Genomic DNA, 57671 nt, shown 5'->3' with positions numbered 1-57671 from the left:
AGCGGGTTCTGCACGCCTGCATAACCGGTGTTCATTGAGCGTTTGAACACGATAACATTCTGCGCTTTCCACACTTCCAGTACGGGCATTCCGGCAATCGGGCTGCGCGGATCGTCTTGCGCTGCCGGGTTTACCGTATCATTCGCGCCAATAACCAGCACGGTATCGGTATCGGCGAAATCATCGTTGATCTCATCCATTTCCAACACGATGTCATACGGCACTTTGGCTTCCGCCAGCAGCACGTTCATATGACCAGGCAAGCGCCCTGCTACCGGGTGAATACCAAAACGGACTTTGATACCACGGGCGCGCAGTTTCTCAGTAATTTCTGCCACCGGGTACTGCGCCTGCGCCACCGCCATACCGTAGCCTGGGGTGATAATCACGGAATGCGAATTTTTCAGCATTTCAGCGGTATCTTCGGCATTGATCTCGCGATGTTCGCCTGCTTCTTCGGTATCACCGGTTGAGGAGCCGTCTGTGCCAAATCCCCCTGCAATAACGCTGATGAAAGAACGGTTCATTGCCTTACACATAATGTAAGACAGAATCGCACCCGAGGAACCGACTAGCGCACCCGTAACAATCAGCAGATCGTTGCTCAGCATAAAGCCTGCCGCTGCCGCCGCCCATCCTGAATAAGAGTTCAGCATAGAGACGACGACCGGCATATCGGCCCCACCGATGGATGCGACCAGGTGCCAGCCAAACGCCAGTGCGATAATGGTCATCACCAGCAGCGCCAGGACCTGCAGGCCCACGCTCTCGGTACGAACAAATACGACCAACAACACGAAAGAAACCACCAGCGCCGCCAGGTTCAACTTATGGCGATTCGGCAGCATCAGCGGCTTAGATGAGATCTTGCCGCGCAGTTTACCAAACGCCACGATAGAACCGGTGAAGGTTACTGCACCGATAAAGATGCCGAGGAACACTTCAGTCAAGTGAATGTTCACCAGGATCGGTTCCAGACCGGTATCGTGATACAGATAGCTGTTAAAACCAACCAGTACGGCTGCCAGACCGACGAAGCTGTGCAGAATCGCCACCAGTTCCGGCATCTCGGTCATCTCGACTCTTTTCGCCAGACGAATACCAATTGCACCACCAATGATCATTGCGACCAGAATCCAGGCGACGTTGCCGGTATCCGGGCCAAAAATCGTGGCAATCAGCGCAATCGCCATCCCGGCGATGCCGTAGTTGTTACCCTGTTGAGACGTTTCGTGTTTGGAAAGCCCCGCCAGACTAAAAATAAACAGGATTGCGGCAACAATGTATGCAGCTGTAACTAATCCTCCAGACATATGTTACCCCTTAGTTTTTCCGGAACATTTTCAGCATGCGCTGAGTCACGGTGAAGCCACCGAAAATATTAATGCTGGCAATAAGCACCGCGATAAAACTCAGGAAACTCACCCAGCCGCCCTGGCCAATTTGTAATAATGCCCCCACGACGATGATTCCGGAGATAGCGTTCGTCACGGACATCAGCGGGGTATGCAACGCATGCGAGACATTCCACACCACGTAGTAACCCACCACGCAGGAAAGTGCGAACACCGTAAAGTGTCCGAGGAACTCTTTTGGCGCGACATCGGCTAGCCAGCCAAACAGAATCACCACCAGCGCCATCAGCGCATATTTGCGCCATGGGGATGCAGGTTTTTTCTCTTCCTGTGGTGCAGGTGCAGCTTTAGGTGCCGCTTGTGGCTGAGCAGAAACCTGGATGGGTGGTGCAGGCCACGTAATTTCACCATCGCGAACCACTGTCACGCCGCGCACCACCACATCGTCAAAATCAACGGTGATGTTGCCGTCTTTCTCTTTGCACAACAGTTTCAGCAGGTTGACAAGGTTGGTGCCATACAATTGCGAAGACTGAGTCGGTAAACGACCCGGCAAATCGGTATAGCCAATGACCTTGACGCCGTTCTCGGTGGTGGTCACCTGATTGGCAACGGTATACTCGCAGTTACCCCCATTTTGCGCGGCGAGATCGACAATCACGCTGCCGGACTTCATCGAATCAACCATCTCTCGCGTGATCAGTTTCGGCGCAGGTTTCCCTGGGATCAGCGCGGTGGTAACGATGATGTCGACGTCTTTTGCCTGAGCGGCGAACAGCTCCATCTCCGCTTTAATAAACGCTTCGGACATCACTTTGGCGTAGCCATCGCCGCTGCCCGCTTCTTCTTTAAAGTCCAGTTCAAGGAACTCAGCGCCCATACTCTGAACTTGTTCTTTTACTTCCGGGCGTGTGTCAAAGGCGCGAACAATCGCCCCGAGGCTGTTTGCCGCACCGATAGCGGCCAATCCCGCCACACCAGCACCGATTACCATCACTTTGGCAGGTGGAACTTTACCCGCCGCGGTAATTTGCCCGGTAAAGAACCGTCCGAACTCATGTGCAGCTTCTACAATTGCACGATACCCGGCAATGTTAGCCATCGAGCTTAAGGCATCCAGTGACTGCGCACGCGAAATACGCGGCACGGAATCCATCGCCATGACCGTTACATTTCGCTCAGCGAGTTTTTGCAGTAGCTCAGGGTTCTGCGCAGGCCAGAGAAAACTCACCAGCGTGGTACCCGGATTAAGCAACGGAATCTCAAACGCTTCTGGCGCATTGACCTTCAGGATAATCTCTGACTGCCAGACAGCATTCCCGTCAACAATTTCTGCGCCTGCTTGCACAAACGCCTTATCGTCAAAACTAGCCAGTTGACCTGCGCCGCTTTCAACCGCGACGCTAAAACCCAGCTTCAGCAGCTGCTCAACCGTTTTCGGTGTGGCTGCAACACGGGTTTCATTGGTTAACCGTTCTTTTGGTATGCCAATTCGCATAATGTTCCCTTCCATCTGTATTTTTGATGATGGTTTATCAATGTTCGCAAGAGGCATGCGCACACTCCCGAGAGAGCTCAGTGTTACCTCAATAAAATAAAACAGTAACAAACTCTGTATAACCTACTGAAAATGACGCCTGTGATCTAGCGCCAAAAAACAGTATTTATTATGAAATTTGCAAAACAGGAATGAATTCACTCGCAAGCAGGGATAATGCCCTTTAAATAGCCCGCAAAGGCTGATAATTCGCTCAAGCGAAGCGGCAAAACATGATTAAGCGCCACCATAGAACAATTGATTAACATTAAATTAACTTATGAAATTCAACTGCTTTATCAGTTTTAGCCGCCAAACGCCGAATTTTTAGACATATCACTAAATGTTATCGATGTTGTTAGCATGGGTGGCACGATGAGTGAAAAATCACGCAGACACTGACACAATTTAAATGCAATAATCAGCCACGTTTCTAGTCAATAACAATACCAGTACCTGGTTTGCGCAAGGCGAAGGATTATTTTTATGAAGCTTAAGAACACTCTCCTGGCGTCCGCTCTTCTTTCTGCGACTGCTTTTTCTGTAAATGCAGCGACAGAATTGACGCCGGAGCAAGCGGCTGCCCTGAAACCCTATGACCGCATTGTGGTTACCGGTCGTTTTAATGCTATTGGTGATGCGGTAGACGCCGTATCCCGTCGTGCAGATAAAGACGGTGCAGCCTCCTTTTATGTTGTTGATACCTCAGATTTTGGCAGTGGCGGTAACTGGCGCGTCGTCGCAGATATCTATAAAGCCGACGCTGAAAAAGCAGAAGTCACCAAAAATCGCGTCATCAACGGCGTTATGGAATTACCGAAAGACCAGGCCGTTCTGATTGAACCTTTCGATACCGTTACGGTTCAGGGTTTCTTCCGCAGCCAGCCTGAAGTAAATGATGCCATCACCAAAGTGGCGAAAGAAAAAGGGGCTTACTCTTTCTATATCGTACGCCAGGTTGATGCCAACCAGGGTGGTAACCAACGTATTACCGCATTCATCTACAAAGAAGATGCGAAAAAACGTGTTGTTCAAAGCCCTGATGCGATCCCTGCTGATTCTGATGCCGGACGTGCTGCGTTAGCAGCCGGTGGCGAAGCCGCGAAGAAAGTTGAAATTCCTGGCGTGGCAACGACCGCGTCTCCGAGTGCCGAAGTGGGTCGTTTCTTCGAAACTCAATCAACTAAAGGTGGACGTTACACTGTCACCCTGCCTGACGGTACTAAAGTTGAAGAGCTGAACAAAGCTACCGCCGCGATGATGGTGCCATTCGACAGCATCAAGTTCACCGGTAACTATGGCAACATGACCGAAGTCTCTTACCAGGTTGCTAAACGTGCAGCGAAAAAAGGTGCGAAGTACTACCACATCACCCGCCAGTGGTCGGAACGTGGTAACAACATGACCATCAGCGCCGACCTGTATAAGTAACAGGCAATAGTAATAATAAAAGGCGGCTTTATGCCGCCTTTAGCATTTTTAGTCAAAAATCTGCCTATCCCCATTGCATGCGCTGTCTTCTCTCCGTAAAATCCCGCGCCTTGAGTCGCTTTCACCATTTTTATGCGATTTGCCAAAATAATTATTCTCTCACTCTCGTTTTTGTAACTGGATACAAATGGAAAAGAAATTGGGTCTGAGCGCACTGACAGCGCTGGTTCTAAGCTCAATGCTTGGCGCTGGTGTTTTCAGCCTGCCACAAAATATGGCTGCGGTAGCCAGCCCGGCAGCGTTATTGATTGGTTGGGCGATTACGGGTGCGGGGATCCTGCTGCTCGCGTTTGCCATGCTTATCCTGACACGTATCCGCCCGGAACTGGATGGTGGTATCTTTACCTACGCGCGCGAAGGCTTCGGCGAACTGATCGGTTTTTGCTCCGCGTGGGGATATTGGCTGTGTGCCGTTATCGCTAACGTTTCCTATCTGGTTATCGTCTTTTCCGCACTTAGCTTCTTTACCGATACACCTGCGTTGCGTTTGTTTGGCGACGGGAATACCTGGCAGTCTATTGTTGGCGCATCGGTACTGCTGTGGATCGTGCATTTTCTGGTGTTACGTGGCGTACAGACAGCCGCCAGCATTAATCTGGTGGCGACGCTGGCGAAGCTACTGCCGCTCGGCCTGTTTATCGTGCTGGCATTCATGTTATTTAAGCTCGACACCTTTAGCCTGGACTTTACCGGTGTGAAACTGGGTGTTCCTGTTTGGGAGCAAGTTAAAAACACCATGCTTATCACCCTGTGGGTGTTTATCGGTGTGGAAGGCGCTGTCGTGGTTTCCGCACGGGCGAGGAACAAACGCGATGTCGGACGCGCAACGTTGCTGGCCGTACTTGCCGCGCTTGGCGTATATCTGTTGGTGACCCTGCTTTCTCTTGGCGTGGTCGCACGCCCGGAACTGGCTGAAATCCGCAACCCATCAATGGCTGGTCTGATGGTAAAAATGATGGGGCCATGGGGCGAAATCATTATCGCCGCGGGGTTGATAGTCTCTGTCTGCGGTGCCTATTTGAGCTGGACGATTATGGCGGCGGAAGTCCCGTTTCTGGCATCCACTCACAAAGCATTTCCGCGTATTTTTGCGCGTCAAAATGCGCAAGGCGCGCCATCTGCATCATTGTGGCTGACGAACATCTGCGTACAGGTCTGTCTGGTGCTGATCTGGCTCACAGGTTCTGACTACAATACGCTGCTGACTATTGCCTCAGAGATGATTCTGGTGCCCTATTTCCTCGTCGGCGCATTTTTGCTGAAGATAGCGACCCGTCCAATTCATCAGGCTGTTGGTGTCGGTGCATGCATTTATGGCTTATGGTTACTGTACGCGTCAGGTCCGATGCACCTGCTGTTGTCCGTGGTGCTGTATGCTCCGGGGTTGCTGGTTTTCCTTTATGCCCGCAAAACTCACGCGCATGACAACGTATTAAAACGCCAGGAAATGGCTTTGATCGGCCTGCTTCTTGTAGCAGCTGTTCCAGCGACCTGGATGCTGATGGGTTAAATGTTTGACCCATCGTTTGCGACTCATGGAGATCTCGATGGGTAAAAAGCCCGCTTTGCCAATACTTATCACCGGAGGGGGCCGTCGCATCGGTCTCGCCATCGCGTGGCATTTTCTGAATCAAAAGCAGCCGGTGATCGTCAGCTACCGGACACACTACCCGGCCATTGAAGGCCTGCAAGAGGCGGGGGCACTGTGTATTCAGGCTGACTTCGCGACCGACGAAGGGGTCCTTGCTTTTGCCAATGAAGTGAAAGCCCGTACCGAAGGTTTACGCGCTATTGTGCACAATGCCAGCGCCTGGGTTGCCGAAAAACCGGGGCTGCCGCTTTCTGACGTGCTGTCCAGCATGATGCAGATCCACGTGAATACCCCTTACCTGCTTAATCACGCGCTGGAAGGCCTGCTGCGCGGACATGGGCATGCGGCCAGCGATATTATCCATTTTACTGATTACGTCGTAGAACGCGGCAGCGACAAGCATATTGCGTATGCTGCCAGTAAAGCGGCTCTGGATAATATGACCCGCTCATTCGCCCGCAAACTGGCCCCGGAAGTGAAAGTTAACGCAATCGCCCCCTCACTAATCCTGTTTAACGAAGGTGACGATGCAGAATATCGCCAGCAGGCGCTGAATAAGTCGTTGATGAAAACAGCACCCGGCGAAAAAGAAGTCATTGATTTAATAGACTATCTATTTACCAGTTGTTTTGTCACCGGCCGCAGCTTTGCCGTTGACGGGGGTCGCCACCTGCGCTAGTGCAGTTTTATCCAACAAAAGATCAGCAACCACGCGCTCAGGCTCCAGCACACTACCGAGCCAATGAGCGCGACGGGTAAACGCATAAAACCGGTGAAGTACCACAGTGAAATGAGGTAGACAAAATAGGGAATAATCGACCACATGCTGAATACGATGGTTGTACGTAATGCCTCTATTCCACGCTCACTGGCCACAATATAGTGCGCTATCAGCGCAAAGGTCGGGAACAGTGGAATTAACCCCGCAATATAGTAATTCTTTGTTTTAGCCAGTAAACCAATCAGCACCACTACCAGCGCACCCAGCGCCGCTTTGACTACGAGCCCCATCGTTTTGCCTTAACACATCAATAACATCAGTCCCTAGCATAACGGAAGCGTTCTCGTTTAGAAAAGATTAATGGAAGGAAAAACGATGGCGGTGTATGTTGGCGTTTTATATTCAAAATGAATGATATGAACACCATCGTATTTGTTGAAGATGATCCCGAAGTAGGTTCGCTGATTGCGGCCTATCTGGCCCGGCATGATATTGAGGTTATCGTCGAACCTCGTGGTGATTTGGCCGAAGAGAAAATCCTGCAAGTGCAACCCGATCTGGTGTTGTTAGATATTATGCTTCCAGGTAAAGACGGTATGACTATTTGCCGTGATTTACGTGGGCGCTGGCAAGGCCCAATTGTCCTGCTGACTTCGCTGGACAGCGACATGAACCATATTCTGGCCCTCGAAATGGGTGCCTGCGACTATATCCTGAAAACCACACCACCGGCAGTACTGCTGGCTCGCCTGCGCTTGCATTTACGCCAAAACGAACATTCAGCCCAGGCAAAAGGGATTCAGGCTGCCACCATCACCCCGCACACCACTCTGCGTTTTGGCGCACTAACCATTGACCCAACGAATCGGTCTGTGCTGCTCGGCGGTGAACAAGTCGCCCTCTCTACAGCGGATTTTGAGTTACTTTGGGAGCTGGCAACCCATGCCGGGCAGATTATGGATCGCGATGCCTTGCTGAAAAACCTGCGCGGCGTAAGCTACGACGGTATGGACCGCAGTGTCGATGTCGCAATCTCCCGATTGCGCAAAAAACTGCTTGATAACGCGACTGAACCCTATCGAATCAAAACGGTACGCAACAAAGGTTATCTGTTCGCTCCGCATGCCTGGGACGACGAGTCTCAGAAATAACCCACTGGATGAACCGCATAACCAATCGCGTGAATGCAATTCAACGTGACAGTGTCGCGTTGAGTTGCATATCGATTTTTCTACCTCAACTGAACGTCAGACCGTCATATTTTTTCCAACGGTAGTTCAACGCGGAAATAATCCAACACGCAATAAAGACACCAATAATGGCAAACCCGACATTGCCCATGTGGTCGCTTAAGTTACTGACCGTGTCCCACAGCCCGCCCTGTAACGAAAACGCATCAGACAGCAGGCTCAACCCCTCCAGTCCGCCGATAAACAGCGCCACAATCACTGAGGTTCCGGTAATGGTCATATTGTAATACAGCTTACGTTGTGGCTTATTGAATGCCCAACCGTAGGCCTCAACCATCAGTATACTGTCGAGACAATCAATCAGCGCCATACCGCAGGTAAACAGTGCCGGGAAGACGAAAATGGACCAGACAGACATCCCGTTGGAGGCGCTTGAAGCTGATATGCCCAACAACGAGATTTCAGTCGCAGTGTCAAAGCCCAGACCAAATAAGAAACCAACAAAATACATGTGCCAGTCTTTCCCAACTAGCCTGAAGGCTGAGCGGAATAGCCAACTCAGCGGACCTGAAACCGTGACATCTTCCGTGGAGAGATCATAAATACCGGTACGTTTCAGATGGCGGAACGCCTTCCAAACCTGACAGAAAATGATGAGGTTGATGGTAGCCAAAATCAGCAGAAATGCGGCAGAAACGGCGGTACCAATAATGCCACCAATATTCTGAAACCATACCATATGCTGCTTAAACACGCTGGTGGTCAGAGCAATACCCATGCTTGCCAGCACGACGATGGTGGAGTGTCCCAGAGAAAACCATGCCCCCGTCGTCAGTGCGCGTTTCTTTTGCTGCATGAGCTTTCGCGTCGCACTATCTATGGCAGCAATATGATCGGCATCGACTGCATGACGCAAACCATAACACCACGCGATCAGGCTCAATGCCAGAAGTGACGTATTATGCCTAAACGCGGTGAATGCCCAGAGCCAGGCGACTATGTTTGATCCGATGAGAAAAACCACCAGCAATATGAGGTTTGGCCGTTTTTTTATTAATGAAAACAACGAAGTCATTATTTCCGGCCCACTCGTTTTGTAATAAACAACACAACATCACCGCCGTACACTGATAGATTAATAAAACGTTTACCAGCCTAATGATAACGTTTAAGAATTACCAGCCCAGTGTCTTAGATCAAAGTTGCCTGCTCTCTTCGTCCAGTTCAGCAATCGCTAATTCCGCGACGCGCAAGGTTATCGCCGCATTTTCCCCATCCTCCAGAAACCATGCAGAAGATAAACCACACCATGCGGCTATCCACATCAGCAGTCGCTGTCGTTCAATCCCGGCTATCTCAGAGACAAGTTGCACGCGTTGCTTAAAAATATTTGGGTCTGTCGCGATAGCAACGCGGGGATCGGCAAGGTCAGGATTCGTGAATATATTAGCGTAATCAAACCCTCGCTCACCCAGCAGCCCCTTGGGATCAATTGCCAGCCAGCCTGCCGGGCCAAAATCGAGGACATTGCCGTGATGTAAGTCACCATGCAATACGACCTCATCCTGAGGAGAAGAGAACAATTCGTTTGCGATCTCTGCACAGCGCGTCATGACGCCACCATAAATTTTCGCCGCAGGGGCAAGATGGCGAAACCAGTGCCGCAGCGGTGTTAATACCGGTGTAGACGCATTGGCTGGTCGATGGAGTTGTCGGGCGGTATTGCAAAGAATACGGCATGCCTGCGCATCCTCCCCCGTTCGGGACATCGCGGATAACGAATCCGCTCCTGTTGCGCGTACTAGCAGGGTCGCGCCATGATCATGAGCGATCACTTGCGCCGCACCGCTGCCATTCCACCACACCATAAGCTCACCACCAGTACGCTCATTTTCATCATCGGTGAGCTTAAGCATGGCTTTCCGGCCCTCTTTGATTGTGGTAACGGGTAATAGCGCTGATGTTCGCGTCATAACCGGATTGCCGTCAGGAATGAGCGCCCAGTGGCGAAGCCAGGTTTGAAACATGCATTTTTCCACTGTGTTCCCTCATGTTAGCCAGGAGTCTACGCTCTTTTGCTGAATCGATTCTTATAGTAATATAGCGCACACAGGGGATGGCATTCCCCCTTGAACCGCCATGTGGCTAATGATGCCTGCTTTATATTCCCGGACCGGGAAGAAGCAGGTGCACGTATTTTTAGCCATGCTGCGCTGTGTGTCCGGGATGATAACTCATCTGAGGATGCGTCAATGCGCTCAAATCACTTTCTGCTCAATAATTCAATAACTGCACTCGGGCAATGGCTTGGCCTTGCTTTGCTCATCGCCGTACTAACCGGCACAGCTTCTGCATTATTCCTGTTTTCTCTTGATTGGGCCACTACGACCCGAGTCAACCACCATTGGCTTATCTGGTTACTTCCTGTCGCCAGTTTCATTGTAGGATGGATTTATCTGTTGTACGGAAGCGCCGTTGAGGGTGGCAATAACCTCGTTCTTGATGAAATCCACCATCCTCACAGCATCATCCGCCTACGCATGACGCCGCTGGTTTTTATCAGCACCGTGATTTCTCATCTGTTTGGTGCCTCAGTTGGGCGTGAAGGAACGGCAGTACAAATGGGTGCATCCATCGCCGATCAGTTTACGCGTATTTTTAGACTGACACCTGACTCCCGGCGTCTTGTTCTAATGGCGGGCATCAGCGCGGGGTTTTCATCCGTATTTGGCACCCCGCTTGCGGGTGCAATCTTTGGTCTTGAGGTGCTGGCGATCGGCCGCATGAATTACAATGCACTTATTCCCTGTATTTTTGCTGCTATCGTCGCCGATCAGACAGGTTTGTTGTGGGGTGTAAAACATACACATTACGCCATCTCTCAGGTCCCTGATTTCTCTGCATGGACACTGATTGCCGTAATTATCGCTGGTTGCTGCTTTGGTTTTACCGCGCGGGTCTTCGCTAACCTCACGCATACCATTGGTAGCGTTATGAAGCGAACCGTTCGTTACGCACCGTTTAGGCCGTTCATTGGGGGACTTGTCGTGGCCGTCGCGGTGTACTTTTTGGCGGCAGATCGCTATATCGGCCTCGGCATTCCGGTGATCGTGGATGCTTTCCGGCAACAGCTCCCCTCCTGGGATTTTCTGGGCAAACTGGTATTTACCGCGGTCTCACTGGGCACAGGTTTTAAAGGAGGAGAAGTCACCCCACTTTTTTATATTGGGGCCACACTGGGTAATGCACTTGCACCACTACTGCATTTACCTGTCAGTTTCCTTGCGGGTATGGGGTTTGTCGCTGTCTTTGCCGGGGCCGCAAATACGCCTGTCGCTTCAACATGCCCGTCCGGATAAGCGTAAGCTTTCCCGGACGGGCACTCAGCGCCAGCCTCTCCTTTATCTCCATCATTCATTCTCCTCAGGCTTCCCCCGCGTAAGCGCGGGGGAAGATAAACGCATTGAAAAATAAAAAACCAAAGGTTAAAAATTAAAGGTAAAATGCTAAAGACCCTGACGACACACCACACTGTTATTGTAGTTGTCGTAGTTGCTGATGACGTAGCCAGTGCCCAGGTAGACGAGGTAGACGAGGTAGTGGGTGTCGCTGTTCTCCTGCTCCGACGACCAGTAGTTGCTGTTGTAGAAACTCGCGCCATTGTAATTCGATAAACGCCCCCACTCGCTCCACAGTCCGCCCGGAGCGTCTCGTATGCCAACGCCATTGCCATTAAGCTGTTGCACAGTTGGCAGACTGTAACCGGACTGTGAGCAGTATGCAGCGGCATCAGGCCATTTCATTAGTCTACCTCCAGCATTGATATACCAACTGCTCAGGGTGAACGAGTAAGTTATTGCCGTACCGCCGCCTTTCGGCGTGCCCGTGATGGTGACCTTGTCTTTAGTTCCCGTGCCGGTAAAGCTCACCACCCCGTCAGTCACCGCTACCCAGTTGGCATCTGCTTTCCAGTCGTAATCCGTTGCGCTGGCGTTACTCAGTTCCAGCCTGAACTCCGCGCCTTTGAAGCCCGTTGTCGGGAATCCGGCGTTGCTGGCGAAGGTATACCCGTTGACGGAGATATTTTTTAACGCCGCTGCGTCGTGTATGACGTATGTCTCAGACGACGACGGGCTGCCCCAGCCACTCAGCTGCAGCGTCGCCTTCAGGTCCGTCCCCACCGTCGTCGCCGTGTACGTCGCCATGTAGGTGCCGTCGCCGTTATCCTTCCAGCTGCTGCCCGCTTTCAGCGTGGCGTTTGCCACCGTGACCGCCTTGTCCAGCGACGCGGATACTCCGGTCACCGCATTGTCGTTTGCATCTTTCAGCGTCACCGTCACCGTCATATCCGAGCCAGCCACATAGGTGGTGTTGTCGGTTTTGATGGCCGACTTCGCCGCGTCCGGTGTGTTTGCCGTGATGGCATACGCCCCTGAGGTATCTGCCGCACCCCAGCCACTCAGCTGCAGCGTCGCCTTCAGGTCCGTCCCCACCGTCGTCACCGTGTACGTCGCCGTGTAGGTACCGCCGCCGTTATCCTTCCAGCTGCTGCCCGCTTTCAGCGTGGCGTTTGCCACCGTGACCGCCTTGTCCAGCGACGCGGATACTCCGGTCACCGCATTGTCGTTTGCATCTTTCAGCGTCACCGTCACCGTCATATCCGAGCCAGCCACATAGGTGGTGTTGTCGGTTTTGATGGCCGACTTCGCCGCGTCCGGTGTGTTTGCCGTGATGGCATACGCCCCTGAGGTATCTGCCGCACCCCAGCCACTCAGCTGCAGCGTCGCCTTCAGGTCCGTCCCCACCGTCGTCACCGTGTACGTCGCCGTGTAGGTACCGTCGCCGTTATCCTTCCAGCTGCTGCCCGCTTTCAGCGTGGCGTTTGCCACCGTGACCGCCTTGTCCAGCGACGCGGATACCCCGGTCACCGCATTGTCGTTTGCATCTTTCAGAGTCACCGTCACCGTCATATCCGAGCCAGCCACATAGGTGGTGTTGTCGGTTTTGATGGCCGACTTCGCCGCGTCCGGCGTAACGCTGCTGATGGTCACCTTCGCCGGTGACAGCGTGCTACCGCCTACCGACGGTGTCAGGGTGAGCGTCTCAGCATCCGTCCCCGATGTCACCGTGACGGTGTACACGCCCGGATATTTTTTCGTCAGCGATGATACCATGGCACTTTTCAGACCGACGGTACTGAGGGTGATATCCATTATATCCAGGTTCACCGGCTGGTTATTCCCGTCCCGCAGCGTCAGGGCCAGTACCTGTGTGCTCTTTCCGTCCGCAGGCAGGTCGCTGCGGGCAGGCGTGAAGGTGCTGTACTGTTTATTCACCTCCGGCGCCTGCACCGTCACCTGGGTGTCACTGCGGTCAGAGTGATTTCCCTTCGTGTCCACTGCCACACCACTGACCCTGTACGTGTTCACCGCCTGAGCCGCAGTCTGGTATGCCGGCAACACCACCGTATAATCACTGCCGTTCTGCACGATTTTACCGCCGGACGCGTTCAGGGCGGCGGCGTCCCAGTCAATGCGTTCCAGCCCGTATCTGCTGGTCACCGATACCCCCAGAGACTTCTGCTCCCCGGCATAGCCGGTAATCAGGTCTGTTGTATGCAGACGTATCGTCTCTTTCTTCCGGTACTCCAGCACAATATTGTTGTTACGCTCCACCAGGTCATACCGGCTGCCGGCCAGGCTGCGCATCGGCGCCACGGCGGTCGGGTCCACCTGGCTGCGCCACGGTACGCCCGGCTGGAAGTTTATGTCCACCGTCAGCCGGGTATCGTTTTTTCCGGACTGGCCCTGACGCTGCTCCGCCCCAAGGGTAATCAGCGGGACCGGGGTATAATTAATTCCGGCCGTGATGGCATGCGGGTTCTTTTGCCGGCCATCCACCCCGAACAGAGCAACTTCTTTGCCATAATACTGCTCATATGTGAGTTTGCCGCCCAGCTGCGGCAGTGACGGTACCCAGGCCTGAGCCCGGATGTCCCAGCCGTTGGCAGGCCGCTCCTGGTAGTCGGCCAGGTCCGGGGAGTCCTTCCAGCCCGTCAGGTGCATGTAACCGTTGGCGCCCAGCTTCAGGAAGTCACGCCAGTACTCCACACCGGCCCCCATACGCGCATGGTCGCGGGACAGGTCGTAGTCCCCGAACAAGTTCCCGCCCAGCATGTAGCTGGGCGTAAAGTAACGCAGACCGGCACCGAGGTTAGCCTGGGTCCGGCCATCGGTCCGGTGAAGGCTGCCCTGGGTGAACGCCAGGTTATCGCTCTGGTCATACAGGGGCAGCAGCAGGTCAAACTGTGAGTTTTTCAGGGAGAAGCTGTCATCCATATCAAGCTGTACGCGGGCAGTCCCGAAGTGGCTCAGCCACTGCTGAAGAGCCCCGCCGGCTTCCCCGGTGGCTATACCGCGCACCATGGACGCGGCGGCATCACTTTTTGAACTGCCGGCCAGGAAACTGCCCGCCTGTGTGGTATACCCGGCCACCTTCTGTGCCTGGTCATCAACGTCCTCTCCGGCAGCCTTATGTCCGGCAGAGGGCAGTACCGTCAGCGGGGATACAGGCACATCCAGCTCATCCCCGGGCAGCAGATGGTCATAACCGTGAGCAAAGGTGCGGAACTGATTGAGTTCACGCAACTGGCCGGGGGTGATGTTGTATTTTCGGGCCACCATTGCTGTGGTCTCGCTGGCCCCCAGGGTATAGACCGTCGTGGGAATGCCGTGCTGTACATCAGACAGCGGCGCAGGCTGCTGCAGGAAATGCTGTTCGCCGGCGCCAGCCATCGTTGGGGTGAAGGCTGTCGCCAGCGGAAAGACCATCTGTACGACGATGTTGAGCCAGGCCAGACGGCGCAGTCCGTGTGAAAAAGCCACATCCGCAGGCGGATGTGAAAAGCGTGAACGTTTCATTCTTATTTTATCCAGTACCTAAAACACAGATGAATTAACCGGATACTCAATGAGCAGGTTCAATACCCCCCCCACCAGGAACCGAAAATAATTAATTCAAGAAAGTAACGGGATAATAAGAGACAAATATGAGATAGATCGACAGTAAACGTCACGGGCAACTCATATTTCGGATTAGTGATCGGTATTATATCCACGGTCAATATCGTTTTCATTGTCAGCGGAAATAGTGAGCGAGGAGATGACTCCCAAATCACTTTCATCGGGCGTGTATCCATACTTCGCATTAAAACCACTCAGGCTTTTTCCTGCTGTTTTGGTATGAGCATAACCGCCGACAGTCACATTCTCACCCGCCTGAACAGATGCAGACAACGCCAATGCCATTCCTATCATCAATAAGTAGCGTTTCAAATGAAATTTTACATTAAATAAAAATCATAGCGGGTAGCGAAATCGAAATAATTCAGATAGATAAAAAATTCTAAATACCGGATTAACATGGCGTGCTAGAGTGCGATTTCCGCCAGAACTGATGAGAGGTTTACGCTATGCAGCAAATTGATTTTTTTATGATAGATGCTTTTACCACTACCACATTTGGCGGAAACGCTGCCGCAGTATGCCCGCTCACAGAATGGTTACCTGATGAAACACTATTAAAAATGTCAAAGCAGCATAACCAGTCGGAAACCGCTTTTTTCGTCCCAACACAGAAAGGTTTTGAATTACGCTGGTTTACGACTCAGGGTGAAATCAACCTCTGTGGCCATGCCACACTTGCTGCGGCACATGTCATCTTTGAACACCTTAATTACCCAAACACCATTATTCATTTTGAAACCCGATTTGTCGGCGCACTGACGGTAAGCCGCAATGGGAAATGGCTGACGCTTGATTTTCCTGCATGGGAAACCGAATCTATTGTACCGCCGGCATTACTACTGCAAACGTTAGGTATCACGGAATATAAAGAAGTACGCATGGCGCGTGATTATATGGTGGTGATGGAAAATCAGCAGCAAGTTGAAGCGGTTAAACCGGATATTAATGCCATGATCCCTCTCGGGAAAATGGTTTGTATAACCGCGCCAGGTGAAGGCGAATACGACTTTGTCAGCCGTTTCTTCTGCCCAGGGGAGGCTGTGGCAGAAGACCCTGTCACCGGCTCAGCGCACACGATGCTCATCCCTTACTGGGCCAGGCAGCTAAACAAAATGCAGATGCTGGCACACCAGGGATTCGAACGCGGCGGAGAGTTACGCTGCCAGCTCGTGGGCGACCGTGTGTATATAGGTGGACAGGCAACGACCTATATGATTGGAAAGGTGTTTCTGCGCTAGTACCGCGCTAAGTTCCATGAGTGTAGCCCCCTAAGAACTTACAACTGCAAGCCGACGGGTGTAGACAGCCGTATCGGTCTGCATGACCTAAAACGGGGAATAAATCCGGTATCGCCGTTTACAGAAGATGGGAGAATGACAGCATTTCATTCTATGGAGATCTTGAGGCGTTATTCGATACCCTCGAATAACGGCCTCTGCCCCCCCTCACTTATCAAGCTATTCGTTTATTTTCATCACAACCAATCAGAATCCAAAAAAGCAACCCACTTCTACTTTTTAAATTTATTTAAAGAAGGTCAGTGTTGCTATTTTAGGTATATATAACCTTATCGGTTCCGCTCAAAAATAAGCCACCTAATTGTCGGTGAAAATACACATACTCATATAAGTGGTTTCGCTATTGTGTCGGCGCAGGATCTCGTTGTTGTATAAAACGAACTTTTTTCACGGATGCAGGCCTATTGAGTGGTTGGTCTTGCGTTGCGTTAGGCTCATTAAATGGCGATCCTGTATAGTCGCATGGTAGCTCATAAGAATGCAGAAATGGTTTATACCGTGTAATCTGCCAGGACAAGTGCGTTGATGGTGGTCGGATTGATATTCACCCTGTGCGTCAGTGGATACAGTGATACCGCCCACCTGTTCCGCGGGCAACTGCACATTAGCTAACCTATTGAGTGTTTGGTGATTTGTATGAAAAAGCTGTTTGTGCAGTTTTATCTCTTGTTGTTTGTCTGTTTTCTGGTGATGACCCTGCTGGTTGGCCTGGTGTACAAATTCACCGCAGAACGTGCGGGTAGACAGTCGCTCGACGACTTGATGAAAAGTTCGTTGTATCTGATGCGCAGCGAATTACGCGAAATCCCACCGCGAGACTGGGGGAAAACCCTGAAAGAGATGGATTTAAATCTGTCTTTTGATCTTCGCGTAGAACCGTTGAATAAATACCATCTTGATGCTCCCACCATGCAGCGCTTACGGGAAGGCGATATCGTTGCGCTCGACGATCAGTACACCTTTATTCAACGAATTCCGCGAAGCCACTATGTACTGGCTGTCGGCCCCGTACCTTATCTCTATTTCCTGCACCAGATGCGCTTGCTGGACGTCGCGCTGATGGCCTTCATTGCTATTTCATTGGCCTTCCCTGTGCTGATCTGGATGCGTCCACACTGGCAAGAGATGCTCAGACTGGAGGCCGCAGCACAGCGTTTTGGTGAAGGACATCTTAATGAACGGTTGCACTTTGACAGCGGCTCAAGCTTTGAGCGTCTGGGCGTGGCGTTTAACCAAATGGCAGACAATATCAATGCCCTGATTGCCAGTAAAAAACAGCTGATTGACGGCATTGCCCATGAGCTTCGCACACCACTGGTGCGATTGCGTTACCGCCTGGAGATGAGCGATAACCTCACCGAGCAGGAATCACAGGCGCTAAACCGCGATATTGGTCAACTGGAAGCGTTAATTGAAGAATTGCTCACCTATGCTCGTCTGGATAGGCCGCAAAATGAGCTAAAACTCAGTGTTCCGAACCTGCCCGTGTGGCTAACAACCCATCTGGAAGATGTACAAAGCGTCAACCCTGATCGTGCGGTACGCCTGCGCCATCTTCAGATCGGAGATTACGGCGCACTGGATATGCGCTTGATGGAGCGTGTGCTGGATAATTTGTTAAATAACGCTCTGCGATACTGCCAGTCTACGGTTCAAGCCAGCCTGAAACTCAATGGGAGTCAGGCAACGCTGATCGTCGAAGATGATGGACCCGGCATCGCGCCAGCTGCGCGTGAGCAAATTTTTGAACCGTTTGTACGTCTGGACCCCAGCCGTGACCGGGCGACAGGTGGCTGCGGACTTGGCCTCGCCATCGTCCACTCTATCGCTCTGGCTATGGGCGGTACGGTGGTCTGTGATGAAAGTGAACTGGGTGGTGCCCGCTTCTCCTTCAGTTGGCCTGTCTGGCATAACATACCTGAATTTTCAGCTGCCTGACCTACACGGCTCGGTGGTCAGGCTGGGTATCTTGTGCTATAAAAAAGTATGTTGTAACTAAAATGGTAAACCTATGGCTCGCTACGATCTCGTCGAACGCTTAAACGGAACCTTTCGCCAGATGGAACAAGAACTGGCACACCTCACCGCGCAATTGCAACAGCAGACACTACTGATTGCCCGCGTGTTCTCTTTGCCGGAAGTGGTGAAAGAGGCAGAACATGCGCCACTGGAAACCATCGACGTAAAACAGCACTTGGGTAAAGAGGCGGAAACCCTGGCACTACGCCACTATCGCCACCTGTTTATTCAACAGCAGTCCGAGAATCGCAGTAGCAAAGCGGCTGTCCGCCTGCCGGGGGTACTCTGCTATCAGGTGGATACCGGCACACAAACCATGCTGGAAGAGCAAATACAACGTATTAATCAGCTTAAAACCACCTTTGAGCGCATTGTCACCGTAGAGTCTGGTCTGCCATCGGCCGCACGTTTTGAATGGGTGCACCGCCACTTACCAGGGCTGATTACGTTGAACGCCTATCGGACGCTAACGGTTGTCAGAGAACCGGCTACCCTGCGATTTGGCTGGGCCAACAAGCACATTATTAAGAACCTGACGCGTGATGAGGTACTGCAACAACTGGAAAAGAGCCTGACGTCACCACGCAGCGTGCATCCGTGGACACGCGAAGAGTGGCAGGCCAGGCTTGAGCGCGAATACCAGGACATCGCTGCCCTACCACAACAGGCAAAATTGAAGATCAAACGCCCGGTCAAAGTACAACCCATCGCCCGCGTCTGGTACAAAGGGCAGCAAAAACAGGTGCAATATGCCTGCCCGACGCCATTAATTGCGCTAATAAATAACGAAAACGGCATGACGGTGCCGGATATCGGAGGATTACTGAACTACGATGCTGACAATGTTCAGCACCGTTTTAAACCTCAGGCGCAACCGTTAAGACTGATTATCCCACGGCTGCACCTGTATGTAGCGGATTAACGACCCGGTCGCATGCTACCGACCATCAGTTCCGGGCGGACCCAACTGTCGAATTCGGCCTCGGTTAAATATCCCAGCGCCAGGGCTGACGCTTTTAAGGTCAGTCCTTCTTTATGCGCCTTTTTAGCAATCTCAGCCGCTTTATCGTAGCCAATATGGGTGTTTAGCGCGGTTACCAGCATCAGTGACTCGTTGAGCAACTGATCAATGCGTTCACGATTTGGCTCGATCCCTGTCGCACAGTGCTCGTTGAAGCTTTCCATACCATCTGCCAACAAACGAACCGATTGCAGGAAGTTATGGATAACCATCGGGCGATAGACGTTCAGTTCAAAATTCCCTGATGCCCCGCCGATATTAACGGCAACATCGTTACCCATGACCTGACAGCACAGCATAGTCAGGGCTTCACATTGTGTCGGGTTGACCTTGCCCGGCATGATGGAACTGCCCGGTTCATTTTCAGGAATAGAAATTTCGCCAATGCCGCAGCGCGGACCGGATGCCAGCCAGCGTACATCATTGGCGATTTTCATCAGCGATGCGGCCAGGCCTTTGAGCGCACCGTGGGCATGTACCAGTGCATCACAGGTGGCTAGCGCTTCGAATTTATTCGGCGCGGTGACAAAAGGTGCAGAGGTCAACACAGCCAGTTCATCCGCAACCCGCTCGGCATATTCCGGGTGGGTGTTCAGCCCGGTTCCTACCGCCGTACCGCCCAACGCCAGTTCAGCAACGTGCGGCAGACTATGTTCGATATGCTTCAGGTTATGTTCCAGCATTGCCACCCAACCAGAGATCTCCTGGCCCAGCGTCAGCGGCGTCGCATCCTGTAAATGGGTTCTGCCGATTTTGACAATGTCGGCGAAGGCATGCGATTTTTCACGTAACGTGGTGGTCAACACATTCAACTGAGGGATCAGATGCTCGCGCAAAGCCAACAGCGCGGCGACATGCATTGCCGTGGGAAAAACATCATTTGAACTTTGGCTTTTGTTGACGTCATCGTTCGGATGTATTTTTCGCTCCATTCCCCGCACGCCGCCCAACAATTCGCTGGCCCGGTTTGCCAGCACCTCATTCATATTCATATTGCTTTGCGTGCCGGAACCGGTCTGCCAGATAGCCAGCGGAAATTCATCACGATGTTTGTCTGCCAGCACCTCGTCTGCAGCCTGCATGATGGCGGAGGCTTTCTCCGCAGCCAGCAAACCCAAATCCTGGTTAACCTTCGCAGCGGCCCGCTTAGTCAGCGCCAGCGCGTGGATCAGCGAGACCGGCATTTTCTCTGTTGAAATGCGAAAATGCTCCAGCGATCGTTGAGTTTGCGCGCCCCAGAGTTTATCGGCCGGAACATCGATCGCACCCATTGAATCATTCTCGCGGCGTACCGTTACCATTACCTGCTCCTTATATTAACGATTGATTAGGTTATGTTTCGACATTGCCCACTTGCATTGGTCTTATGAGTATTAACGAGGAAAAAACTGTCGTTTGGTGGTTCGTGCGGTAAAAAAAACCGCCCCGTAGGGCGGCTGACGTTACTTAACGCAGCGTGCGCACTGCGACGTCTGAATTTGCTGGAAGAAATCGTTGCCTTTGTCATCCACCAGGATAAACGCCGGGAAATCTTCCACTTCAATTTTCCAGATGGCTTCCATCCCCAGTTCGGGATATTCCACACACTCCAGACTCTTGATACTGCCCTGGGCCAGCACGGCCGCTGGACCACCAATGCTGCCTAAGTAGAAACCACCATGCTTATGGCAAGCGTCAGTAACCTGCTGACTGCGGTTTCCTTTTGCCAGCATGATCATACTCCCGCCCGCGGCCTGAAGCTGATCAACATAGGAATCCATGCGACCGGCGGTGGTTGGGCCAAGCGAGCCAGATGCATAACCTTCCGGCGTTTTTGCCGGTCCGGCGTAATAGATTGGGTGATCCTTAACATACTGCGGCAAACTTTCGCCGTTATCCAGACGTTCTTTCAGTTTCGCATGCGCTATGTCACGTCCAACGATGATCGTACCATTCAGCGACAAGCGGGTAGAAACCGGATATTGCGACAACTGTGCCAGGATATCTTTCATCGGACGGTTCAGGTCGACACGCACGGCTTCGCCTTCGCCTGCCTGACGCAGTTCTTCCGGGATATATTTGCCAGGATTGTGTTCGAGCTTCTCAATCCAGATCCCTTCACGGTTGATCTTGGCTTTAATATTACGATCCGCTGAACAAGAAACGCCCATGCCAACCGGGCACGACGCGCCGTGACGCGGTAAGCGGATCACACGGATATCGTGTGCGAAATATTTCCCGCCAAACTGGGCGCCTAAACCAAGGTTCTGCGCTTCTATCAGCAGTTCTTTTTCCAGTTCAACATCACGGAATGCTTGACCGTGCTCGTTACCTTCGGTCGGCAGCTCATCGTAGTATTTCGCCGAAGCCAGTTTCACCGTTTTCAGCGTGGCTTCTGCGGACGTTCCACCAATCACAAACGCGATGTGGTATGGCGGGCAAGCTGCTGTTCCCAGCGTTCGCATCTTCTCCACCAGGTAATTTTTTAATTTGCCTGGTGTGAGCAGCGCTTTGGTTTCCTGGTACAGATAGGTTTTGTTCGCCGAACCACCGCCCTTGGCAATGCACAGGAATTTGTATTCATCGCCGTCGACGGTATACAGGTCAATCTGTGCTGGCAGATTGGTACCGGTGTTCACCTCTTTGTACATATCCAGCGCGGCGTTTTGTGAATAGCGCAGGTTGTCTTCGATGTAGGTGTTATAAACCCCACGCGCCAGCGCCGCTTCGTCACCGCCGCCGGTCCAGACACGCTGTCCTTTTTTACCCACGATAATCGCTGTGCCGGTGTCCTGACATGTCGGCAGAATGCCCTTTGCTGCGATATCAGAGTTACGCAGGAATTGCAGGGCGACATATTTATCGTTTTCGCTGGCATCCGGATCGCGCAGAATGTCTGCAACCTGCTGCTGATGTGCAGGGCGCAGCATAAACGATGCGTCATGAAACGCCTGGCGAGCCAGCAAAGTTAAGGCCTCAGGCGCAACTTTGACAATCTCCTGCCCTTCAAATTCGGCAACGGAAACATGGTCGCTGGTCAGCAGATAGTATTCGGTATCATCCTTTTTGAGGGGAAAAGGATGCTGATAATGAAAGGGTTTGTTTGACATTGTGCTCTCACTTACTGCTCGGTCTGGTTATTCTCTGGGCAGATGTTCCATTGCCCTGCTTCCCTGCCGCAGATCGGGTTGTAGAAGGTATGGCTTTCTGCAACCGGAATTACTCAGGGTATTAAAAGCGAGTCACCATATCCTACACAATTTTTTAACAAAAACTGAGACTAGTACGACTTTTTGCACGTGCAGGTTACTTCGTCCGGGGTTTCTTGGTTTAATAGCCAGAGATTTTTCAACATTGAAACAGGGCATTGATAATGCAAAAACTCATCAACTCAGTGCAACACTACGCCTGGGGAAGTAAAACTGCGTTAACGGAACTTTATGGCATTGCCAACCCAACCCAGCAGCCAATGGCCGAGCTGTGGATGGGGGCTCATCCGAAAAGCAGCTCTCAGGTTCAAGGGGCCGATGGCCAACCCGTTGCTCTGCGCGATGTTATCGAGCACGATAAATCCGCACTGTTAGGCGATGCCGTAGCAAAACGCTTTGGCGAACTGCCCTTCCTGTTTAAAGTGCTCTGCGCCGCTCAACCGCTTTCTATTCAGGTCCATCCGAACAAACACAACTCTGAGATAGGATTTGCCAAAGAAAACGCAGCCGGGATCCCAATGGATGCCGCTGAGCGTAACTACAAAGATCCGAACCACAAACCAGAGCTGGTTTTTGCCCTGACGCCATTCCTGGCGATGAATGCGTTTCGCGAATTCTCTGACATCGTTGCATTGTTACAACCAGTTGCGGGCGCACACCCTGCCATTGCTCACTTTTTACAGGAACCCGGTGCCGAGCGCCTGAGCTACCTTTTCGCCAGCCTGTTAAATATGCAGGACCAGGAAAAATCGCATGCACTGGCAATACTGAAATCAGCCCTTAACAGCCAGCAAGGCGAACCGTGGCAGACTATTCGCCTTATCGCTGATGTCTACCCGAACGACAGCGGTCTTTTCTCCCCACTGCTGCTGAATGTGGTGAAGCTAAATCCTGGCGAAGCGATGTTCCTGTTCGCGGAAACGCCGCACGCCTATCTGCAAGGTGTGGCACTTGAGGTCATGGCAAACTCTGATAACGTGCTGCGTGCTGGGCTGACACCGAAATATATTGATATCCCGGAGTTGGTGGCCAACGTTAAATTTGTCGCAAAACCGGCGAACCAACTGTTGACCACTCCGGTCAAAACCGGTGGTGAACTCGACTTCCCGATCCCGGTTGATGATTTCGCCTTCTCCCTGCATGAACTGTCTGCCGGGGAAGCCGTGATTAGCCAGCACAGTGCGGCGATTTTGTTCTGCATAGAAGGTGAAGCGCTACTGAGCAAAGGCGATCAACGTCTGGTACTAAAACCGGGTGAATCCGCATTTATTAGTGCGAATGAATCGCCAATAAGTGTCAGCGGCGTCGGCCGTTTAGCGCGTGTTTACAACAAGCTCTAGCAAGATACTGATATTTTTAACAACTCTTGCTAAGCTAGTAGAGAGTTAAAAACATGTCACTCCTCCAGGCGTCTTCAAACGCCTGGTTTTATTTTATGGATATCGAAATGAAAAAATCGCTGGTAGCTGCGGGTGTGGTGGTTGCGCTGGGTATCGTCTGGACGGGCGGCGCCTGGTACACCGGAAAGAAACTGGAAACGCATCTCGCCGAGATGGTGACGCAGGCAAATGATCAGATCAAACGCTACTCACCTGAGGCAGGAATTGAACTGAGTTATCAAAACTACCAGCGCGGCGTGTTCAATAGCCAACTGCAACTGGTAGTGAAACCCATCGCCGGACAGGAAAACGCATGGCTGAAAGCAGGCCAAACTATCGTTCTGGATGAAACGGTGGATCACGGCCCTTTCCCGTTAACCCAGCTTAAGTCATTGAACCTCATTCCTGCTATGGCTTCGGTGAGAACAACACTGGTGAATAACGATGTCACTAAACCATTGTTTGATATAGCCAAAGGCGAGTCTCCTTTCGTTATCAACTCCCGAATTAGCTATAGTGGTGACACCCGTTCAGACCTCTCCCTCAAACCGTTGAACTACGAGAAAGGCGACGAAAAAGTGGCCTTTAGCGGTGGGGAATTCCAGTTCACCGCAGATAAAGACGGTAACGCGGTTTCCCTGACGGGCGCTGCGCAAAGCGGTCAGGTTAATGCAGTCAACGAATACGACCAGAAGGTGCAAGTTACCTTTAATAACCTGACAACCGAAGGGTCTAGCAGCGTCGCCAGTTTTGGTGAGCGCATCGGCGACCAGAAGCTGTCTCTCGATAAACTGTCAATATCGGTCGAAGGCAAAGAGCTGGCCGTGCTGGAAGGCATGGGAATTGATGGTAAATCCGATCTGATTAACGATGGAAAAACCGTGAACAGCCAGCTGGATTACACCCTGAACAGCCTTAAATTACAGGGTCAGGATTTGGGTAGCGGTAAGCTGACGCTGAAAGTGGGTCAGATTGACGGTGAAGCCCTGCATCAGTTCAGCCAGCAGTACAGTGCCCAAACCAAGGCGCTGATGTCGCAGATTGATGTCGTCCAAAACCCAGAGCTTTATCAGCAGAAAGTGACGGAAGCGTTCTTTAATGCGCTGCCCATTCTGATGAAGGGTGAACCCGTAATCACCATTGCACCGTTAAGCTGGAAAAATGCGAAAGGCGAAACGACGTTTAACCTGTCGCTGCTGCTTAAAGATCCAACCGCGACCAAAGAAGAGCCACAAACGCTGGCTCAGGAAGTGGATCGTTCTGTCAAATCACTGGACGCGAAGCTGACTATTCCTGTGGATATGGCGACTGAGTTCATGACACAGATAGCCAAAATTGAAGGCTATCAGCAGGAGCAAGCCGCGGGTCTGGCTAAACAGCAGGTCAATGGTCTGGCAGCGATGGGGCAGATGTTCCGCATTACCACGATGCAGGACAACACCATCGGTTCCAGCCTGCAGTACACCAATGGCCAGGTAACACTCAACGGGCAGAAGATGCCACTGGATGAGTTTGTTGGTATGTTCGGTATGCCGACCCTTGGCGAACCGGATGCTCCGGCAGTTCCACAACAGTAATGATGCTCTGAACCAAGCCCGATAATACTGCTTATCGGGCTTTTGCATTTTGGCAAGCTACTTCTGCGTGACCAGTCGGGCGGAAAGCGTCAGATTGCGGGAATGGCTGTCATCATGACCAATGCGCTGCAGTATACGCTCAGCCAGGGTGTAACCCATTTCGCGTGCCGGGGTACTGGCCCAGATAATGGGAATGTCATCCAGCGCGTTTTCCGCCACATCCGCAAATCCAGCCAGTGAAACTTGCTGTTCAAAATAGCGATCGACGCCAATTTCGCCGCTCTGACGCCCCGCTCTCATCAGACCAAACCAGGCGCCAACAGCGATGGTTTCGTTGTAACACACAACGGCGCTGATCGTCGGGTTGCGGCGTAACAGTGCAGTAACGGCTTCGGCTGCCTGTTTTTGACTGGATGAACACTCCAGAACCCAATCACTATGAAACGGTAAACCATATTTTAGCAGCGTCGCACAATAGCCGCCGACACGCTCTGCGCGGGTTAAAGAAGAACTCTGTCCTCCCAGCCACGCGATTCGCTGGTGACCGTGCCGAATAAGATGCTCAACCAACAATTGCGCTGCCTGCATGTTGTCGGGTCGGACCGTGTCGACGTCATCCAGATAACTGGCTCGGGAGGCAAATACAACCGGAATCCCTTTTTCTTCAGCCAGCTGTCGAAGTGCATCACTGCTGTCAGCAGCACCCGCAATGACTACACCATCCACGCCCTGATTGAGTAGCATCGCGAAACGCTGCGCCAATTGCTCACCGTCTTTACCGCCGTGTAAAAGAAAGACCATCCGACCCTGTGCTTCTAATGCTTCCGTCAGGCCTGCCGTCAGTTCAGCATAAAATGGCGCAGACAGATCGCGTACAATCAGCCCGACCACACCACTCTGACCGCCACGCAGTACCGATGCCTGACGATTACGTACGAACCCCAACTGCTCAATGGCAGCGTTTACCCGCTCCCCGGTTGCGGATGAGATACGCCCTTTTCCACTAAGCACCAATGAGACTGTACTGACCGAAACTCCCGCAGCCAGCGCAACATCATGGATGGTTATTTTTTTGGCTATAGCCATAAAAACAGAAAACTCCCTGATAACGTGACGGATAAAACGTTTTATCAATCAGTTATAGTTATACCCCCTATTATCATTCGATAATGTGATTTATACCGCACTAAAATTAGGTAAAACGTTTTATCTTCTCGCCATCATTAGTCACCGAGCTTTCACGAGGAGTCGTTAGATGACGACGAGAACCACACCAAAAATAACGTTATGGGAATTTTTCCAGCAGTTGGGCAAAACCTTTATGTTGCCCGTGGCTCTGCTCTCCTTCTGCGGGATCATGTTGGGGATCGGCAGTTCGTTAAGCAGCCATGATGTCTTAACGCTGATCCCCGCATTGGGTAACCCGGTGCTTCAGGCTCTTTTTACCTGGATGAGTAAAGTCGGCTCTTTCGCCTTTAGTTTCTTACCCGTGATGTTCTGTATTGCTATTCCTCTCGGTCTGGCGCGCGAGAACAAAGGTGTGGCGGCATTTGCTGGGTTTGTTGGCTACGCGGTCATGAACCTTGCCGTTAACTTCTGGTTGACGGCGAAAGGGATTTTACCCACCACTGATGCGGCAATCCTGAAGGCCAATAACATCCAAAACATCCTGGGGATCCAGTCGATCGACACCGGGATCCTAGGTGCAGTCATCGCCGGGATCATTGTCTGGATGCTGCATGAGCGCTTCCACAATATCCGTCTGCCGGACGCATTAGCTTTCTTCGGCGGCACCCGTTTTGTCCCCATCATTTCTTCACTGGTCATGGGGCTGGTTGGATTAGTTATCCCTCTGATCTGGCCTGTATTTGCGATGGGTATTACCGGGCTCGGCAATATCATCAACAGCGCAGGTGAATTTGGTCCGATGCTGTTTGGTACCGGTGAACGCCTTCTGCTGCCTTTTGGCCTGCATCATATCCTGGTGGCCCTCATTCGCTTTACTGAAGCGGGCGGTACCCAGGAAGTGTGTGGTCATAGCGTCAGTGGCGCACTCACTATTTTCCAGGCGCAGCTGAGTTGCCCAACCACGCAAGGCTTCTCTGAAAGCGCAACCCGCTTCCTGTCTCAGGGCAAAATGCCGGCATTCCTCGGCGGTTTGCCGGGTGCTGCATTAGCAATGTATCACTGTGCTCGTCCTGAGAATCGACATAAAATTAAAGGGCTATTAATTTCTGGTCTGATTGCCTGCGTCATTGGCGGTACCACTGAACCACTCGAGTTCTTGTTCTTGTTTGTTGCCCCGGTTCTGTACGTGATCCACGCCTTGTTAACCGGCCTCGGCTTTACCGTGATGGCGGTGCTCGGTGTGACTATTGGCAACACAGACGGTAACCTGATTGACTTCGTGGTGTTCGGGATCCTGCACGGGTTGTCCACCAAGTGGTACCTGGTCCCTGTTGTCGCGGCCATCTGGTTTGCGGTGTACTACGTTATCTTCCGCTTCGCGATCACCCGCTTTAATCTGAAAACACCGGGCCGTGATGTCGAAGTTGCCAGCAATATCGAGAAAGTGATGGCAGGCACACCCGGTAAATCTGGCTACAATGTCCCGGCAATTCTGGCGGCACTGGGCGGCGCAGAGAATATCGTTAGTCTGGATAACTGCATTACCCGTTTGCGTTTGTCGGTCAAAGATATGTCACGCGTCAATGTCCAGGCCCTGAAAGACAACCGGGCCATTGGCGTGGTACAGCTCAATCAGCATAACCTTCAGGTCGTTATTGGCCCGCAGGTCCAGTCAGTGAAAGACGAAATCGCGGTTCTGATGAATACAGTACAGGCGTGAGGACAACGACATGTTTGATTTTTCAAAGGTTGTGAACAGGCAAGGAACATGGTGTACCCAGTGGGATTATGTCGCTGACCGTTTCGGCACTGCCGATCTGCTGCCGTTCACCATCTCTGATATGGATTTTGCAACGGCCCCTTGCATTCTGGAGGCGCTGACCCAGCGCCTGTCACATGGCGTATTAGGATATAGCCGTTGGAAAAATGACGAATTTCTGGCGGCCATTAGCCACTGGTTTCTCACTCGTCACAATACCCGGATCGATCCTCAATCGCTGGTATATGGCCCCTCAGTTATCTATATGGTCTCTGAACTCATCCGCCAGTGGTCGTCTGCTGGCGACGCGGTCGTTGTCCATACACCAGCTTACGATGCTTTTTACAAGGCTATCGAAGGCAACCAGCGCACAGTGCTCCCCGTCGCTCTGGAAAAGCGGAGCGACGATTGGTATTGCGACATGGCAAAGCTGGAGGCAGCTCTCTCACGACCCGAGAGTAAAATTCTTCTGCTATGTAGCCCACAAAATCCAACGGGCAAAGTGTGGACGCGCGAGGAACTGGAAACCATGGCTGACTTATGCCAGCGACATGGTGTCAACGTCATTTCCGATGAAATCCATATGGATATGGTTTGGGGAGACCAACCGCATATTCCGTGGATCAATGTCGCACGCGGCGACTGGGCGCTACTCACCTCCGGCTCCAAGAGTTTCAATATCCCGGCATTAACCGGCGCGTATGGGATCATCGAAGACGCCAATAGCCGCAACGATTATCTCAGCGCGCTAAAGGGACGCGACGGACTGTCTTCTCCTGCGGTGCTGGCACTCACCGCACATATTGCCGCCTATCAGCAAGGTGAGCACTGGTTGGATGCCTTACGGGATTATCTTGCCGGCAACCTGCATTACGTTGCTGATGAACTTAATACTGCGTTCCCTGAACTTAACTGGCAGATCCCACAATCCACCTATCTGGCCTGGATAGACTTACGTCCGCTCAAGGTTGATGACCAGGCGTTACAAAATGCGCTTATCCACCAGCAAAAAGTGGCGATCATGCCGGGATCGACCTACGGAGAGGAAGGATGCGGTTTTGTGCGCCTGAATACCGGATGCCCCCGTTCAAAACTTGAGAAAGGCGTTCAGGGATTAATTAACGCCCTGCGCTCTCTGCGCTAACTAAAGTTGCGCAATGAAATTAATCATTGCGCAACATAGATTTTTATCCCGATTTATTCTTATAATACTGCGCACTTTACCTAAAAACATGAGTGCGACCATGATTGATACTTCCCTTCCTTTAACCGACGTCCATCGCCACCTTGATGGGAACATCCGTGCCCAAACGATCCTGGATCTTGGTCGTCAGTTTAATTTAACGCTTCCTGCTCAAACACTTGAAACGCTGATCCCTCACGTGCAGGTAACGTCAACTGAGCCTGATTTGGTCAGTTTTTTGTCAAAGCTTGACTGGGGTGTGAAAGTGCTGGCATCGCTGGATGCCTGTCGTCGCGTCGCATTTGAAAATATCGAGGATGCCGCACGTAATGGTCTGCATTACGTTGAATTACGTTTTTCTCCAGGCTACATGGCTATGGCGCATCAACTCCCCGTTGCAGGTGTGGTTGAAGCCGTTATTGCCGGCGTACGCGAGGGCTGCAAGACCTTTGGCGTTGAAGCCCGTTTAATTGGCATTATGAGCCGTACCTTCGGCGAAGCCGCCTGTCTGCAGGAACTGGATGCACTGCTAGCGCACCGTGATCACATCACAGCGCTGGATTTGGCCGGCGATGAACTCGGTTTCCCGGGCAGTTTGTTCCTGTCCCATTTCAACCGTGCGCGCGACACAGGTTGGCATATCACGGTTCATGCAGGTGAAGCGGCGGGCCCGGAAAGCATCTGGCAAGCTATCAGAGAACTGGGAGCAGAGCGTATTGGCCACGGTGTAAAAGCCGTCGAAGATCGCGCCCTGATGGATTTTCTCGCCGAGCAGCGTATCGGTATTGAATCCTGCCTGACATCGAATATTCAAACCAGTACCGTCGCCTCACTGACGACGCATCCGCTGAAAACATTCCTTGAGCACGGTGTACTGGCCAGTCTGAATACGGACGATCCGGCGGTTCAGGGCGTGGATATTATTCACGAATACACCGTAGCCGCCCCGGCTGCAGGATTAACGCGTGAACAGATTCGCCAGGCGCAAATCAATGGTCTGGAAATGGCGTTCCTGAGCAATGTAGAGAAACAAGCACTGCGTGAGAAAGTCGCCGCAGCGTAGTGGTTTTATTGCCGGATGGCGCTAACGCTTATCCGGCCTACGTTACAATGTAGGCCGGATAAGATGCCTGGACATTATCAGGCAAGGCACAGCGTCGAACGGTGTTTCGCCGATTCAATGCCCAGCTCAATCAGTTCCATGATTTGGATGGCTTGTCTGGCTGGAACCGGGTTCTCGCCGTTACCATTCAGCGCATCACGGATACCCGCATAGTACGCCGGATAATTGCCTGGCACGGTTAGCCAGGTTTCTTCCACCTGCTCATCGCCTTCCATACGTGTCAGTACACCATCACGCATGTCGTAACCCCAGTCCTCCTGCGGCAGGCGTTCACCATTTTTAAGACGTTCCTCTTGTGGGTCCAGACCATACTTCACATAGCTGCCACGCGATCCGTGAACGATATAACGAGCAGACTCAGCGGCTGCCAGCATCGTTCCGTGCAGAATCACCCGTCGCTGCGGATACGTCAGGATGGCATGGAAGTAATCTGTTGACTGCGCCCCCGGGCGGAGCTGTGCCAGATCGACCGTCAGACTCACGGGTAAGCCAAACAGGTTAATTGCCTGATCTAAAAGATGCGGCGCTAAGTCATACCAGATACCACTCCCCGGGCCACCCTGTTCACGCCAGCGGTCACGGACCTGCGGACGGAAGCGATCGAAATGAGATTCAAAATAAGCCACCTCACCCAACGCGCCATCCGCCAGCAAGGCTTTCAGCGTCAGAAAATCGCTGTCCCAGCGACGGTTATGGAAGACAGAAAGCAGGCGACCTACGCTTCTGGCCAGCGCATCCAGCTCGCGTGCTTGTGACAGTGTCACAGTGAAAGGCTTATCAACAACCACGTGCTTACCTGCTTCCAGCGCCGCTTTCGCCAGCGGGAAGTGTGTATCATTGGGTGTAGGGATCACAATCAGGTCGATACTCGGATCGTTAAACAGGTGTTTGGGCTCAGTAACAACTGCCACTGAAGGCCAGTCCGCCTTCACTTTTGTTTCATCACTACTGGACACCGCAACCAGTTCCAGACCCGGAGTGCCCACGATCAGGGGGGCATGGAAAGTTTTACTGGCATAACCGTAACCGATTAGCCCAACGCGGATGTTGTCACTCATGTTTTTGCCTCTCAATTCAGATCTGGCCTATTTCACACCATAGACAGTAGCGCCACAATAGTTTAATAACCTTTGTGCTACAAAGGCTGTTGCTTAACTTAAGTCAAACATATGCCACTTAGAGTTAACTTGCCGCGAAAAAGTCATCGAAATCGTTCCCAATGCTCTTGCTGTATTATTTATTGATAAGTAACATTTGCTACCTGTGTTTATGGATAAATCAAAGCAAATGTCGTCAGTAATGAATCGTCTTATTGAATTAACAGGTTGGATTGTTCTCGTGGTCTCCGTGATCCTGTTGGGTGTTGCCAATCATATTGACAACTACCAACCACCGGAACCCGTCGCTGCAGTACAGAAAAAATAAATATACGCAGCCCGTTATAGCCTGGCAGTTAACTCCGCGATGGTTGCTGGGTAGGGCTGTAAAAGATCAGTTTTTGTCAAAAAAAAAGCGAATTATGCCGCATCCCGCTCCAGCGCGTATTGCCTGCGATCGTGAAGCGCGTTACCCTTTCCGCAGGCGCGAATAGCGCCTGGTTTCCCACAGGGTTGAAAACTCTTCTTACATTTGCGTGCAAATTCGCGTTTACCTGTACAACGTTGGTTGTTTTTTAATATTTATTACTCCGTTAGTATTATTTTATTAATATGGATTGCCTTTTATGACTGTTCAGGATTACTTATTAAAATTCCGCAAAATCAGTTCGCTAGAAAGTCTGGAAAAATTGTTCGATCATCTTAACTACACACTGACTGACGATAGCGACATTATCAATATGTATCGCGCTGCAGACCACCGTCGTGCCGAGCTCATTTCGGGCGGTCGCCTGTTCGATGTCGGTCAGGTGCCAAAATCCGTCTGGCATTACGTGCAATAAACAAGAAAGTAGCGTCTGACGTTAAAAGCTTTATAATAATTGCCCCAAAATGAACGGCATGTCTGTTCGCGCGCGTAAACCTGGAGATGAAATGACTACAACACCGGCACAACGTATCGGAGGCTGGCTACTTGGGCCATTGGCCTGGCTGTTAGTCGCGTTGTTAAGTGCTTCGCTGGCGTTACTGCTGTATGTCACTGCGTTGGCTACACCGCAGACATTCCACACGCTGAGCGAGCAAAGTACGACGAATTTGCTGCTATGGGGCGTCTCCTTTATTACCGCTATCGCCATGTGGTACTACACGCTGTGGCTGACCGTCGCGTTTTTCAAACGCAGAGCCTGTGTGCCAAAACACTATATTATATGGCTGCTGATCTCGGTATTGCTGGCGATTAAAGCGTTTGCATTCTCTCCTGTTCCGGATGCGTTTGCCGTGCGTCAACTGCTGTTCCCCTTGTTGGCGGCTGCGCTGCTGGTACCCTATTTCAAACGCTCGCAACGCGTTAAGACAACGTTTGTGAACCCGTAATAACCCTACAGTTAACCTGTTGTCGCCTGTTGTAGATTGTCAGATAATAGGCGGCTTTTTTATTTCAGGCCGAAAAATGACTGATTACCTGCTGCTGTTTGTCGGAACTGTACTGGTCAATAACTTTGTACTGGTCAAGTTTCTGGGCTTATGCCCCTTTATGGGCGTTTCCAAAAAACTGGAAACCGCAATGGGTATGGGCCTCGCCACGACCTTTGTAATGACGCTGGCATCCATTTGCGCATGGCTGATTGACACCTGGATCCTTATCCCTCTCGATCTCATCTACCTGCGCACGCTGGCGTTTATTCTGGTCATCGCCGTGGTAGTGCAATTTACCGAGATGGTTGTACGCAAAACCAGCCCTGCGCTGTATCGCCTGCTGGGGATCTTCTTACCGCTGATCACCACTAACTGCGCGGTTTTGGGTGTGGCGTTGCTGAACATCAACCTTGGGCATAATTTTTTACAGTCGGCGCTGTACGGTTTTTCCGCCGCCGTCGGCTTCTCACTGGTGATGGTTCTGTTCGCCGCAATTCGCGAACGCCTCGCCGTGGCAGACGTTCCTGCCCCGTTCCGCGGTAATGCGATTGCGCTGATTACCGCTGGTTTAATGTCTTTGGCCTTTATGGGCTTTAGTGGTTTGGTGAAGTTGTAATGAATGCTATCTGGATTGCCGTTGCCGCAGTAAGTCTGCTGGGTCTGGCGTTCGGCGCTATTTTGGGTTATGCCTCTCGTCGATTTGCCGTCGAGGATGATCCGGTCGTGGAGAAAATTGATGAAATTCTCCCGCAAAGCCAGTGTGGACAGTGCGGTTACCCGGGCTGCCGTCCTTATGCTGAAGCGATTGGTTGCCAGGGTGAAAAAATCAACCGCTGCGCCCCTGGTGGCGAAGCGGTGATGCTAAAAATTGCGGCCCTGTTGAACGTCGATCCGCAACCTATTGATGGTGATGAGCAGGATGCTACCCCCGTCCGTATGCTGGCGGTAATTGATGAAAATAACTGTATCGGCTGCACAAAATGTATTCAGGCCTGCCCGGTCGATGCCATCGTGGGCGCGACGCGCGCCATGCACACGGTGATGAGCGATCTGTGCACCGGATGCAACTTGTGCGTTGATCCGTGCCCGACCCAATGTATCGAATTACGCCCGGTCGCCGAAACACCTGACAGCTGGAAGTGGGATTTAAACACTATTCCTGTGCGCATCATTCCTGTGGAACAACATGCTTAAGTTATTCTCCGCATTCAGAAAAAATAAAATCTGGGACTTTGATGGCGGCATTCACCCACCAGAAATGAAGACCCAATCTAACGGGACACCGCTGCGGCAGGTTCCGCTGGCTCCGCGCTTTATTATTCCGTTGAAGCAGCATATTGGCGCTGAAGGTGAACTGTGTGTCAATGTGGGCGATACCGTGCTGCGTGGTCAGGCGCTGACCCGTGGGCGCGGCAGAATGCTGCCCGTGCACGCCCCAACCTCCGGCACCGTTGTTGCCATTGCCCCGCACTCCACCGCGCATCCTTCGGCTTTAGCTGAACTTAGCGTCATCATTGATGCGGACGGTGAGGATCGCTGGATTGAGCGTGACGGCTGGGCAAATTATCGTGCCCACAGCCGCGAGGAGCTCATAGCCCGTATTCACCAATTCGGTGTTGCCGGACTCGGCGGCGCAGGTTTTCCAACTGGCGTCAAACTGCAAGGTGGCGGTGATAAAATTGAAACACTGATCATCAACGCCGCTGAATGTGAACCCTACATCACCGCCGATGACCGCTTAATGCAAGATTGCGCGGCTCAGGTAGTCGAAGGTATCCGCATACTCGCTCATATTCTTCAACCGCGTGAAGTCCTGCTGGGCATTGAAGATAACAAACCACAAGCCATCTCCATGCTGCGCGCTGTGTTGGCTGATTCTCACGATATCAGCTTACGTGTCATCCCCACCAAATACCCGTCAGGCGGCGCCAAGCAACTGACGCAAATCCTGACCGGGAAGCAGGTGCCTCACGGTGGACGTTCCTCCGATATCGGGGTGCTGATGCAAAACGTGGGGACTGCCTATGCTGTCAAGCGGGCCGTTATTGACGGTGAGCCAATCACCGAGCGAGTGGTCACGCTAACGGGCGAAGCAGTCAGCCGCCCGGGCAACGTTTGGGCGCGATTGGGTACACCTGTTCGTCACCTGCTTAACGATGCAGGTTTCTGTCCTTCTGCTGACCAGATGGTGATCATGGGCGGTCCGCTAATGGGCTTTACCCTGCCCTGGCTGGATGTTCCCATCGTGAAGATCAGCAACTGCCTGCTTGCGCCCTCTGCCAGTGAAATGGGTGAACCGCAGGAAGAGAAAGGCTGTATTCGCTGTAGCGCCTGTGCCGATGCCTGCCCTGCCGATCTTCTGCCGCAGCAACTTTACTGGTTCAGTAAAGGCCAGCAGCATGATAAAGCGACAACCCACAACATTGCTGACTGCATTGAATGCGGGGCATGTGCATGGGTATGCCCAAGCAATATCCCGCTGGTACAGTACTTCCGCCAGGAAAAGGCGGAGATTTACGCCATCAGTCAGGAAGAAAAACGTGCTGCAGAAGCAAAAGCGCGCTTTGAGGCCCGCCAGGCCCGACTTGAGCGTGAAAAAGCGGCACGTCTTGAACGGCATAAAAGCGCAGCTGTACAACCTGCAGCGAAAGATCATGATGCCATCGCTGCCGCACTGGCTCGCGTAAAAGAGAAACAGGCTCAGGCGATGCAGCCGGTTGTCATCCAGGCGGGTGAAAAACCTGATAACAGCGCAGTGATTGCCGCACGTGAAGCGCGAAAAGCGCAGGCTCGCGCCGCACGCAGTGAAAATCTGTCAAAAGAAGAGGACAGCAGCGCGGGTACGGACCCGCGCAAAGCGGCCGTCGAAGCTGCTATTGCCCGCGCCAAAGCCCGGAAGCTTGAGCAACAAGCCACCACGGACCCCGCCGAGCCGGTTGACCCGCGCAAAGCTGCCGTCGAAGCCGCAATTGCCCGCGCCAAAGCCCGGAAGCTTGAGCAACAAGCCACCACGGAACCCGCCGAGCCGGTTGACCCGCGCAAAGCTGCCGTCGAAGCCGCAATTGCCCGCGCCAAAGCCCGCAAGCTTGAGCAACAAGCCACCACGGAATCTGTCGAACCGGTTGACTCGCGCAAAGCGGCCGTTGCCGCCGCTATTGCACGCGCTCAGGCCAAGAAAGCCGCACAGCAGCAGGTTGTAAACGAGGAATAAATGGTATTCAGAATAGCTAGCTCCCCTTATACCCATAACCAGCGTCAGACATCGCGTATCATGATGCTGGTTCTGATTGCTGCATTACCAGGAATTGCCGCTCAATGGTGGTTCTTCGGCTGGGGTACATTGTTCCAGATAGCACTGGCATCGGTCAGTGCCATCGCCGCCGAAGCGGGCGTGCTTAAACTACGTAAACAGCCCGTAGCCGCGATCCTGAAAGACAATTCAGCCCTGCTGACAGGGTTGCTGCTTGCCGTCAGTATTCCCCCTCTGGCTCCGTGGTGGATGGTGATCCTGGGTACCGTCTTTGCCGTTATCATTGCCAAGCAACTGTATGGCGGTCTTGGGCAGAATCCATTTAATCCGGCAATGATTGGTTATGTCGTGCTGTTGATCTCATTCCCGGTGCAGATGACAAGCTGGCTGCCACCGCATGAAATTGCCGCTACGGTGCCCGGCTTTTTTGATGCTTTAAACGTTATCTTTACCGGACATACCGCTGGCGGCAGCGATATGAACACGCTCCGTATAGGGATCGACGGCATCAGTCAGGCAACACCGCTGGACACCTTTAAGACCTCCCTGCACGCGGGACATACTGTTGAGCAGGTGATGCAGTATCCGATTTACAGCGGCATGCTCGCGGGCGCAGGTTGGCAGTGGGTTAACCTTGCCTGGCTGGCGGGCGGCATCGTGTTGTTATGGCAAAAAGCAATTCGTTGGCATATCCCGGTTAGTTTTCTGCTGTCACTTGCCGTTTGTTCAACGTTAGGCTGGTTTTTCTCTCCGGCGTCGCTGGCATCACCGCAGTTGCATCTGCTTTCCGGTGCTACCATGCTGGGCGCATTCTTTATTCTTACCGATCCCGTTACGGCATCAACAACCAACCGTGGTCGCCTGATTTTTGGCGCGCTTGCGGGTCTGTTGGTCTGGCTGATTCGTAGTTTTGGGGGATATCCTGATGGCGTGGCCTTTGCCGTGTTACTGGCAAATATCACCGTTCCGCTGATTGATTATTACACCCGTCCTCGTGTGTACGGACATCGCTAAGGACAACGCATGCTGAAAACGATTCGTAAACACGGTATCACTCTGGCACTGTTTGCCGCGGGCTCTACAGGGTTAACGGCGGCGATTAATCAGTTAACCAAGTCTACCATTGATGAACAAGCGGCTCTTCAACAAAAGGCGCTGTTTGATCAGGTACTACCTGGCGATCGCTACAATAACAATCTGCCAGAAAGTTGCTATCTGGTGAATGCGCAGGCATTAGGTAAAGGTACACATCGTGTCTATATTGCCCGCCAGGACGACCGTCCGGTTGCGGCAATTCTGGAGGCCACGGCACCCGATGGTTATTCCGGTGCAATTCAACTGCTGGTTGGTGTAGATTTCAACGGTACTGTGCTGGGTACGCGGGTGACGGAACATCATGAAACGCCAGGCCTCGGTGATAAAATTGAGTTACGTCTGTCAGACTGGATAACCCACTTTAGCGGCAAAACGATTAACGCGGAAAACGACCCTCACTGGGCGGTGAAAAAAGATGGTGGCGATTTTGATCAGTTCACCGGCGCGACCATTACGCCCCGGGCAGTGGTTAATGCTGTGAAACGTGCTGGCCTGTTTGCGCAGACGCTGCCTGCGCAACTTCCTCAACTTAGCGCCTGTGGAGAATAACCATGAGCGAAATTAAAGACGTCATTGTTCAGGGACTTTGGAAAAATAACTCCGCCCTTGTCCAGCTACTCGGCATGTGTCCGTTGCTGGCCGTTACCTCTACCGCAACCAATGCGTTAGGTCTGGGGCTGGCGACTACGCTGGTGTTGACCCTGACAAACCTGACTATTTCAGCGCTGCGCCGCTGGACGCCACCCGAAATCCGTATTCCAATTTATGTCATGATCATCGCCTCCGTGGTGAGTGCGGTACAAATGCTTATCAATGCCTACGCCTTTGGCCTGTATCAATCACTGGGTATCTTTATCCCGTTGATTGTGACCAACTGCATTGTCGTTGGCCGTGCTGAAGCCTTTGCCGCGAAAAAGGGCCCCGCTTTATCTGCTCTCGATGGTTTTTCTATTGGCATGGGGGCGACCGGCGCCATGTTTGTTCTCGGATCGCTGCGTGAAATAATAGGTAACGGTACATTGTTCGACGGTGCAGACGGACTGCTGGGCAATTGGGCCAAAGTCCTGCGCGTGGAGATCTTCCATACTGACACACCATTTCTGCTGGCCATGCTACCGCCGGGTGCATTTATTGGCCTTGGGCTGATGCTGGCGGTTAAGTATCTGATTGATGAAAAGATGAAGAAACGTCGTGCTGAGGCCGCTATGGCAGCAGACCCGACGGGTGAAACTGGGAATGTGTAATGAACAAAACGAAACGGCTGGAAATACTGACGCGCCTGCGTGACAACAATCCGCATCCCACTACCGAACTCAACTTTACGTCACCGTTTGAACTGCTGATTTCGGTCTTGCTTTCCGCGCAAGCCACCGATGTCAGCGTCAATAAAGCAACGGCTAAGCTATACCCCGTCGCCAATACCCCTGCTGCCATGCTCGAGCTCGGTGTTGAGGGGGTTAAGTCGTATATCAAGACGATTGGTCTGTTCAACAGTAAAGCAGAGAACGTGATTAAGACCTGTCGTATCCTGCTGGAACAGCATAATGGCGAAGTACCCGAAGACAGGGCGGCACTGGAAGCGCTGCCCGGTGTTGGTCGTAAAACGGCCAATGTGGTGTTGAATACCGCCTTTGGCTGGCCAACGATTGCCGTAGATACTCATATTTTTCGGGTCTGCAATCGTACACAATTTGCCCCAGGTAAAAACGTCGAACAGGTCGAAGAGAAACTGCTGAAAGTCGTCCCCAGTGAATTTAAAGTCGATTGTCACCACTGGTTAATTCTTCATGGTCGCTACACCTGCATAGCCAGAAAACCACGCTGCGGTTCCTGTATTATTGAAGATCTTTGTGAATTCAAAGAGAAAGTCGATATCTGACAGTATGGGGCCATAACGCTGGCCCCTATTCCATAACGATTAGTTATGCACTTCTCAATCGTTCATTTCCCGACAATGATGCCGTACCTTCCGGCATATCTAATGTAATATTCTTGTGAACTAACACCTGAGCAGGTTAATCGTTTTTTTAATAGTAGAAATTTCTATCCATCCGTGATCAAGATCACCCTGATAACATTATGTAAAATATTTATTATTTTGCAGTTAAAATGACAATCAGATGACCTGACAGGCTCGTTTCGATACAAAACATTACACTGGCTATTTTTCAGATAATGGGGTATATCACTACCTTCAAGCCAAAATAGCAGAACATATCGCCACATTCCCATTTTCACCCTATCCTGACAGTGTAAAAATCTGCCATTCTTCAAATGAAGAAATTTAACGCTGGATAACATTTCTCAGCCCCGACGATTTCACCACCTGAGTTATATGTAACAGATTATTACAAACCCCTTGTCTGAATGGTCAAGATAGTGAACATTACTTGCCGTTTCCCCTCCCACTATAACAATCGGACGGATGAACTTGACTCATCACGTACCAGAACACCCCCGTTGATATGGGATGTAAAAAAAGAGGTAAAAGTGTCTACTGCAAACAATAAACCAACAGAAAGCGTCAGTTTAAACGCCTTCAAACAACCAAAAGCGTTCTATCTCATTTTCTCAATTGAGCTGTGGGAGCGTTTTGGTTATTACGGCCTGCAAGGGATTATGGCCGTCTACCTGGTGAAGCAACTGGGTATGTCAGAAGCGGATTCCATCACTCTTTTCTCCTCCTTTAGCGCCCTGGTATATGGCCTTGTTGCTATTGGTGGCTGGTTAGGTGATAAAGTTCTGGGCACAAAGCGTGTGATTATGTTGGGTGCCGTTGTCCTGGCTATTGGTTATGCACTGGTTGCATGGTCTGGTCACGATGCGGGTATCGTTTATATGGGTATGGCGGCCATCGCGGTCGGTAACGGCCTGTTTAAAGCAAACCCATCCTCTCTGCTTTCTACCTGCTATGCCAAAGATGACCCGCGTCTTGATGGTGCATTCACCATGTACTACATGTCCGTCAACATCGGTTCATTCTTCTCTATGCTGGCAACACCGTGGCTGGCAGCACGTTACGGTTGGAGCACCGCGTTCGCCCTGAGCGTCGTGGGTATGCTGATCACCGTTGTTAACTTCGCATTCTGCCAGCGTTGGGTTAAACAGTACGGCTCCAAGCCTGACTTTGAACCTATCAACTTCCGCAACCTGCTGTTGACCATTGTTGGTGTTGTGGTTCTTATCGCTATCGCAACATGGCTGCTGCACAACCAGGGCATCGCACGTATGGTTCTGGGTGTTATCGCCATGGGTATCGTGGTTATTTTTGCGAAAGAAGCGTTCTCTATGCAGGGTGCTGCACGTCGTAAGATGATCGTCGCCTTTATTCTGATGCTGGAAGCCATTATCTTCTTCGTGCTGTACAGCCAGATGCCGACGTCCCTGAACTTCTTCGCGATTCGTAACGTTGAACACTCTATTCTGGGTATTGCTTTCGAACCAGAACAGTATCAGGCACTGAACCCGTTCTGGATCATCATTGGTAGCCCAATTCTTGCCGCTATCTATAACAAGATGGGCGACACTCTGCCAATGCCTACCAAGTTCGCTATCGGTATGGTGCTGTGCTCAGGCGCATTCCTGATCCTGCCGCTGGGTGCGAAATTTGCGACCGATGCGGGCATAGTCTCTGTTAACTGGCTGATCATCTGCTACGGTCTGCAAAGTATTGGTGAGTTGATGATTTCTGGTCTGGGTCTGGCGATGGTGGCACAGTTGGTTCCACAGCGTCTGATGGGCTTCATTATGGGTAGCTGGTTCCTGACAACTGCGGGTGCAAACATCATCGGTGGTTACGTGGCTAACATGATGGCGGTTCCAGAGAATGTGACTGACCCGTTGATGTCCCTTGAAGTCTACGGTCGCGTGTTCCTGCAGATTGGTGTTGCTACCGCAGTTATCGCCGTTCTGATGCTGCTGACTGCGCCGAAACTGAACCGCATGACGCAAGATGACGACGTCAGTGAGAAAGCCTCTAAGGCCGCAACAGCGTAATTCTCAGGGAAACTTAATTTCAGGCCGCTAACTGTTGTTAGCGGCTTTTTTTTTGCTCCAGGTAGCACTACCATACGGTATACCTCAGCCAAAAGGAGTTACCGATGAAACTGTTCTACAAACCGGGCGCTTGTTCTCTTGCTTCCCACATCACACTTCGTGAGAGCGGTAAAGATTTCACGCTGGATGGTGTTGATCTGATGAAGAAACGTCTGGAAAACGGCGACGATTTTTTCGCGGTAAACCCGAAAGGACAAGTTCCCGCACTGTTGCTGGATGACGGTACACTACTGACAGAAGGCGTTGCCATCATGCAATATCTGGCAGATACCGTTCCAGACCGTCATCTCCTGGCCCCTACCAGCAGCCTCTCCCGCTACAAAACTATCGAATGGCTTAACTATATCGCTACAGAGCTACATAAAGGTTTTACCCCTCTGTTCCGACCGGATACGCCAGAGGAGTACAAACCAACCGTTCGCGCATTGCTTGAGAAAAAAATGCAATATGTGAACGAATCGCTGAAAGACAACCCGTGGATTTGCGGCGCACGCTTCAGCATTGCTGATGCCTATCTGTTTACCGTGCTACGTTGGGCGTATGCAGTTAAGTTGAATATGGCAGGATTAAGCCATATCGAGGCGTATATGACGCGCATGGCTGAGCGTCCGGCAGTTGCCGCAGCGCTTAAAGCGGAAGGATTAAATTAATTGCTGTTACCGGGTAGCGCTTGCGCTTACCCGGCCTACAGACAAACGTAGGCCCGATAAGCGTGAGCGCCATTGCACATTGATTACAGCTGAGTGGCGCTAAAGTAGTGTTCTGGTTTCGCGATACGATCCTGGGCGGCAACCACCTGCAGTTCATACTCCTGCATCTCTTTGGTGGCGATCATAATTTCGTACACCGCCGCAGTCACATGCTCCAGCGCCTGCTGCAATGAAGCCCCCTGCAACAGTTTAACCAACAGCAAGCCACTGGTGACATCACCAACGCCAACCGGTTGGCGTGCGCCAAAATCGACAAGCGGACGGCTGATATGCCACGCCTGATCGGCGGTAACCAACAGCATCTCAAAACGATCTGCGCTGATACCTGCACGGGCAAGATGCTTAACCAGCACAATTTCCGGTCCCTGAGCAATCAGTTCACGGGCAGCCATCACCGCTTCATCAACATTGTTAACCGCATGCTCGCACAGAATTTCGAGCTCAATCAGATTTGGCGCGATAATGTCGCTGGCCGGAAGTGCATGACGAACATGAAATTCCGCAACGCCAGGTGCCACGATGCAGCCTTTTTCAGGATGCCCCATCACCGGATCGCAAAAGAATTTCGCCTGAGGATTTGCCGCTTTCACTTTGCGCACAATACCCAGAATATGCTCGCCCTGCTCTGCGGATCCCAGATAACCACTCAGCACCGCATCGCAGGTCTTAAGTTTATCGATATCAGCAATACCCTGAACAATTTCAGTCAGGTGGCTGGGCGGCATAACACAGCCGGTCCATTTACCGTACTGCGTGTGGTTAGAAAACTGAACGGTGTTGAGCGGCCAGACATTCGCGCCAAGACGACGCATCGGAAATTCGGCAGCACTGTTGCCGGCATGGCCAAAAACAACGTGGGACTGGATGGCGAGGATATTCTTCATTTTACTTACCACAACCCTAAAAAATAAAGGGGCGTAGTTTCCCACGCCCCTGCTGACTTTTACTTATTTCCAGCAAATCAGACAGTAGTTCTTTTTGCCACGGCGCAGTAAGGTGTAGCGGCCGAACAAAATATCACTGTCCTGGAAGAAATATTCCGGGTCAGATTGTTTCTCACCATTAATGGTGACCGCATTAGACGCAATGGTCTTACGCGCCTGACCGCGCGAAGGCTGCAGTTCAGAATCCACCAGCGCCTGCATCAGGTCGGCACCCTTGTCCATTTCGATCATTGGTACACCATCCTGCGCCAGCTGTTCGAAGTCCGCTTCGCTCAGATCGCTCAGGTTACCATTGAACAGGCTTTCGGTAATGCGTTTCGCCGCCACTAAACCTTCTTCGCCGTGAACCAGACGCGTTACCTGCTCAGCCAGAACATACTGGGCACGCGGTGCTTTACCGCTGTTCTTATCTTCTTCTTCCAGCGCATTGATCTCTTCAATGTCCATAAAGGTGAAGAATTTCAGGAAGCGATATACGTCCGCATCAGCCGTGTTGATCCAGAACTGGTAGAACTTGTATGGACTGGTTTTCTTCGGATCCAGCCAAACTGCGCCACCTTCCGTTTTACCGAATTTGGTACCGTCAGCTTTAGTGATCAGCGGAACCGTCAGACCAAATACCTGATTCTGATGCAGGCGGCGGGTCAGATCGATACCAGAGGTAATGTTACCCCACTGGTCAGAACCACCAATTTGCAATGCCACGCCATGCAGTTTATTCAGGCAGGCAAAGTCATAACCTTGCAGCAGGTTGTAAGAAAACTCGGTAAAGGAGATCCCCTGATCGTCACGGTTCAGACGCTGCTTAACCGCTTCTTTGTTGATCATCTGGTTTACGGAGAAGTGTTTGCCGATATCACGCAGGAAAGTCAGTACGTTCATACCGCCAAACCAGTCGTAGTTGTTCGCAGCAATCGCCGAGTTGTCGCCACAGTCGAAATCGAGGAACGGTGCAACCTGTTTGCGGATTTTATCCACCCACTCTTGCACGGTATCTTCAGTATTCAGTTTACGCTCGGCGGCTTTAAAGCTCGGATCGCCAATCAGACCCGTTGCACCACCCACCAACGCAACAGGCTTATGGCCTGCCTGCTGGAAGCGTTTCAGGCATAACAATGGAACCAGATGCCCCAAATGCAAGCTGTCAGCGGTAGGATCGAAGCCGCAATAGAGCGCGATCGGGCCTTGCGCCAGTCGCTCTGCTAACGCTTCCTCGTCCGTCACCTGGGCCACCAGCCCCCGCTCTTGCAATTGTTTAATCAAGTTACTGCTTGCCATCAAAATCTCCATGTATAAAACGACTGCACCTTTGCCGGTACACGACTTTTCGCCTGATGCGAAAGAGACATAGAATAAAGCGCCGGATTCATCAGCACCAGCGCTTAAAGCAAGAATTTTGCATCTTTAGGGGGCCAGACGGTCAATTTTCCACGCGTCATCTTCACGTTGGTATAAAAAACGGTCGTGCAGACGGTTTTCGCCTCCCTGCCAGAACTCCATTTGTTCAATGCTCACGCGAAAGCCGCCCCAGAAACTTGGCAACGGCACTTCCCCTTGCTGAAACTTCTGCTTCAGCTCAAGAAATTTACTTTCCAGAATTCCACGTGCGGAGATCCGACTGGACTGCTTAGAAACCCAGGCGCCAATCTGGCTATCGCGCGGGCGACTGTGGAAATATTTCACCACCTCAAGCGTGGACAAGCGTTCGGCCTTACCGATAACCATCACCTGCCGTTCCAGCGTATGCCAAGGGAATAACAGGCTGATGCGCGGGTTGTTCTCGATCTGGTGCGCCTTACGGCTGCCCATGTTGGTATAAAACACCAGCCCTTTGTCATCATAATGTTTGAGCAACACGATTCGCTGGTACGGCTGACCGTGTTCATCGACTGTTGCGACGACCATAGCGGTAGGGTCTGCCAGTTTGGCATCACAGGCTTGCCCCAACCAGCGCTCAAACAGCGCGAGGGGTTCGGCGGGAAGATCGCGGCGGCGAAGACCGCCTTTCGTGTATTCACGGCGCAGATGCGCGATTTGCTGCAATTCGTCGTTATCAGGCATGATGTTGGGCTACGGATTGTCAGTGGGTGACGCTATTGTGCGCCGCCCAGGTGAAAATCTCAACGCTTCGGGTTCTGTAACTGACAGTTATTCAGCACAATTCTGTCTCGTTTATAGACCGTCGCGTTGTCTCCTTTAGACCAGAAGACGTAGATACCATCTGTGTAGCGTGCACCCGATGCCGACACGCCCTGTTTGAGATTCAATAGTTGATTATCATAAACAAAGCTCGCTACCTGTCGGGTATTATTCAATTTTACGGTAAGCGGTTTTTCATCACAGCGATATTCGAGCGTATCCGTTTGCATACGCTCGACAAATTGGTTGTACACACTACAACCGGTAAGCAATACGGGCAGACACACTAATAACAGTTTTTTCATAGCCATATCCTGAAGACTTTCCTGGTCCCGGAGGGCAAAAACACCCTCCCTAACATCCCTAGTTTATCGGTATACCGCCTGGAATAATTTCAGTTAACTCTGAGTTCGTGGATTGGCGGGAAAAATAGCCCCTAAAACGCTGGGCTCAGATGCGCCGGTCACAGAAGGCAGGTTCCCCGGCAGTCCCGCGAGTGTACGCCACGCCAGCCAGGCAAAGGCTAACGCTTCCATATCATCACCACTGATCCCTGCTTCATCGGTGGAGGTCACTTCCGTCCCCGGCAGCAGCGCCGCCAGACGCATCATAAGAAGTGGATTGCGACTACCACCGCCACATACCATCAACCGTTCACACCCTCCGCTCAGCAGAACCTGTTCGGAAATCGTCACGGCCGTCAGTTCAGCCAACGTCGCCTGTACGTCTCGTGGGCTAATTCCCGGGAACTGCGCCAGATGGCGTTCAATCCAGCCATAATTAAAATACTCACGCCCCGTACTCTTTGGCGCTGGTGCAGAAAAATACGGGTCATTAAGCATCGTTTGCAGCAGCGGCAGAATCACTGTCCCCGAACAGGCCCATTGCGCATCTTTATCATAAGGTTGGCCACATTGCCGCCAAATCCAGGCATCCATCAGCATATTGCCCGGACCGGTGTCATATCCCCGAACCGGTTGTTTTGGGATGAGCAGTGACAGATTGGCAATACCACCAATATTTAACACCATCCGGCGCTCCGTTGGATGCGCCAGCAACGCCTGGTGAAAAGCAGGAACCAGCGGTGCCCCCTGTCCGCCTAACGCGATATCGCGCCGACGAAAATCACCGACTACCGTTACCCCGGTACGCGCAACAATCTGGTTGTTATCACCAATTTGTAGCGTGTGCGGCGCAAGTCCTGTCGGTTCATGCCACACGGTTTGCCCATGACAGCCGATCGCAACAATATCCTGCGGTTTTAATTTTTCCTGCTGCAGCAACGCATTGACCGCATCGGCGAACAAACGCCCCAACTGCGTGTCCAGTTGACCGTATTGGGAAAGCGTCAGTTGCTGCCCCTGGCAGATATCCAGAATGGCCTGTTTTACATGAACGGGGATGGGCCATGTCAGACTTGCCTGCTGCGCAACCATCGTTTCATCTATCGCCGCCAGCACAACATCCACACCATCAAGACTGGTTCCAGACATCACTCCGATAAAACGGCCCGATTTCATACGTCATCCTTTTAAGCAAATTAGCCTTGACACTCCACCATAAAGTGTCGACTAATTCCATGCTTCCTTAATGATTTTTGTGGGTTAATCTTTCCAGTAACCCCTAAATTCCATTAACGTGATGAATGATTCGTTTATACTCGGTTAACCCGATTTCGGTTAAGATTTTCATATTGTTCCAGTAGAACATGTGACCTTAGACTCACAAATGCCATATAATTTAGCCATGAGGAGTGCTTTATTAGCGTTTCGTGGTGACAAAGGAGATTTGTAAATGATTAAACGTGTGCTGATTGTTTCATTAATGGGCGTATCTTTAGCGGGCTGCGTTAACAATGATAGCCTTTCAGGTGACGTGTATACCGCATCCGAAGCGAAACAAGTTCAGAACGTTACCTACGGTACGATTGTTCATGTTCGTCCGGTGCAAATCCAGGGTGGTGACGACGCAAACGTGATTGGCGCTATTGGTGGTGCTGTGCTGGGTGGGTTCCTCGGTAACACAGTAGGCGGCGGTACCGGTCGTTCATTAGCGACAGCTGCGGGTGCGGTTGCCGGCGGCGTAGCAGGCCAGGGCGTACAAGGCGCGATGAATAAAACCCAGGGCGTAGAACTGGAAATTCGTAAGGATGACGGTAATACCATCATGGTGGTTCAGAAGCAGGGTGCGACCAAATTCTCTGCAGGTCAGCGCGTTGTTATGGCTAACAATGGTAGCCAGGTTACCGTGTCTCCACGTTAATCGAATTCACGTGTGGTCAGCCTCTGGCCACACGTCGTTTTGATCGCTTTAGCCCTGCGACTGCAGTTCAATGATATTGTGTTCCAGTCTGGCGACCAGTTTTATCAGCAGATCAATTTCCTCAGCGGAAATCCCTTCCAAAATTTCGCCGCGCGTTTTGTTGATAACCGCTTCCATATCAGCAATCAGCGGTTCGGCCTTCTCCGTTAATTTAATTCTCTTTGCCCGACGATCGCTGGCGCAAGTCTGTCGTGAAATGAGTCCCTTTTCTTCTAACTGGTCGAGCGTACGCACCAATGAAGGCTGCTCAATACCAATCGCTTTAGCCAGCTGGATCTGTGATTGATCCGGTGGCAACTGATGAATGTTGTGCAGCGTAACCCAATGCGTCTGCGTCAACTCCAGAGGTTTCAGGCGATGGTCAATCAGAGCACGCCAAATGCGCACCAACCGTGCCAGATCAGAACCTAATGGCGATTCCAATTTCATCTCCTTATAATTAGCTTGCTAAGTTATTGTGCTGATTTTAGAATAGTGTGCAGCATTTGTATTCCCAAAACAAATGTATTGCCAAATTTGCTTACCGGATGACATTTTTTCAGACATTATGCCTTACAGAGACACATTGTCCCTTTTTTTGCTAAACCTATAGCAACGCTCTTTTCGCCAAGGATTTTGCCCGTGAAGTTTATGTTTAATGCAACAGGATTGCCCCTACAAGATTTAATGATCGGAGCATCTGTCTACTTCCCCCCTATTTTCAAGGCGTTTGTTGCAGGATTTATCCTCTGGCTAGTTGTTCATCGCCTGCTACGCGACGGGATCTATTCTGGCGAAATCTGGCATCCCCTGTTAATGGATCTGTCCCTCTTTACGCTTTGCGTGTGTCTGGCCTTTGTCATGTTGATTGCGTGGTGATTATGTCGCTTAAAACCATTAAATACTTCTCCACTATTATAGTCGCTGTTATTGCCGTCCTCGCCGGGTGGTGGATGTGGAATTACTATATGCAATCGCCATGGACGCGTGACGGAAAAGTCCGCGCTGAACAGGTCAGCATCACACCGCAAATCTCTGGCAGCATTAGTGAACTCAACATTAAAGATAATCAACTGGTTAACAAAGGCGATGTTCTTTTTGTTATCGACAAGACCCCTTTCCAGATTGCTGAGCTGAACGCACAGGCTCAGTTGGCCAAAGCGCAGTCCGATCTGACCAAAGCCAATAATGAAGCCAAACGTCGCCGCAATTTGTCGCAAAATTTCATCTCGGCCGAAGATTTGGACAGCGCACTGCTCAATGTAAAAGCCATGCAGGCGACCGTTGCCGCAGCCCAGGCCAGTTTGCGCCATGCTCAGTGGCAACTGGCGCAAACGGTAGTCAAAGCCCCGGTCACAGGCTGGGTCACCAATCTATCAACCCGTACCGGAGACTACGCCTCAACGGGTAAACCTCTGTTTGCCCTGGTCGACAGCCACTCTTTTTATGTCATGGGCTATTTCGAAGAAACCAAACTACGCCATATTCAAGACGGGGCACCTGCTCTTATCACGCTCTACAGCGGCAATATTAAGTTACAGGGTCACGTTTCCGGCATTGGTCGCGCCATTTATGATCAGAGTGTGGAAAGCAATTCCGGTCTGGTTCCTGACATCAAACCAAACGTTCCGTGGGTTCGTCTGGCGCAGCGGGTTCCCGTTCGTATCGAATTTGATACCCTTCCGCACGATGTTACGCTGGTTTCGGGGACAACCTGTAGCGTGTCCATCGGTCAGCAAAAATGAAACTGCCCCGCCTGACACCTGCCAGTCTGCCGTGGTTTAAAGCCACGAGCGGACAGTGGCGTTACGCGCTGCGTAATACTATTGCGATGTGTCTGGCGTTAACCTTCGCCTATTACCTCAATCTGGACGAACCCTACTGGGCGATGACATCAGCGGCGGTAGTCAGTTTTCCAACCGTTGGAGGCGTGATTAGCAAAAGCCTGGGGCGTATCGCGGGCAGTTTACTCGGTGCAACGGCCGCATTGATTATAGCCGGCCATACCCTCAATGAACCCTGGCTGTTTCTGTTGAGCATGTCAGTCTGGATCGGTTTTTGTACCTGGGCGTGTGCACATTTCACCAACAACGTGGCCTACGCTTTTCAACTGGCAGGCTATACCGCGGCGATTATTGCCTTTCCAATGGTGCATATTACAGAGGTTACGCAACTGTGGGATATCGCCCAGGCACGCGTGTGCGAAGTCGTCGTCGGGATCCTCTGTGGCGGCCTGATGATGATGATCCTGCCCAGTACATCCGATGGCACCACGCTGCTGACCGCTTTGAAAAATATGCATGCACGTTTGCTGGAGCATGCCAGCTTGCTCTGGCAGCCAGAAACCACAGATGCTATCCGCACCGCCCATGAAGGGGTGATCGGTCAAATCCTGACAATGAATCTGCTGCGTATTCAGGCGTTCTGGAGCCACTACCGTTTTCGCCGTCAAAATACCTTACTCAATGCGTTGTTACACCAACAGTTGCGGTTGACCAGCGTTATTTCCAGTCTGCGGCGGATGCTACTGAACTGGCCTAATCCTCCGGCTAATACCCGGGATATCATCGAGCAGTTACTGACCGTGTTAGTCAAACCTGATACCGACAGCTACGCCGTCGCGCGGATTATCGCCCCGCTGTGCCCCGTCGATCAGCATGACTATCGGCACGTCGCCTTCTGGCAGCGTCTGCGCTATTTTTGCCGTATCTATCTGCAAAGCAGCCATTATCTGCACTTACTGGAAAAGGGGGTCACGGTCGATCGTATCAATATTGAGCGTACGCCGGGTCTTGCCCGTCATACCGATAACGCGGAGGCTCTCTGGAGCGGATTGCGTACCTTTATTACGCTGATGGCAATCGGCGCGTGGAGCATTGGTGCACAATGGGAGTCAGGCTCCGGGGCTCTGACGCTTGCCGCCATCAGTTGCGTGTTGTATTCCGCCGTAGCGGCCCCATTCAAATCACTCTCTTTGCTGATGCGCACCCTGGTCCTGCTGTCGCTGTTCAGTTTTGTGGTGAAATTCGGTCTGATGGTACAAATTACCGATCTCTGGCAGTTCATTCTGTTTCTCTTTCCGCTGCTTGCCACCATGCAATTGTTAAAATTACAGATGCCGAAACTGGCGGGCCTTTGGGGACAGCTGATCGTCTTTATGGGATCGTTTATCGCGGTGACCAATCCTCCTGTCTATGATTTTGCAGGTTTTTTGAATGACAATACGGCGAAGATCACCGGCGTCGCGCTGTCGTGGCTGGCTTTTGCTATTCTACGACCAGGTTCTGATGCGAGAAAAAGCCGCCGCCATATTCGCGCGTTACGGCGTAACTTTGTCGATCAACTTAGCCACCATCCTTCACTCAGTGAAAACGAGTTTGAGTCGCTGACCTATCATCATGTCAGCCAGCTCAGCAACAGCCAGGATGCACTGGCGCGACGTTGGTTACTACGCTGGGGAGTGGTGTTACTGAACTGCTCACACGTCGTATGGCAACTTCGCGTCTGGGAGGCGCGATCAGATCCGCTGGCGCGCGTCAGGGATGTGTGTATCTCACTGTTACGCGATGTAATGAGTGAACGTGGCGTGCAGCAACGTCCGCTGAATGCCACGCTTAATGAACTCCAGCGCATCTGTGATGCACTGGCCCATCATCATCAGCCCGCAGCGCAGGAGTTATCGGCCCTTATCTGGCGACTACACTGCTCACTTTCACAACTTGAGCAAGCGCCGCCACCGGGCACGCTGAGTCGCTGATTACTTGATAACACCACAGGCGTAACGTGCCCCTCCGCCGCCAAGTGGTTTCGGCTGATCGGACATATTATCGCCACCAACGTGGATCATCAGCGCCTTACCTTTAATTTCATCAAGTGATTTCAACCGGGGGGCTGTCACTGTCGTCGTGGCATTCCCTTCGTTATTTACCACCAGTAAAGGCAGGTCGCCCATGTGGCCTGCACCTTCCGGACCTTCATGCTTGCCAGTTTTATGCGGGTCATAATGACCGCCAGCCGATTCTGCTGCCGAGGCTTTCCCCTCTTTAATAGCGGGCTGGCAACTGCCGTTAGCATGCACATGAAAACCATGTTCACCCGGCGGCAGCGCTTTAAGATCAGGCGTAAACTCCAGCCCTTTTGCGGATTCGGCAATGGTGACAGTACCAATTCCCTGGCCAACGCCCTGCGACGTCACCAGATTCATCACCACTTTCTCACTGGCAGCCTGTGCACCAGCACAGGCCAGTAACGTGATGATGGCTAAACTCAAACGCTTCATACAACCTCCGTCATCCAGGTGTCTGACTGATAAGTGTAATCCAGTGACACAAATTTGAACGACGGAACGCTGAATACGTGATTAAGGTACGTCGTAACCGAGAGCCGCTTTACGAATACGGAACCACTGCTGGCGAGACATGTTCAATGACTCTGATTCAATTGCAGCACGCACACGTTCGATTTTACCCGAGCCAATAATCGGCAGCGGCTGCGACGGTAGACGCAGGATCCACGCATACACCACCTGCTCTATGGACTGCGCATTCAGTTCTTCTGCTATCACGGCCAGTTCATTGCGCAGCGGCTGGAAGGCGTCATCATTGAACAGACGCCCACCTCCCAGGCAAGACCAGGCCATTGGGCGGACACGCAGTTGTTGCAGCTGATCTAACGTCCCATCCAACAGAAGAGGTTGATGCACCGGTGAAATTTCGACCTGATTGGTTGCCAGAGTAAAAGGTAATCGCGATTGCAGCAGTGAAAACTGTGCTGGCGTGAAGTTAGAGACACCAAAATGGCGCACCTTACCGCTATGATGTAATGTCTTGAAAGCTTCCGCCACATCATCTGCATCCATTAACGGATCGGGGCGGTGGATCAACAGCAGATCAAGGCGATCGGTTGCCAGCAGCTTCAGCGACTGTTCGGCACTGGCAATAATATGGGCGCTGTCAGTGATGTAATGACCCAGCGCGTTTTCCTCTTTCGCTGTCGTGGCAATACCGCATTTGGTAACAATCTGCATTTTTTCACGCAGGTGCGGTGCCAGTTTCATTGCCTCGCCAAACGCCGCCTCACACTGGTATCCGCCATAAATATCCGCGTGATCGACAGTCGTGACACCCAGATCGAGATGTTCCTCAATAAAGCTGACTAGCTGACGCGCGGACATATTCCAGTCCATCAGACGCCAGTACCCCATCACAAAGCGCGAAAATTCCGGGCCTTGCGGCGCAATAGTAATACGCTGAACCATAGCAGCTTCCTTATAAGTGAATGTGCATCGAGTATACGCAATAACGCTTTTAAAAGAGTGAAGGTTGTTGCGGTTCTTCCGGCGGGTTGGATTTGTTTGCGCGTAATTTACGCATCAGACGCTGGCGACAAAGTCGCAGCACCTCCTGCTTTTGGGCATCGCTCATTTTCTGCCAGTTAAAACGCTCATCCCGACTGCGAAAGCATCCACGACAAAAACCGCGATCGTCAGACTGACATATACCGCGGCATGGGCTCTGGACGGGGAAAAACTCCAGCTGTTCGGCCACATCCCCTCCTTTTGTAAGATTGATATACCTATTGAAGACGGTAACTGAAAATCTGGCAAGCGCTATTGCATTAGACCGACTGGTCTATTACACTCCTCGACATGAACAAAGTAACTGAACACGATACACGCGAACATCTTTTGGCGACCGGCGAGCGACTGTGTATGCAGCGCGGTTTCACCGGTATGGGTTTGAGCGAGCTACTGAAAACCGCGGAGGTTCCCAAGGGTTCGTTTTATCACTATTTTCGCTCAAAAGAAGCGTTCGGTGTGGCGATGCTGGAGCGCCATTACGCGAGCTATCATCAGCGACTGTCTACGCATTTTGAGACGGGCGCAGGAAACTACCGCGACCGCATTCTGGCCTACTATCAGGAAACTCTTAACCAGTTTAGCCAGCACGGCATCATCAGTGGCTGTTTAACTGTGAAATTGTCTGCCGAAGTGTGCGATCTTTCCGAAGATATGCGCACAGCAATGGACAAAGGCGCCCGGCACATTATTACGCTGCTGGCGCAGGCGCTGGAAAAAGGTCAGGCGAATCATTGTCTGTCGTTTGTTGGCGAACCTTTGCAGCAGGCGCAGGTGTTGTATGCGCTGTGGCTGGGTGCCAACCTGCAGGCCAAAATGTCGCGTAGTGCCACGCCGCTGGAAAACGCGCTGGCTCACGTCAAAACCATCATTGCAGCGCCTGTCGTTTAACAGGCGTTTTTATTTAATTTATCACTAGACGACCGGTCTATTCAGGAGTGTAACATGTCATCTGAAAAACTCTTTTCCCCGCTTAAGGTGGGTGCGATCACTGCGGCAAACCGTGTGTTTATGGCCCCACTTACGCGTTTGCGCAGCATCGAACCTGGCGACATCCCTACTCCGCTGATGGCCGAGTACTACCGTCAACGCGCCAGTGCGGGTCTTATCATTAGCGAAGCGACTCAGATTTCTGCACAGGCGAAAGGTTATGCCGGAGCGCCAGGTTTGCACAGTGATGCACAAATTGCTGCGTGGAAAAAGATTACGGCGGCTGTACACGCTGAGCAGGGCCATATTGCCGTTCAGCTGTGGCATACCGGGCGTATCTCCCACTCCAGCCTGCAGCCAAACGGTCAGGCTCCGGTTGCGCCGTCCGCCATCAGTGCCGGCACCCGAACGTCTCTGCGCGATGAAAATGGACTGGCCACACGTGCCGATACCTCAATGCCACGTGCACTGGAAACCGAAGAAATCCCGGGTATCGTGAATGATTTCCGCCAGGCGATTGCCAATGCGCGTGAAGCCGGTTTTGACCTGGTCGAGCTGCACTCTGCTCACGGTTACTTACTGCACCAGTTCTTGTCGCCAACTTCAAACCAGCGTACCGATCAATACGGCGGTAGCGTTGAAAACCGCGCTCGTCTGGTACTGGAAGTCGTCGATGCAGGTATTAAAGAATGGGGTGCTGATCGCATTGGTATCCGTGTTTCCCCTATCGGTTCGTTCCAGAACGTCGACAACGGTCCGAATGAAGAGGCTGATGCTTTGTACCTGATCGAACAATTGGGCAAGCGCGGCATTGCTTATCTGCATATGTCCGAGCCAGACTGGGCTGGTGGCGAACCGTATTCAGACGCGTTTCGCGAGAAAGTTCGCGCACGTTTCCACGGTCCGATTATTGGTGCGGGTGCCTATACACCAGAGAAAGCTGAATCACTGATCGAGAAAGGTCTAATCGATGCAGTTGCCTTTGGTCGTGCTTACATTGCTAACCCGGATCTGGTTGCACGTCTGCAGCGTAAAGCCGAGCTCAATCCACAGCGTGCGGAAAGTTTTTACGGCGGCGGTGCTGAAGGCTATACCGATTACCCTACCCTGTAAGGTCCTGAGAATTGCCAATCGATTTCTAATCGTTCATTGATAGCGGCGTTATAACGCCGCTATACTAAAACAACATTTTGAATGTATTAGCCATTTTTGAAGGGGAAGAAAGATGCGTTTACTTCATACCATGCTGCGCGTGGGTGACCTGCAGCGTTCCATCGAGTTTTATACCAACGTGTTGGGCATGAAGCTGCTGCGTACCAGCGAAAACCCTGAATATAAGTACTCTCTGGCATTCGTCGGATACGGCCCTGAAACCAGCGAAGCCGTGATCGAACTGACCTATAACTGGGGCGTTGACAAGTATGAATTGGGTACCGCATATGGCCACATTGCCCTGAGCGTAGATAACGCGGCAGAGGCCTGTGAACGTATTCGTCAAAACGGCGGTAACGTGACGCGTGAAGCCGGTCCGGTAAAAGGCGGTACGACGGTCATCGCGTTTGTTGAAGATCCAGATGGCTATAAAATTGAGCTGATCGAAGAAAAAGACGCCGGCCGCGGTCTGGGCGACTAAACTCTCCTCGGGCGCAGATCGTCTGTGCCCGTAGTTTTATACTCATCATTTTGCCATAATACGCGCTGCAATTTTCCCGTATTAAGAGACCCAGATGTCCGATAACGCTCAACTTTCCGGTCTGTGTGACCGTTTTCGTGGTTTTTATCCTGTCGTCATTGACGTCGAAACAGCAGGATTTAACGCCAAAACCGATGCGCTGCTTGAAATTGCCGCCATCACACTGAAAATGGATGAACAGGGCTGGCTGATGCCGGACATGACGTTACATTTCCACGTTGAACCGTTTGAAGGGGCGAATTTACAACCCGAAGCGCTGGCATTTAACGGCATCGACCCCAGCAACCCGTTGCGTGGCGCCGTCAGCGAGTACGACGCGCTGCATGCCATCTTTAAAATGGTACGTAAAGGTATCAAAGATAGCGGCTGTAATCGGGCTATCATGGTGGCGCACAATGCGACATTTGATCACAGTTTTATGATGGCAGCGGCAGAACGTGCCTCTCTGAAACGTAATCCGTTTCACCCCTTCGTCACCTTTGATACGGCAGCATTAAGCGGCCTGTCGTTGGGGCAAACCGTACTGTCAAAAGCCTGTCTGGCTGCAGGAATGGAGTTTGATGGGACTCAGGCGCACTCGGCGCTGTATGACACCGAACGGACAGCCGTTCTGTTCTGCGAAATTGTTAACCGCTGGAAACGTCTCGGCGGCTGGCCTCTGCCAGTGCCCGAAGAGGCGTAACGGCGGCATAAAAAAAGCGACCTGCTGAGGTCGCTTTTTTATTTTTGCTGGTTACTCAGCGTCCGGCTCTTCGGTTTTGTATTTCGCTGCAGTTTCTTTAATCAACTGCTGCAACTCACCGCGCTGGTACATTTCAATTAAAATGTCACAGCCGCCTACCAGTTCACCATCAACCCACAGCTGTGGGAAAGTCGGCCAGTTGGCATATTTCGGCAGCTCGGCGCGAATATCCGGGTTCTGCAGAATATCAACATAAGCAAAACGTTCGCCACAGGCGGACAACGCCTGCACAGCCTGAGCAGAGAAACCGCAGCTTGGCAGTTTTGGGGAACCTTTCATGTACAGGAGAATCGGGTTTTCAGCGATCTGGCGCTGGATTTTTTCGATAGTGGTGCTCATTATCTTGCTTCCTTAAACTTCTTTTACGGCAGTAGTCTGACATTGTAGCGGGTCAGGCAGGTAACGGAAAATAACATTTTCATTACGCGATATTATTTTATCGCCTGTCGTTAAAAGTTGCATTCACAATCTCACTTATCCGCGTAAAGCATGGGGATTTGATTATCTGTTCACCAATTACGCCTTGAATTGCTGTTTTTTTTTGCGGTCGGTTACGAAACGTAGTTTTAAACGAAAAAAGCTATTAACTTTCCCTCTTTCTATAGATTAGAATCGTCAAGTTTTGAAAATCACACGCAGGCACGATAGACCTGCCTTACCAGAGGACTGCTCAGTGGCGCGGATAAACCGAATCTCGATCACGCTCTGTGCTTTACTTTTTACCACACTGCCTTTTACGCCTATGGCTCATGCTTCCAAGCAGGCCAGGACGACACCTACCGCTTCCCACACCGTCAAGACGGTAGATAAAAAGAAAAGCGCAACAACCAGCCAGAAAGCAACAAAAACCAACAAGAAAACGGCGACAAAAAACACCAGTAAAACCAGTACGAAAACGGCTTCCTCTTCCAAAAAACGCACAGCAACTCCGGCAAAATCGACGAAAACAGCAAACCGTCGCAGTAAAACAGCGGCAATACAAACCCCTGCCGTCACCTGGACTGAAAAATGTACCCCGCGCAAAGGTCATAAGCCACGTTGTGTAAAAGTGAAGACGACTGCACCAACAGCCGTTGCGGATGTACATAAAGTAAAAGTACAGAAAGCAACCAAAACCGCTATGTCTACCCTGATGAACCAAATCGGTAAACCTTACCGTTGGGGTGGCACATCACCCAGAACCGGTTTTGATTGCAGCGGGCTGGTTTATTACGCATACAAAGATCTGGTGAAGTTCCGCATCCCGCGTACCGCCAATGAAATGTATCACCTGCGCGACGCTGCGCCGATTGAACGTGGTGAACTGAAAAACGGTGATCTGGTCTTCTTCCGCACGCAAGGTCGCGGTACCGCCGAC

General features: G+C 51.7%; 54 protein-coding genes, 1 pseudogene and 1 riboswitch (2 of these 56 cut by a window edge). Of the genes and pseudogenes, 34 read left to right on the top strand and 21 right to left on the bottom strand.

From position 1 onward, the window contains the following. Both pntB and pntA read right to left on the bottom strand, forming a co-directional pair. A protein-coding gene (pntB, locus tag NNO08_RS07220; RefSeq protein WP_271456440.1) for a Re/Si-specific NAD(P)(+) transhydrogenase subunit beta crosses the window boundary here: on the bottom strand, window positions 1-1313 show its 5' portion. 76 nt of this gene lie to the left of the window's left edge; only the first 1313 of its 1389 coding nucleotides appear in the window; it begins with the start codon at window positions 1311-1313; its stop codon lies off the left edge, out of view. 10 nt (window positions 1314-1323) lie between these two features. Then, the gene (gene pntA, locus NNO08_RS07215) at window positions 1324-2853 is read right to left on the bottom strand and encodes a Re/Si-specific NAD(P)(+) transhydrogenase subunit alpha (RefSeq protein ID WP_137381244.1); all 1530 of its coding nucleotides are present in this window, start codon (window positions 2851-2853) and stop codon (window positions 1324-1326) included. Window positions 2854-3378: 525 nt separating this feature from the next. On the opposite strand from pntA, the gene ydgH reads away from it, so the two are divergent. The 3 genes from ydgH (at window position 3379) to folM (ending at window position 6653) form a co-directional block, all read left to right on the top strand. After that, the gene (gene ydgH / locus NNO08_RS07210) at window positions 3379-4323 is read left to right on the top strand and encodes a DUF1471 family protein YdgH (RefSeq protein ID WP_202038702.1); all 945 of its coding nucleotides are present in this window, start codon (window positions 3379-3381) and stop codon (window positions 4321-4323) included. Window positions 4324-4510: 187 nt separating this feature from the next. Beyond that, a complete protein-coding gene (locus NNO08_RS07205) occupies window positions 4511-5893 on the top strand; it encodes an amino acid permease (RefSeq protein ID WP_155021031.1) in 1383 nt (460 codons plus the stop codon). A 37-nt stretch (window positions 5894-5930) separates the two neighbouring features. Then, window positions 5931-6653 (top strand): dihydromonapterin reductase, encoded by a 723-nt coding sequence (gene folM / locus NNO08_RS07200; protein WP_271450413.1) that lies wholly within the window; start codon window positions 5931-5933, stop codon window positions 6651-6653. Here folM and NNO08_RS07195 read toward each other — a convergent pair. Further along, entirely contained in the window at window positions 6650-6985 is a 336-nt protein-coding gene (locus NNO08_RS07195) for a GlpM family protein (RefSeq protein ID WP_005121178.1), read from the bottom strand. The genes folM and NNO08_RS07195 overlap by 4 nt on opposite strands. Before the next feature lie 126 nt (window positions 6986-7111). On the opposite strand from NNO08_RS07195, the gene rstA reads away from it, so the two are divergent. After that, window positions 7112-7846: a two-component system response regulator RstA gene (gene rstA / locus NNO08_RS07190; protein WP_271455394.1), complete on the top strand. Its 735-nt coding sequence runs from the start codon at window positions 7112-7114 to the stop codon at window positions 7844-7846. A gap of 85 nt (window positions 7847-7931) precedes the next feature. Here rstA and NNO08_RS07185 read toward each other — a convergent pair whose 3' ends face one another. Beyond that, complete coding sequence (locus NNO08_RS07185) at window positions 7932-8960, bottom strand: HoxN/HupN/NixA family nickel/cobalt transporter (RefSeq protein WP_271456439.1); 1029 nt, start codon at window positions 8958-8960, stop codon at window positions 7932-7934. A gap of 121 nt (window positions 8961-9081) precedes the next feature. After that, window positions 9082-9912 (bottom strand): aminoglycoside phosphotransferase family protein, encoded by an 831-nt coding sequence (locus NNO08_RS07180; protein ID WP_442870773.1) that lies wholly within the window; start codon window positions 9910-9912, stop codon window positions 9082-9084. 76 nt (window positions 9913-9988) lie between these two features. After that, window positions 9989-10050: riboswitch (Fluoride riboswitch) on the top strand. 87 nt (window positions 10051-10137) lie between these two features. Here NNO08_RS07180 and NNO08_RS07175 point away from each other — a divergent pair. Next, window positions 10138-11244 (top strand): voltage-gated chloride channel family protein, encoded by a 1107-nt coding sequence (locus NNO08_RS07175; protein WP_271456437.1) that lies wholly within the window; start codon window positions 10138-10140, stop codon window positions 11242-11244. A gap of 147 nt (window positions 11245-11391) precedes the next feature. Here the strand turns inward: NNO08_RS07175 and NNO08_RS07170 are convergent, their stop codons facing one another. Together NNO08_RS07170 and NNO08_RS07165 are read right to left on the bottom strand one after the other, a co-directional pair. Then, window positions 11392-14805: an inverse autotransporter beta domain-containing protein gene (locus NNO08_RS07170; RefSeq protein ID WP_271456436.1), complete on the bottom strand. Its 3414-nt coding sequence runs from the start codon at window positions 14803-14805 to the stop codon at window positions 11392-11394. A 174-nt stretch (window positions 14806-14979) separates the two neighbouring features. Next, entirely contained in the window at window positions 14980-15192 is a 213-nt protein-coding gene (locus NNO08_RS07165; protein ID WP_271456435.1) for a hypothetical protein, read from the bottom strand. 164 nt (window positions 15193-15356) lie between these two features. Here NNO08_RS07165 and NNO08_RS07160 point away from each other — a divergent pair, with 164 nt between their 5' ends. The 3 genes from NNO08_RS07160 to tus all read left to right on the top strand — a co-directional run bounded on the left by NNO08_RS07160 (window position 15357) and on the right by tus (window position 19149). Continuing rightward, window positions 15357-16148, top strand: a complete 792-nt coding sequence (locus NNO08_RS07160; RefSeq protein ID WP_271456434.1) for a PhzF family phenazine biosynthesis protein — start codon at window positions 15357-15359, stop codon at window positions 16146-16148. A gap of 696 nt (window positions 16149-16844) precedes the next feature. Next, window positions 16845-18146 (top strand): two-component system sensor histidine kinase RstB, encoded by a 1302-nt coding sequence (rstB, locus tag NNO08_RS07155; RefSeq protein ID WP_271456433.1) that lies wholly within the window; start codon window positions 16845-16847, stop codon window positions 18144-18146. 73 nt (window positions 18147-18219) lie between these two features. Beyond that, on the top strand, window positions 18220-19149 hold the full coding sequence (gene tus, locus NNO08_RS07150) for a DNA replication terminus site-binding protein (protein WP_271456432.1): 930 nt from the start codon (window positions 18220-18222) through the stop codon (window positions 19147-19149). Here the strand turns inward: tus and fumC are convergent. Both fumC and fumB read right to left on the bottom strand, forming a co-directional pair. Continuing rightward, window positions 19146-20549: a class II fumarate hydratase gene (gene fumC, locus NNO08_RS07145; protein ID WP_271440559.1), complete on the bottom strand. Its 1404-nt coding sequence runs from the start codon at window positions 20547-20549 to the stop codon at window positions 19146-19148. The genes tus and fumC overlap by 4 nt on opposite strands. 141 nt (window positions 20550-20690) lie before the next feature. Next, a complete protein-coding gene (gene fumB / locus NNO08_RS07140; RefSeq protein WP_271440560.1) occupies window positions 20691-22337 on the bottom strand; it encodes a class I fumarate hydratase in 1647 nt (548 codons plus the stop codon). Between the two features lie 263 nt (window positions 22338-22600). Here fumB and manA point away from each other — a divergent pair, with 263 nt between their 5' ends. Beyond that, window positions 22601-23776: a mannose-6-phosphate isomerase gene (manA, locus tag NNO08_RS07135; RefSeq protein ID WP_005121190.1), complete on the top strand. Its 1176-nt coding sequence runs from the start codon at window positions 22601-22603 to the stop codon at window positions 23774-23776. A gap of 107 nt (window positions 23777-23883) precedes the next feature. After that, on the top strand, window positions 23884-25392 hold the full coding sequence (locus tag NNO08_RS07130) for a YdgA family protein (RefSeq protein ID WP_271440561.1): 1509 nt from the start codon (window positions 23884-23886) through the stop codon (window positions 25390-25392). A 57-nt stretch (window positions 25393-25449) separates the two neighbouring features. On the opposite strand, the gene NNO08_RS07125 is transcribed toward NNO08_RS07130, so the two are convergent. Continuing rightward, window positions 25450-26478 carry a Mal regulon transcriptional regulator MalI gene (locus NNO08_RS07125; RefSeq protein ID WP_137381259.1) on the bottom strand — a complete coding sequence of 343 codons (1029 nt, stop codon included), beginning with the start codon at window positions 26476-26478 and terminating at the stop codon, window positions 25450-25452. A 169-nt stretch (window positions 26479-26647) separates the two neighbouring features. On the opposite strand from NNO08_RS07125, the gene malX reads away from it, so the two are divergent. From malX to add, 3 genes are all read left to right on the top strand, one after another. After that, entirely contained in the window at window positions 26648-28240 is a 1593-nt protein-coding gene (gene malX, locus NNO08_RS07120) for a maltose/glucose-specific PTS transporter subunit IIBC (protein ID WP_271440562.1), read from the top strand. Window positions 28241-28250: 10 nt separating this feature from the next. After that, the gene (locus NNO08_RS07115; protein ID WP_271456431.1) at window positions 28251-29423 is read left to right on the top strand and encodes a MalY/PatB family protein; all 1173 of its coding nucleotides are present in this window, start codon (window positions 28251-28253) and stop codon (window positions 29421-29423) included. A 100-nt stretch (window positions 29424-29523) separates the two neighbouring features. Beyond that, window positions 29524-30525, top strand: coding sequence for an adenosine deaminase (gene add / locus NNO08_RS07110; protein ID WP_271456430.1), 1002 nt, complete (start codon window positions 29524-29526; stop codon window positions 30523-30525). A 77-nt stretch (window positions 30526-30602) separates the two neighbouring features. Here the strand turns inward: add and NNO08_RS07105 are convergent, their stop codons facing one another. Continuing rightward, window positions 30603-31643 (bottom strand): oxidoreductase, encoded by a 1041-nt coding sequence (locus tag NNO08_RS07105; protein WP_048211743.1) that lies wholly within the window; start codon window positions 31641-31643, stop codon window positions 30603-30605. Window positions 31644-31884: 241 nt separating this feature from the next. Here NNO08_RS07105 and blr point away from each other — a divergent pair, with 241 nt between their 5' ends. The 12 genes from blr to gstA all read left to right on the top strand — a co-directional run bounded on the left by blr (window position 31885) and on the right by gstA (window position 42149). Continuing rightward, a complete protein-coding gene (gene blr, locus NNO08_RS07100) occupies window positions 31885-32010 on the top strand; it encodes a division septum protein Blr (RefSeq protein WP_040233850.1) in 126 nt (41 codons plus the stop codon). Window positions 32011-32308: 298 nt separating this feature from the next. Then, window positions 32309-32524: a transcription modulator YdgT gene (gene ydgT / locus NNO08_RS07095; protein ID WP_003832804.1), complete on the top strand. Its 216-nt coding sequence runs from the start codon at window positions 32309-32311 to the stop codon at window positions 32522-32524. 91 nt (window positions 32525-32615) lie between these two features. Continuing rightward, window positions 32616-33056, top strand: a complete 441-nt coding sequence (locus NNO08_RS07090) for a DUF2569 domain-containing protein (RefSeq protein ID WP_271440565.1) — start codon at window positions 32616-32618, stop codon at window positions 33054-33056. Window positions 33057-33132: 76 nt separating this feature from the next. Further along, the gene (gene rsxA, locus NNO08_RS07085; protein WP_005121199.1) at window positions 33133-33714 is read left to right on the top strand and encodes an electron transport complex subunit RsxA; all 582 of its coding nucleotides are present in this window, start codon (window positions 33133-33135) and stop codon (window positions 33712-33714) included. Next, on the top strand, window positions 33714-34292 hold the full coding sequence (gene rsxB, locus NNO08_RS07080) for an electron transport complex subunit RsxB (protein ID WP_271454397.1): 579 nt from the start codon (window positions 33714-33716) through the stop codon (window positions 34290-34292). Before rsxA ends, rsxB begins: the two co-directional genes overlap by 1 nt. Beyond that, window positions 34285-36309, top strand: a complete 2025-nt coding sequence (rsxC, locus tag NNO08_RS07075; protein ID WP_271456429.1) for an electron transport complex subunit RsxC — start codon at window positions 34285-34287, stop codon at window positions 36307-36309. The genes rsxB and rsxC overlap by 8 nt, the downstream gene beginning before the upstream one ends. Further along, entirely contained in the window at window positions 36310-37362 is a 1053-nt protein-coding gene (gene rsxD / locus NNO08_RS07070) for an electron transport complex subunit RsxD (RefSeq protein WP_271456428.1), read from the top strand. It abuts the gene before it with no gap. Between the two features lie 9 nt (window positions 37363-37371). Next, window positions 37372-37992, top strand: coding sequence for an electron transport complex subunit RsxG (rsxG, locus tag NNO08_RS07065; protein WP_271440568.1), 621 nt, complete (start codon window positions 37372-37374; stop codon window positions 37990-37992). A gap of 2 nt (window positions 37993-37994) precedes the next feature. Next, entirely contained in the window at window positions 37995-38687 is a 693-nt protein-coding gene (locus NNO08_RS07060) for an electron transport complex subunit E (RefSeq protein WP_271454401.1), read from the top strand. Then, window positions 38687-39322 carry an endonuclease III gene (gene nth, locus NNO08_RS07055; protein WP_137381266.1) on the top strand — a complete coding sequence of 212 codons (636 nt, stop codon included), beginning with the start codon at window positions 38687-38689 and terminating at the stop codon, window positions 39320-39322. The genes NNO08_RS07060 and nth overlap by 1 nt, the downstream gene beginning before the upstream one ends. A gap of 611 nt (window positions 39323-39933) precedes the next feature. Then, on the top strand, window positions 39934-41439 hold the full coding sequence (gene dtpA / locus NNO08_RS07050; protein ID WP_271440569.1) for a dipeptide/tripeptide permease DtpA: 1506 nt from the start codon (window positions 39934-39936) through the stop codon (window positions 41437-41439). Between the two features lie 104 nt (window positions 41440-41543). Continuing rightward, window positions 41544-42149 (top strand): glutathione transferase GstA, encoded by a 606-nt coding sequence (gstA, locus tag NNO08_RS07045; RefSeq protein ID WP_202038721.1) that lies wholly within the window; start codon window positions 41544-41546, stop codon window positions 42147-42149. Between the two features lie 83 nt (window positions 42150-42232). Here gstA and pdxY read toward each other — a convergent pair whose 3' ends face one another. The 5 genes from pdxY to anmK form a co-directional block, all read right to left on the bottom strand. After that, window positions 42233-43093, bottom strand: a complete 861-nt coding sequence (gene pdxY, locus NNO08_RS07040; RefSeq protein ID WP_271440570.1) for a pyridoxal kinase PdxY — start codon at window positions 43091-43093, stop codon at window positions 42233-42235. A 63-nt stretch (window positions 43094-43156) separates the two neighbouring features. After that, complete coding sequence (tyrS, locus tag NNO08_RS07035) at window positions 43157-44431, bottom strand: tyrosine--tRNA ligase (RefSeq protein ID WP_020996426.1); 1275 nt, start codon at window positions 44429-44431, stop codon at window positions 43157-43159. A 126-nt stretch (window positions 44432-44557) separates the two neighbouring features. Then, window positions 44558-45214 carry a pyridoxamine 5'-phosphate oxidase gene (pdxH, locus tag NNO08_RS07030; RefSeq protein WP_271456427.1) on the bottom strand — a complete coding sequence of 219 codons (657 nt, stop codon included), beginning with the start codon at window positions 45212-45214 and terminating at the stop codon, window positions 44558-44560. A gap of 59 nt (window positions 45215-45273) precedes the next feature. Beyond that, the gene (gene mliC / locus NNO08_RS07025) at window positions 45274-45603 is read right to left on the bottom strand and encodes a C-type lysozyme inhibitor (protein WP_202038722.1); all 330 of its coding nucleotides are present in this window, start codon (window positions 45601-45603) and stop codon (window positions 45274-45276) included. 87 nt (window positions 45604-45690) lie between these two features. After that, window positions 45691-46812, bottom strand: coding sequence for an anhydro-N-acetylmuramic acid kinase (gene anmK, locus NNO08_RS07020; protein WP_271456426.1), 1122 nt, complete (start codon window positions 46810-46812; stop codon window positions 45691-45693). A 274-nt stretch (window positions 46813-47086) separates the two neighbouring features. On the opposite strand from anmK, the gene slyB reads away from it, so the two are divergent. After that, window positions 47087-47554, top strand: coding sequence for an outer membrane lipoprotein SlyB (gene slyB, locus NNO08_RS07015; protein ID WP_003029175.1), 468 nt, complete (start codon window positions 47087-47089; stop codon window positions 47552-47554). Between the two features lie 48 nt (window positions 47555-47602). On the opposite strand, the gene slyA is transcribed toward slyB, so the two are convergent. Continuing rightward, entirely contained in the window at window positions 47603-48043 is a 441-nt protein-coding gene (slyA, locus tag NNO08_RS07010; protein WP_019076732.1) for a transcriptional regulator SlyA, read from the bottom strand. A 192-nt stretch (window positions 48044-48235) separates the two neighbouring features. Between slyA and NNO08_RS07005 the strand changes: the two genes are divergently transcribed. From NNO08_RS07005 to NNO08_RS06995, 3 genes and pseudogenes are all read left to right on the top strand, one after another. After that, a complete protein-coding gene (locus NNO08_RS07005) occupies window positions 48236-48472 on the top strand; it encodes a DUF1656 domain-containing protein (RefSeq protein ID WP_202038724.1) in 237 nt (78 codons plus the stop codon). Window positions 48473-48474: 2 nt separating this feature from the next. Further along, window positions 48475-49338, top strand: a complete 864-nt coding sequence (locus tag NNO08_RS07000; protein WP_271440571.1) for an efflux RND transporter periplasmic adaptor subunit — start codon at window positions 48475-48477, stop codon at window positions 49336-49338. Beyond that, window positions 49335-51375 (top strand): annotated as a pseudogene (locus NNO08_RS06995) (FUSC family protein). Before NNO08_RS07000 ends, NNO08_RS06995 begins: the two are co-directional and overlap by 4 nt. On the opposite strand, the gene sodC reads toward NNO08_RS06995, so the two are convergent. From sodC to NNO08_RS06980, 3 genes are all read right to left on the bottom strand, one after another. Then, a complete protein-coding gene (gene sodC, locus NNO08_RS06990) occupies window positions 51351-51872 on the bottom strand; it encodes a superoxide dismutase [Cu-Zn] SodC (protein ID WP_271456425.1) in 522 nt (173 codons plus the stop codon). The pseudogene NNO08_RS06995 and the gene sodC overlap by 25 nt on opposite strands. 81 nt (window positions 51873-51953) lie before the next feature. After that, window positions 51954-52850, bottom strand: coding sequence for an aldo/keto reductase (locus tag NNO08_RS06985; protein ID WP_271440573.1), 897 nt, complete (start codon window positions 52848-52850; stop codon window positions 51954-51956). A gap of 49 nt (window positions 52851-52899) precedes the next feature. Then, on the bottom strand, window positions 52900-53139 hold the full coding sequence (locus NNO08_RS06980) for a DUF1289 domain-containing protein (RefSeq protein WP_137381278.1): 240 nt from the start codon (window positions 53137-53139) through the stop codon (window positions 52900-52902). 101 nt (window positions 53140-53240) lie between these two features. On the opposite strand from NNO08_RS06980, the gene NNO08_RS06975 reads away from it, so the two are divergent. The 4 genes from NNO08_RS06975 (at window position 53241) to rnt (ending at window position 56254) form a co-directional block, all read left to right on the top strand. Beyond that, on the top strand, window positions 53241-53840 hold the full coding sequence (locus tag NNO08_RS06975; protein WP_271456424.1) for a TetR/AcrR family transcriptional regulator: 600 nt from the start codon (window positions 53241-53243) through the stop codon (window positions 53838-53840). A gap of 54 nt (window positions 53841-53894) precedes the next feature. Beyond that, complete coding sequence (locus NNO08_RS06970; RefSeq protein ID WP_005127184.1) at window positions 53895-54992, top strand: alkene reductase; 1098 nt, start codon at window positions 53895-53897, stop codon at window positions 54990-54992. A gap of 112 nt (window positions 54993-55104) precedes the next feature. Further along, window positions 55105-55512 carry a lactoylglutathione lyase gene (gene gloA / locus NNO08_RS06965; RefSeq protein ID WP_003029198.1) on the top strand — a complete coding sequence of 136 codons (408 nt, stop codon included), beginning with the start codon at window positions 55105-55107 and terminating at the stop codon, window positions 55510-55512. Window positions 55513-55606: 94 nt separating this feature from the next. Further along, complete coding sequence (gene rnt / locus NNO08_RS06960) at window positions 55607-56254, top strand: ribonuclease T (RefSeq protein WP_137381280.1); 648 nt, start codon at window positions 55607-55609, stop codon at window positions 56252-56254. 51 nt (window positions 56255-56305) lie between these two features. On the opposite strand, the gene grxD is transcribed toward rnt, so the two are convergent. Beyond that, window positions 56306-56653, bottom strand: a complete 348-nt coding sequence (gene grxD / locus NNO08_RS06955; RefSeq protein WP_003832760.1) for a monothiol glutaredoxin 4 — start codon at window positions 56651-56653, stop codon at window positions 56306-56308. 334 nt (window positions 56654-56987) lie between these two features. On the opposite strand from grxD, the gene NNO08_RS06950 reads away from it, so the two are divergent. Further along, a protein-coding gene (locus NNO08_RS06950) for a C40 family peptidase (protein WP_137381281.1) crosses the window boundary here: on the top strand, window positions 56988-57671 show its 5' portion. The gene runs 147 nt beyond the window's last position; the window shows 684 of its 831 coding nt (coding positions 1-684); the start codon lies at window positions 56988-56990; its stop codon lies off the right edge, out of view.

The sequence above is a fragment of the Citrobacter sp. Igbk 17 genome (assembly GCF_028069775.1).
Classification (GTDB): domain Bacteria; phylum Pseudomonadota; class Gammaproteobacteria; order Enterobacterales; family Enterobacteriaceae; genus Citrobacter.
Note: the sequence above shows the minus strand (reverse complement) of the source record. Positions and strands in the feature narration are given on the sequence as shown.

What these genes read in the sequence shown, in the direction of transcription:
- pntA (WP_137381244.1), bottom strand. Translation starts at nt 2,853, where the DNA reads ATGCGAATTGGCATACCAAAAGAACGGTTAACCAATGAAACCCGTGTT.
- ydgH (WP_202038702.1), top strand. Translation starts at nt 3,379, where the DNA reads ATGAAGCTTAAGAACACTCTCCTGGCGTCCGCTCTTCTTTCTGCGACT.
- NNO08_RS07205 (WP_155021031.1), top strand. Translation starts at nt 4,511, where the DNA reads ATGGAAAAGAAATTGGGTCTGAGCGCACTGACAGCGCTGGTTCTAAGC.
- folM (WP_271450413.1), top strand. Translation starts at nt 5,931, where the DNA reads ATGGGTAAAAAGCCCGCTTTGCCAATACTTATCACCGGAGGGGGCCGT.
- NNO08_RS07195 (WP_005121178.1), bottom strand. Translation starts at nt 6,985, where the DNA reads ATGGGGCTCGTAGTCAAAGCGGCGCTGGGTGCGCTGGTAGTGGTGCTG.
- rstA (WP_271455394.1), top strand. Translation starts at nt 7,112, where the DNA reads ATGAACACCATCGTATTTGTTGAAGATGATCCCGAAGTAGGTTCGCTG.
- NNO08_RS07185 (WP_271456439.1), bottom strand. Translation starts at nt 8,960, where the DNA reads ATGACTTCGTTGTTTTCATTAATAAAAAAACGGCCAAACCTCATATTG.
- NNO08_RS07180 (WP_442870773.1), bottom strand. Translation starts at nt 9,912, where the DNA reads ATGTTTCAAACCTGGCTTCGCCACTGGGCGCTCATTCCTGACGGCAAT.
- NNO08_RS07175 (WP_271456437.1), top strand. Translation starts at nt 10,138, where the DNA reads ATGCGCTCAAATCACTTTCTGCTCAATAATTCAATAACTGCACTCGGG.
- NNO08_RS07170 (WP_271456436.1), bottom strand. Translation starts at nt 14,805, where the DNA reads ATGAAACGTTCACGCTTTTCACATCCGCCTGCGGATGTGGCTTTTTCA.
- NNO08_RS07165 (WP_271456435.1), bottom strand. Translation starts at nt 15,192, where the DNA reads ATGGCATTGGCGTTGTCTGCATCTGTTCAGGCGGGTGAGAATGTGACT.
- NNO08_RS07160 (WP_271456434.1), top strand. Translation starts at nt 15,357, where the DNA reads ATGCAGCAAATTGATTTTTTTATGATAGATGCTTTTACCACTACCACA.
- rstB (WP_271456433.1), top strand. Translation starts at nt 16,845, where the DNA reads ATGAAAAAGCTGTTTGTGCAGTTTTATCTCTTGTTGTTTGTCTGTTTT.
- tus (WP_271456432.1), top strand. Translation starts at nt 18,220, where the DNA reads ATGGCTCGCTACGATCTCGTCGAACGCTTAAACGGAACCTTTCGCCAG.
- fumC (WP_271440559.1), bottom strand. Translation starts at nt 20,549, where the DNA reads ATGGTAACGGTACGCCGCGAGAATGATTCAATGGGTGCGATCGATGTT.
- fumB (WP_271440560.1), bottom strand. Translation starts at nt 22,337, where the DNA reads ATGTCAAACAAACCCTTTCATTATCAGCATCCTTTTCCCCTCAAAAAG.
- manA (WP_005121190.1), top strand. Translation starts at nt 22,601, where the DNA reads ATGCAAAAACTCATCAACTCAGTGCAACACTACGCCTGGGGAAGTAAA.
- NNO08_RS07130 (WP_271440561.1), top strand. Translation starts at nt 23,884, where the DNA reads ATGAAAAAATCGCTGGTAGCTGCGGGTGTGGTGGTTGCGCTGGGTATC.
- NNO08_RS07125 (WP_137381259.1), bottom strand. Translation starts at nt 26,478, where the DNA reads ATGGCTATAGCCAAAAAAATAACCATCCATGATGTTGCGCTGGCTGCG.
- malX (WP_271440562.1), top strand. Translation starts at nt 26,648, where the DNA reads ATGACGACGAGAACCACACCAAAAATAACGTTATGGGAATTTTTCCAG.
- NNO08_RS07115 (WP_271456431.1), top strand. Translation starts at nt 28,251, where the DNA reads ATGTTTGATTTTTCAAAGGTTGTGAACAGGCAAGGAACATGGTGTACC.
- add (WP_271456430.1), top strand. Translation starts at nt 29,524, where the DNA reads ATGATTGATACTTCCCTTCCTTTAACCGACGTCCATCGCCACCTTGAT.
- NNO08_RS07105 (WP_048211743.1), bottom strand. Translation starts at nt 31,643, where the DNA reads ATGAGTGACAACATCCGCGTTGGGCTAATCGGTTACGGTTATGCCAGT.
- blr (WP_040233850.1), top strand. Translation starts at nt 31,885, where the DNA reads ATGAATCGTCTTATTGAATTAACAGGTTGGATTGTTCTCGTGGTCTCC.
- ydgT (WP_003832804.1), top strand. Translation starts at nt 32,309, where the DNA reads ATGACTGTTCAGGATTACTTATTAAAATTCCGCAAAATCAGTTCGCTA.
- NNO08_RS07090 (WP_271440565.1), top strand. Translation starts at nt 32,616, where the DNA reads ATGACTACAACACCGGCACAACGTATCGGAGGCTGGCTACTTGGGCCA.
- rsxA (WP_005121199.1), top strand. Translation starts at nt 33,133, where the DNA reads ATGACTGATTACCTGCTGCTGTTTGTCGGAACTGTACTGGTCAATAAC.
- rsxB (WP_271454397.1), top strand. Translation starts at nt 33,714, where the DNA reads ATGAATGCTATCTGGATTGCCGTTGCCGCAGTAAGTCTGCTGGGTCTG.
- rsxC (WP_271456429.1), top strand. Translation starts at nt 34,285, where the DNA reads ATGCTTAAGTTATTCTCCGCATTCAGAAAAAATAAAATCTGGGACTTT.
- rsxD (WP_271456428.1), top strand. Translation starts at nt 36,310, where the DNA reads ATGGTATTCAGAATAGCTAGCTCCCCTTATACCCATAACCAGCGTCAG.
- rsxG (WP_271440568.1), top strand. Translation starts at nt 37,372, where the DNA reads ATGCTGAAAACGATTCGTAAACACGGTATCACTCTGGCACTGTTTGCC.
- NNO08_RS07060 (WP_271454401.1), top strand. Translation starts at nt 37,995, where the DNA reads ATGAGCGAAATTAAAGACGTCATTGTTCAGGGACTTTGGAAAAATAAC.
- nth (WP_137381266.1), top strand. Translation starts at nt 38,687, where the DNA reads ATGAACAAAACGAAACGGCTGGAAATACTGACGCGCCTGCGTGACAAC.
- gstA (WP_202038721.1), top strand. Translation starts at nt 41,544, where the DNA reads ATGAAACTGTTCTACAAACCGGGCGCTTGTTCTCTTGCTTCCCACATC.
- pdxY (WP_271440570.1), bottom strand. Translation starts at nt 43,093, where the DNA reads ATGAAGAATATCCTCGCCATCCAGTCCCACGTTGTTTTTGGCCATGCC.
- tyrS (WP_020996426.1), bottom strand. Translation starts at nt 44,431, where the DNA reads ATGGCAAGCAGTAACTTGATTAAACAATTGCAAGAGCGGGGGCTGGTG.
- pdxH (WP_271456427.1), bottom strand. Translation starts at nt 45,214, where the DNA reads ATGCCTGATAACGACGAATTGCAGCAAATCGCGCATCTGCGCCGTGAA.
- mliC (WP_202038722.1), bottom strand. Translation starts at nt 45,603, where the DNA reads ATGGCTATGAAAAAACTGTTATTAGTGTGTCTGCCCGTATTGCTTACC.
- anmK (WP_271456426.1), bottom strand. Translation starts at nt 46,812, where the DNA reads ATGAAATCGGGCCGTTTTATCGGAGTGATGTCTGGAACCAGTCTTGAT.
- slyB (WP_003029175.1), top strand. Translation starts at nt 47,087, where the DNA reads ATGATTAAACGTGTGCTGATTGTTTCATTAATGGGCGTATCTTTAGCG.
- slyA (WP_019076732.1), bottom strand. Translation starts at nt 48,043, where the DNA reads ATGAAATTGGAATCGCCATTAGGTTCTGATCTGGCACGGTTGGTGCGC.
- NNO08_RS07000 (WP_271440571.1), top strand. Translation starts at nt 48,475, where the DNA reads ATGTCGCTTAAAACCATTAAATACTTCTCCACTATTATAGTCGCTGTT.
- sodC (WP_271456425.1), bottom strand. Translation starts at nt 51,872, where the DNA reads ATGAAGCGTTTGAGTTTAGCCATCATCACGTTACTGGCCTGTGCTGGT.
- NNO08_RS06985 (WP_271440573.1), bottom strand. Translation starts at nt 52,850, where the DNA reads ATGGTTCAGCGTATTACTATTGCGCCGCAAGGCCCGGAATTTTCGCGC.
- NNO08_RS06975 (WP_271456424.1), top strand. Translation starts at nt 53,241, where the DNA reads ATGAACAAAGTAACTGAACACGATACACGCGAACATCTTTTGGCGACC.
- NNO08_RS06970 (WP_005127184.1), top strand. Translation starts at nt 53,895, where the DNA reads ATGTCATCTGAAAAACTCTTTTCCCCGCTTAAGGTGGGTGCGATCACT.
- gloA (WP_003029198.1), top strand. Translation starts at nt 55,105, where the DNA reads ATGCGTTTACTTCATACCATGCTGCGCGTGGGTGACCTGCAGCGTTCC.
- rnt (WP_137381280.1), top strand. Translation starts at nt 55,607, where the DNA reads ATGTCCGATAACGCTCAACTTTCCGGTCTGTGTGACCGTTTTCGTGGT.
- grxD (WP_003832760.1), bottom strand. Translation starts at nt 56,653, where the DNA reads ATGAGCACCACTATCGAAAAAATCCAGCGCCAGATCGCTGAAAACCCG.